This window comes from bacterium (assembly GCA_024226335.1).
Taxonomy (GTDB): Bacteria; Myxococcota_A; UBA9160; order SZUA-336; family SZUA-336; genus JAAELY01.
In genome coordinates this window covers 1-57671 of sequence record JAAELY010000150.1, presented here as the reverse complement: position 1 = coordinate 57671, position 57671 = coordinate 1, and the positions used below count along the sequence as shown (strand labels likewise).

Genomic DNA, 57671 nt, shown 5'->3' with positions numbered 1-57671 from the left:
GCAGGATCGTGGACGCGGCGGTCGACCTGGCCGAGCAGGGCGGCTTCGAAGCAGTCCGACTGCGCGACGTGGCTGAAAACTCCGACGTCGCACTCGGCACGCTGTACAAGTACTTCCGCAGCAAAGAAGACCTGCTGCTTTTCGCTTTCATCGAGGACCTCGAACGTCTCGAACGGGTCATGGTGGATCGGCCGACCCGCGGCAAGGATCCGTTGGCCCGCATTGGCGAGTTCTTTCGCCGGGCGACCCGGGGCCTGGCGCACAAGCCCCAGCTGACCAAGGCCATGCTGAGAGCGAGCGCGGGCGGGGATGCAGAGACGGCCTTGCGAATCGCGGGCACACAGTTGCGTGTCAGTCGCCTGATCGTGGCGGCGATGCGCGGCGAGGCGCCGGATCTCGAAACTCCACTCGACGCCTCGAACGCCGACGCAGAAGAAGGCGCGATCGCGGCGGCACTGGTCGGGATCTGGTTTTCCTCCCTGGTCGGTTGGTCTGGAGGTTTGATCGGCGAGCAGGAAGTCACACGGACGGTCTGCTCCGCTGCGAAACTCATGCTGCGAGACGACACCGTCCGCTGACGAACAATCCGGCGCCAGAAATCGCCGGTTTCAAGGAGAAACAATGGCTTCACAAGAGAGCGAGGAGATCCTCTCGGCGAAACACATCGTCGACTACACCTACCGACGTTCCGTCGGCCCGGTGCTCTCCCAGTTCTTCACCGGACTGCGCGATCGACGCATCGTCGGCTGCCGGCTGCCTTCGGGAAAGGTGATCGTTCCGCCCACGGAGTTCGATCCCGAGACCGGTGAGGATTCGGGTGAGATCGTCGACGTGGGGTCGGCGGGAACCGTGACCGGCTGGTCCTGGGTCACGAGGCCGCGCGAAAAGCAACCGCTCGACCACCCCTTCGCCTTCGCGCTCATCCGACTCGACGGCGCGGACCTTCCCATGCTGCACGCCGTGGACGCGGGAGACGAAACACGCATGTCGACCGGAATGCGCGTAAAGGCGCGCTGGCGCGACGAGACGATCGGCGAAATTGGCGATATCGCCTGCTTCGAACCGGAGGCCTGAGAATGAGTGATGACAAGAACGAACCGATCTTGAGCATTCGCACTCCCGTACATCTGGAATACGAATACACCGCGGGTTTCGCGACCACACGCTTTTTGCGCGGACTGGCCAAGGGCAAGATCATTGGCGCACGCGCCGGTGACGACGGCCCGGTCTACGTACCGCCGCGCGGCGCCGACCCGCGCATCGGCAAGCCCACCGACCAGCAGGTCGAGGTTTCCGACAAGGGCACCGTGACCACCTTCTGCATCGTGCGGGTGCCCTCGGACAACCTGAGCTTCACCCCGCCCTATGCGTGCATTTCGGTGCTGCTCGACGGCTCGGATATCCCGATGATGCACGTGCTCCAGGAATGCGATCTTCAGGATGTACGCATGGGAATGCGCGTGCAGGCGGCCTGGGTCGACGAGAGCGAACTCGACACGTCGGTCGCCAGCATCAAGTACTTCAAGCCGATCGACGAACCCGACACGGACTACGATCTGTACAAGGACCATGTGTAATGCGCGACGTTGCCATCATTTCCTTTGCCCAATCCTGTAAACGAAAAGAAAGGGAACGGAACGAAGTCGAGATCCTGATGCCTGTCGTCGCGGAAGCCGTCGAAGCCTCAGGCATGCCGAGAGCCGATATCGAGTTCACCTGCTCGGGAAGCTGCGACTACCTGCAAGGCCAGGCTTTCGCATTCGTGGGCGCACTCGATGCCGTCGGCGCATGGCCTCCGATCAAGGAATCGCATGTCGAAATGGACGGAGCGTTCGCGATGTACGAGGCCTGGATCAAGATCCAGACCGGCGACGTGAGCAGCGCGCTCGTCTATTCCTTCGGCAAGGGTTCTCCGGGCGATCACGGCGAAGTGATGTGTCTCCAACTCGACCCCTATACAGTCACGCCGCTCTGGCCCGACTCGAACAGCCTCGCGGCGATCCAGGCACGTGCCTTCATGGAAGCGACCGGCAAGACCGAACGCGACCTCGCCGAAGTGGTCGCGCGCAGCCGACGCGATGCCAAGGACAATCCGCACGCGGTGGTTTCGGGTGATTTCGACGTGGAGAAACTCCTGGCCGAACGGGTGACCAATTCACCGCTGCGGCTACACGATTGCCCACCCGTCAGTGACGGTGCTTCGGCCATGGTGATCGCCGAAGCGAGCGTGGCGCGCAAGTTCTCGAAAAACCCCGTCTGGATTCGCGGCATCGATCACCGGATCGAGAGTCAGAACCTGGGCGTCCGCGATCTGACGCGCTCGGCTTCCACGGAGATCGCCGGTCGCAACGCGAAGGTTCACGAGAGCAAGATCGATTTCGCAGAACTGCACGCGCCCTATTCCCATCAGGAACTGATTCTGCAAGCGGCCCTGGGCCTGGGCGACGACGTGCGCATCAACCCATCGGGCGGAGCGCTTACCGCGCATCCGACGATGGCCGCGGGATTCAATCGCATCGGCGAAGCGGCAAACCGGATCGCAGCGGGTGACGGACGGCGCGCAGTCGCGCATTGCACGTCCGGGCCGTGCCTGCAGCAGAATCTGGTCTGCGTTCTGGAGGGTGAGTAATGGGTCAGCTATCAGGCGTGGTCGGAATCGGCCAGACGAAATACGACGCGAAGCGCATCGAACTGTCGATGCCGGGACTCTTGCGCGAGGCGGCGAAGCGCGCGCTCGAGGACGCGGATTGCAACTGGTCCGATATCGACGCCGTGGTGCTCGGCAAGGCACCCGATATGTTCGAAGGCGTGATGATGCCCGAGTTGTGGCTGGCCGATTCGCTCGGCTGTGTCGGCAAACCGATGTTGCGCGTACACACGGCGGGAAGCGTGGGCGGATCCACGGCAATCGTGGCCTCGAGCCTGGTCGAGGCGGGCGTTCACGAACGCGTGCTCACTGTCGGCTTCGAGAAGCAGTCCGAAAGCAATGCGATGTGGGCGTTGACCATCTCCGCGCCTTTCTCGGTGGCGGTGGTCGCGGGTGCAGGCGGATACTTCGCTCCGCTGATCCGCGGCTACATCAGACGTTCGGGCGCACCGGAAGACACGGGCATCCGGGTCGCGCTCAAGGATCGCCTGAACGCACTCAAGAATCCGTACGCGCACCTGCAGATGCCCGACATCGATTTTGATCAGGTCATGAACTCGCCGATGCTCTGGGATCCGATCCGCTACCTGGAAGCGTGTCCCTCTTCTGACGGCGCCTGCGCGATGGTTTTCGCCAGTCGCGACGCAGCCAAGAAGTCACCCGGGAAACCCGCCTGGGTGCACGCGACCTCGATGCGCAGCGAACCGACGCAGTTCTCTGGTCGCGACCAGGTCAATCCGCACGCCGGTCGCATCGCGGCTGCAGACCTGTACAAGAAGGGAGGCATCACCAACCCGCGCAAGGAGATCGATTGCGCCGAGATCTACGTGCCCTTCTCCTGGTTCGAACCCATGTGGATGGAGAACCTGGGTTTCGCTCCGGAAGGTGAAGGCTGGAAGATGACCTACGAAGGCGCAACTGCGATGGACGGTGATCTACCCGTCAATATGTCGGGAGGTGTGCTGTCATCGAACCCGATCGGTGCCTCGGGAATGATCCGCTTCGCCGAAGCGGCCATGCAGGTGCGAGGACAGGCCGGCGAACACCAGATCGACGGTGCGAAACTCGCTCTGGGTCACGCATACGGCGGTGGCTCGCAGTACTTCTCGATGTACCTCGTCGGCAGCGAACTGCCGAGCGTATAGGAGACGGTTTTGGCGGACCACGGTTTCTGGAACTACACGCAACGCGATCCGAATCATCTGGCGCTGGTCGCTCCCGACGGACGGGAGTGGACGCGGGACGAACTCGCGGGGGTCAGTAATCAGTTGGTACACGGTCTGCGTGCGGCGGGACTTCAGGTGGGCGATTGCGTCGCCGCCGTGCTGCCCAATTGCGCGGAGTTCTACGCACTCAATCTGGCGTGCGCACAAGCGGGCTGGTACCTCACGCCTATCAACTGGCATCTGGCGGGACCCGAGATCGCCTATATCGTCGCTGATTGTGAGGCAAGGGTATTCATCGCCCACGAGCGTGTCGCCGAAGTCGCGGCTCTTGCGGCCCGGGAAGTCGGCCTTGCCGAGAGTTCGTGCTTCGCGATCGGCTCGGTGCCGGGCTTTCGCGACTTCTACGAGCTGACCGAGAAACAGCCGACCTCCCTGCCCGAGGAACGCACCGCGGGCAACGTGATGAACTACACCTCGGGTACGACGGGTCAACCCAAGGGAGTTCGCCGTCCGCTCGCACCCGTGGATCCCGACCTGATCGGTGGCCTGATGGCGACTTTCCTGGCGATGTTCGGCATCGAACCCTTGAAAGACAATGTGCACCTGGTGGGCTCTCCGCTGTACCACACCGCCGTGCTCATGTGGAGCACATCTTCGCTGCATTTCGGCCATACGGTGGTCCTGATGGACAAGTGGCTGCCCGAAGAGTCGCTGCATTTGATCGAGAAGTATCGAGTCACGACCAGCCATATGGTGCCGACGCAGTTCCACCGCCTGCTCGGCCTGCCCGACGACGTGCGCGCCAAGTACGACTGCTCTTCGACGCGCCATATGGTGCACGCCGCCGCCCCCTGTCCGCCCGACACCAAGCGACGCATGATCGAGTGGTGGGGTGACTCGATTTACGAGTACTACGCGGCCACCGAAGGCGGCGGCACGATCGTCAGCCCGGAAGAGTGGATGAAGTACCCGGGCACCGTCGGAAAGGCGTGGACTGGCGCGGATATTCGCATCTACGACGACGACGAGAAGCAGTTGCCGGTCGGCGAGCGCGGAACCGTGTACATGAGACTCGGCCAGGCCGATTTCGAGTACCACAAGGACAGCGCCAAGACGCGGAAGAACCGCATCGAGAACTACTTCACGGTCGGCGACATCGGCTACCTGAATGAGGAAGGCTACCTGTTTCTGTGCGACCGCAAGACCGATATGATCATCTCCGGTGGCGCCAACATCTACCCTGCGGAAATCGAAAACGTGTTCATGAGCCATCCGAAGGTGGGCGACGTGGCCGTCTTCGGGATTCCGCACGAAGACTGGGGCGAAGAGATCAAGGCGGTGGTCGAGCCGGGAACGGGCATCCTGCCCAGCGATGCACTGGTCGCAGAACTGCTCGAGTTCTGCAGTGGTCGACTTGCGAAATTCAAGACGCCCAAATCAATCGACTTCACCGAAGAAATGCCGCGCGACCCGAACGGCAAGCTCTACAAGCGAAAATTGCGCGATCCCTACTGGGAGGACCGCGATACAGCCATCTGAGACGCGGCTCCAGCTTCTTCGACCCGGTGCGAATCTGCGTGGGGAATTGGCAATTCCAACAGCGCCAGTGGCTGATATGATCTCTGCATGCGAATAGACAGGCCCTCGGAATGACTCCGGAACCGACGAAACCCGAACGAACTGGACCGAGTCCGGTCGTAATCCTGCTATCTGTATTCGCGGCCTTGCTGATGACCTGCGCGACCGCTGGCTATATGTTCGTGAACAGTGAGCGAGGACAGGAACTCGTAAAGGGCGCCCAGGAACTGGTCGAGTTGGTCACCCAGGCGCAGAACGCACCGGGTGCTGAAGAACTGCGCGCCCTGGGATGCGACCAGGCCATGATCATGGACGTCGGTCGCATGATGCAGATCCTGGGGACACTTGGAGGGGTCGATCCACCCGATCTGGGCGAAGACGTCTCGGACGACACGCTGATGGTTCTGTGCAGCATGAATTCGTCCTCAGCCGGCGCCCCTACCTGCGAACAAATCGCCAGTACCTACGCCGCAGCCTCGAATGCGACCCAGCCGTTCGTGATTTTCGCCGGTGAGAACGAGCCGGAAAGCAGTGAGCAGGCCTGCCAGGGCCTGTACTCTCCGTACGGAGAACTCCTGTCCGAACTCGAAGAAGACCCGGCGCTGCAATAACGACTCCGATTCCGGTAGGGGACGAGGATATGAACAGGCTCGAAGGAAAGACCGCTTTGATCACGGGAGCCGCGTCGGGTATCGGCGCAGCGTGTGCTCTGCGCTTCGCTCGAGAGGGGGCCAGGATCGCGGGATTCGATATCGATAAACCCGCCGACGGTGTCCTGAAGGCGATCAGCGATGTGGCCAGTGACCAACTCTTCTTGAATGGCGACGTGCGCGACGAGGAAAATGTCGCGGCGGCTGTAAGTACGGTGGCGCAGACCTTCGGCTCCGTCGACATCGTACTGAATGCCGCGGGTGTCGCGGGCGGTGGCCCGGTCCATATGGTGGATACGCTCGAGTGGGAACGCGTTCTCGACATCAACCTGAAGGGAACCTTTCTGGTTTGCAAACACGTGTTGCGGCAGATGCTCGAGCAGGGGAGCGGAAGCATCATCAATGTGGCGAGCGTCGAAGGGCTGGAAGGCGCCGAAGGGGGTAGCGCGTACAACGCTTCGAAAGGCGGCGTAATCCTCTTGACGCGAAACCTGGCGATCGACTACGGACGTCGAGGCATCCGGGCAAATGCGATCTGTCCGGGCTTTATTCGCACGCCACTGCTGGATTCCCTTTTCGAGGCCGATGCAATGAAGGATGCGCTCGCGCGAGTAACCGATGCACATCAACTCGGCCGCCTGGGCGAACCCAGTGAGATCGCCGGCGCTGCGGCCTTCCTCGCCTCTGAAGACGCCTCCTTCGTGACGGGCCACGCGCTGGCTGTCGACGGCGGCTTCACCGCCGGGCATCGCATCGGCACCGCCAAGCTCATGGGTCTGGACTGACGCGTGTCCGCAGGTCGGGATTCCAACCGCGATCAGTGGAAACCCTGGCTCGACGCACTCGAGCAGCGACGCGAGCGTGCTGGCGAGATGGGGGGCGCTGAACGCCTCGAACGGCATATGCACGGACGCGGCAAACTCGATGCTCGCCAGCGCATCGAGTTGCTCTTTGATCCGGGCACCTTCACGGAAATCGGACGTCTTGTCGGCAACGCGCAGGACATCCCGGCCGACGGCTATGTCTGCGGCTCAGGTCGGATCGACGGACGACCCGTACTCGCCGGTGTCGAGGACTTCACGGTGCTGGGCGGTTCGATCGGAGCGGGTGGAACCTCCAAGCGTTACCGCATCGCGGAGTTGGCGAAACAAGAAGGCGTGCCATTGGTCGTGATGCTCGAAGGCGCCGGGCATCGCCTGAGCGAAGAACACCACGGTCGCGCACCCAACGATCTCCTGGCTCTGGCCGATCTCTCGGGACACGTACCCATGGTGTGCCTGGTGCTGGGCGCATCGGCCGGACACAGCGCAATCTCGGCACCCCTTTGCGATTTCGTCGTGATGTCGGAGTCCGCCTCCATGTTCACCGGTGGCCCGCCCCTGGTAAAGGCGGCGACTGGCGAAGACGTGACCAAAGAGGAACTGGGGGGAGCAAAGATCTGCGCGGAGATCGCAGGCACGGCACATAACGTCGCGCCCGACGACGAGACGGCCATCGCAATGGCGCGTAGCTACTTGTCCTACTTTCCCCTGAACCGACACGATGCAATTCCGAAGCGGGAGAACTCGGACTCCGGAGCGCGAGAACTCGAAGAGTTGCTCGATATTCTTCCGCCCAACGATCGGCGTCCCTACGATATGCACCAGGTCTTGGAGTTGATCGCGGACGAGGGACGTCTGTTCGAAATCCAGCCCGGTTACGGAAGAGCCCTGATCACGGCTCTCGGGCATCTGGGGGGGCGCGCGGTCGCATTCGTTGCGAACAACCCGATTCAGGCCGCCGGTGCACTCGATGCAGACGCGGCGATCAAGGCAACCGATTTCCTCGAGACTCTTTCACACTTCGGGCATCCAGTCGTATTCCTGGTCGACAATCCGGGTGTGCTGGCGGGTAGCAGTGCAGAACGCAGCGGAATCCTGCGCTGGGGTGGAAAGATGTTCCAGGCCGAGCGCCGGATGCCCAACCCCAAGCTCACAGTTCTGATGCGCAAGGGTTTTGGTTTTGGACTGGTCAATATGGCGGGAACCCCTTTCGATCGGCAGACCATCACCTACGCCCTGCCCACGCTGAACCTGGCCGCGATGCCCGCGCAGAGTGGTGGCCAGGCTGCGAATCTGGAAGGGGAAGCTCAGCGACAGGCCGAAGAGGCGCAGCGCTCGGGTCCCTATCCACTCGCGAGCACGCTGGGCGTCGACGAAGTCATCGACCCGCGACAGCTTCGGAATGCACTCCTCGATGGTCTGCGCCTGACCGAAGGACGCGAAACGAGCCGATCGACCGAGTGATAGACTCATCTCCGTACGAAAACGAACGGAGAAATCGGCATGTCTGAAATCACTGTGATCGACGAGATCGGCGCCTCGGCCGATTCACTCTGGGAACTGGCCAGCGCTTTCGGCGATCTGAGCTGGTTGCCGTCCATCGAATCCTGCTCGGCTGAAGGTGAAGGCGTGGGTAGCGTGCGCACCATCATGGCCAAGGGCTCGCCGAAACCCGTACAGGAACGGCTCGACGCGATAGACCCCTCGACCCGGACCTACACCTACTCCTTCGTCGGCGAGAGCCCCCTGCCCTGCGAGAACTACCAGGCCACGGTGAAGCTGGTGGACCTGGGAGCCGACCGCTGTCGAATCGAATGGCGCGGCAGCTTCGAACCCGCGGGCCTGAGTGAAGAACAATTGTCGGGCATCTTCGAAGCCATCTATCGCGGCGCCATTGCGGCCTACAAAGACAAGCTCGAAAAGAACTGACGGGCCGCAAGACGAGTTTCCATCCCGACCGTGCGCGACACCGCTCCCTCACTGGAAACCGAAAGACTTCGGCTACGCGCCTTGCGCGACGACGACTTCGAAACGTACGCGAGTTTCTGCGCCGACGAGGAGGTCGTACCCCATCTTTACGGGCGCGCGCTCAGTGCCGAAGAAGCCCGGCAAGATCTGCTCGACCACATGGCGAGCTGGTCGCCTCACGGCTACGGCATGTGGGCACTGGAAGAGCGCAAGAGCGGCAGGCTGATCGGTCGGGCGGGCCTGCACCACCCGCACGGAGTGGCCGACATCGAACTGGGCTGGATGCTGGGACGGGCGCATTGGGGCCAGGGCTATGCCACCGAGGCGGGACTGCGAGCCCTGGCCTACGCGTTCGACGCGACCGACCGCAATCGGGTCGTCAGCATCATGCGTCCGCAGAATCAGCGCTCGATCGCAGTCGCTGTTAGACTCGGCATGCAACCCGAGGGTACGATCGAATTCGAGGGCGCGCCCGCACGATTGTATTCGATCCGTAGGGTGGGGGCGTGAGTTCGCCTGCCTGACTCAGAGGAGATTCCGAATGTCGCTGAAGATGACGCGCGAAGAGCGCGAGACTTTCCTGGCCGATCTTCACGTCGGCGTGATCAGTATCGACGAACCGGGCCGCGGACCACTGACCGTTCCGATCTGGTACGACTACTCGCCCGAAATCGGCGTCTGGGTGGTCACCGAAGAAGGCTCCCGCAAGGGGAAACTCCTGCGGAACACCTCGCGCTTCTCCATCTGCGCTCAGGTCGAGGCCCCACCGCTATACCAGTACGTCAGCGTGGAAGGTCCGATCACGGCGATTCGCCCTTCGGACGTCGAAAAGGAAGTCCGGCCGATGGCCCATCGCTACTTCGGTCCCGAACTCGGCGATCAATACGTCGGCGACGGCACCGGCGAGGGACAGATCACCGTGATCATGAAGCCCGAGCGCTGGCTGACGGTGGACTACGCGAAACTGGGCGGTGGCGCCTGAACGATCCCGGTCGGCCGCTCGGTTTACTCCTGAAGGTCCCGCAGCAGTGACTGGCGCGTATCCCCCACGATCACGGCGGAAGACCGATAGGCGGGGTGGTCTACGATCAGCGCGACATCTGACTCAGGATCGGCGAACGCCTCGGCGAGTTTCGATCCGAGCGGGAAACGGATGTACTGCACCGCACTGATGCGGTCCTCTTCGAACTGCTTTTCGTCGAAGTCCGCCTTCACACTCTGATCTCCGATCCGCAAGAAGATGTGTTCGTCAATCCCGATCAGACGATCCAGAGTGGGTCGGATCATCTCGTTCTCGGTAACCTCGATCATCAGAGTCGCCGAGAGTTCGTGTGGACCCGGGATCAACTCATTGTAGACGTCGAGTTCGAGTTGGATCTTCTCATCGTCGACGATCCGCTCCACACGGACCATCTCCTGGATCTGGAAGCGGACCGTATCGCGGTTCTCGAAGATGAACATCAGCGCATCGCCCACGGCGACGCGACGGGGCCCCTTCAGAGCCATCATGCGCCTGCGGTAGTCGTCGCGTTGCTTTTCGTAGTTCGTCAGGTCGAGAAGATCTGAAGCCTCGATTTTCTTCATGAAGGCTCTCCCAGTCCGTACGCGTCGCGCAGTAGTACGATCGGATGAACGGCCTTGCGCCCGGTACCTTCCAGAATTCGCAAGCCGGCCAGAGGGCAGTCCGTCGCAACATGATCCGGCTCATGGCGTTTGACCTCGTCGATCAACTTCCCTGCGACCTTCTGACTGGCATCGTACCACTTTGCCTTCATGCCCCAGGTTCCATCGACCCCGGAGCAACGATCCATCATCTCGACCTCGGCCCCGGCGATCTTCAACAATTGCGCGGAGCGGAATCCAATGTTCTGCGACTTCAGGTGGCATGGAAGGTGGTAGGCCACCTTTCCCAGCTTCACGGGAAACTCGCGTAGCAGCTTCTGTTCGCCGCGCAGCTTCCAGAGGTACTCGCCCACGTCGAAGGTATTGTCCGCGACCAGTCGGGCGTCTTCGCTATCCAGTAGCTCGGGATATTCCGTTTTGATCTGCATCGAACACGTCGGGCCGGGTACGACCACGGGCAATCCCGCGCGCACTCCTTCGACGAGTCCGGCCACGACCCTGGCGGCGTTTTTCCTGGCATTGTCGAGATCACCACCATGCAGATAGGGCGCGCCGCAGCACACGTCGTACCCCGCTTCGATACCCACACCCAGGTGCTCGAGCACCTGCGCCGTGGCCAGCCCGGTTTCCGCTTCGCTGTATTCCACGAAACAGGTCGAAAACAGGATGACTCGTGCGTGGTCTGCGGCGACCGGGCTGCGCTTCGCCAGCTGTTTCGATAGCGGCTGATTCTCATAGGTGGGCATGATCCAGCGCCGGTCGATGCCGGTCGTTTTCTCCATCAACCGGCGAACACTGCGGTTCTTGAACGCGGCATTGCTCAGTGACGCCGTCATGCACGACACCTTGCCCATCAGGTCTTGCCGGCATCCCAAGCGCTCGGCCAGCGGGATGCCCTCTTCCCGGGCCTGCACGAGTTTCGCGCGATTCATGAGCTTGGGAAAGTCGATCGCCCACTCGTGTGGCGGATGATAGGGACAGTGGTTGAAACAGAGCTTGCACTGAAAACAGAAGTCGATGACCTCACGGGACTCACCCGTGCTCATCCGCGACGCCTCCTGCTCGTGTCGATCCAGAGACTCGAAGAGCGCGGGGAAGGAGGGGCAGAGCGGCAGGCAGCGCCGACAGTCCTGGCACTTCTCGAACACACGCGTGAGTTCGGCGTCCAGTGCGCTGCGATCGAGAAACTCGGGGGCGGGAATGGGCGGATTCTTCACGTCATCAAAGTGGCTGCGGGCGGGACGCGCACGCCCCGCCCGCAGCGAAAGCGAGTTCTAGAGGGTCTCGAGGCCGTCGAGCGCCTTCTGGAAGCGACCGGCGTGCGACTTCTCGGCCTTCGCGAGCGTCTCGAACCACTCGGCGATCTCGGGGAACCCTTCGTCGCGGGCACTGCGCGCCATACCCGGATACATCTCGGTGTACTCGAAGGTCTCTCCCGCAACCGCGGCCACCAGGTTCTTGTCGGTGGTTCCGATCGGCTTCTCGGTCGCCGGATCGCCCACGATCTTCAGATAATCGAGATGACCGTGTGCGTGTCCCGTTTCGGCCTCGGCCGTGTCGCGGAACAGACCCCCTACGTCGGGATAGCCTTCGATGTCCGCCTGCTTCGCGAAATACAGATAGCGGCGGTTGGCCTGGGACTCGCCCGCAAAGGCGTCCTTCAGGTTGTTGTGAGTCTTGGTTCCTTTCAGCTCGGCCATGGATTCTCCTTGTGGGATGGAATTGACGAAACCTAGAGGTCGCTGCAATCGTCGCAGAGACCGTAGAAAGACATGCGCACGCGCTCGGCGCGAAGACCGTGTCCGCGCTCGAGCCGCGCCTTCAGACCGCGCGGCTCCCTGAGTTCGACGTCGTGGATCGAGCCGCACGCGTCGCAGAAGAAGTGATGATGGGGTGTGGGATTGCCGTCGTAGCGAATGGCCGATCCACTGGATTCGAGTTCCTCTACCACACCGTCGGCGACCAGCACTTCCAGGTTCCGATAGACGGTTCCCAGCGAGAGTCGCGGAAACTCCGATGAGAGCTGCTCGTAGAGCAGTGAGGCGGTCGGATGCGTATCGGTTCCGCGCAGCAACTCGAGCAATCGATCGCGTTGGCGCGTGCGATTTCTTCGCAGCGCAGTCACGTGTTCACGAGTGGTTGGGAGGGGACTCACCGACGGGAAATCTAGGATTCCGCTTCACGCGAAGCAAGCGAAAATGCGAACTATTCCTGATTTTAAAAACCGGAAGTCACTTGCGGGCCGCGCGCCCCCAGAGCAGTTTGATGAAACGCTGCATACCGGCATCGCGCTTCGCGGAATACGGGTAGTGCCCGGCCGTCTGTTTGCCGCCAAAACGATCCGTGAGTATCGGCTTGGCGTGACAATAGCCGCGCAGACCGACTTCCCCGTTGACCTGCCCCACCCCACTGGTCTTGCGGCCGCCAAAAGGTGCCTCGTGCGCGCCGTAGGTCATGGTCATGTCGTTGATGCAGACGCTGCCCGAATCGATGCGCAGCGCGATATCGAACGCCGAGTTCGTATCCGTGCTCCAGATATTCGCACCCAGACCGTAGTCCGTGTCATTGGCCAGCGCGATCGCGTGCTCCGTATCGCGCACGCGCATGATCGGAAGGATCGGACCAAACGTCTCCTCCTTCATGATGCGCATCTCGTGGCTCACATCGACGAGAACCGTCGGCTCGTAGTAGAGCCCGCTGCACAGCTCCGGATTGCGTTGCCCCCCGACCAGAACCCTGGCGCCTTTCTCAATGGCATCGGCCATATGCGCTTCGATGACGTCCAACTGCTTCTGCCAGAAGATGGCTCCCACATCGAACTCGCCGTCGCGCGCCTGACGCAACTTCCCGACCCGCTCAACGACCTTCTCAATGAACGCGTCTGCGATCTGATCCATCACGTAGACCCGCTCGGTTCCACAGCAATACTGGCCGGTATTCATGAAGGCACCCGCAACGGCTCCACCGGCCGCCACGTCGAGATTCGCATCGGCGCATACGAGCATCGGGTCCTTGCCACCGAGTTCGAGCGTGCATGGAAGCAGCTGTCGCGCACAAGCCTCCGCAACTCGTCGCCCGGTCGCAACGCTGCCCGTGAAACTGATCTTGTCGACACCGGACTCGATCAGCGCCGCACCGGTTTCCCCGTCGCCCGTGAGCACTTGCAACACTCCTTCGGGCAGCCCCGCGGCCTCGAACAGTCTTGCCACCAGTTGACCAGAGCGCGGCGTCACCTCGCTGGGCTTCAGGATCACCGCGTTTCCCGCCACGAGGGCCTGGGCCGCGGGATTGACGGAGAGAATGAACGGCCCGTTCCACGGACTGATCACGCCGACCACACCGAGCGGCCGATACACGATCTGCAGCTTCTTCATCAGCCGCATGATTCCGTGCAATGACTTGCGCTGCGGACGAAGCATCTTCGCAGCGTTTTTGGCGTAGAACGCCAGCGAATCACAACCGGAGAAGATGTCCATCATCAGCGCTTCGCTGCGCGGCTTGCCGGACTCGCGCACGATTACGTCGATGAACTCCTCTTGACGTTCCATCAGGATGGAGAGCGCGCGCCTCAGATAGTGCGCACGCTCCTGAAAACTCAGGGCAGCCCAGGCGGGTTGCACCTTGCGCGCTTGCTCGACCGCTGCGCGTACGTCGGCCTCGCTCTGGACTTCGATCTCGTCGATCGTCTCACCGGTGGCCGGGCTGGCCAGACTCAATCGGCGACGCTGTCCGGGTGCGGCTTCGACGGGGGTGACGATGGCCATCTAGAACTCCTCCGGACCGCAGCAGCTCCAGCGGGCTCCTAGCGAAAAGCGCCGGGGACGTGGCTCTCTTGACCGTTGCTCTGGCCGTTGCTCGAGCCATTGGCGACGGATTCCGCTCCGGACACGGCAGCTGCGGATGCAAGTTCTTCGGGGGAGATCTCCTCTGGCGGAACCGCGGGATCGTCCGCGTCGATGACCGGTGTCGCTTCGGCATCGGCCGAATCGAGTTCCACCTCATCCTTCTCGTCGATCTGCTCGTCGGGACTCAAGGCCGATGTCAGCAAGGGACTGGCGAATCCGCCACCGACTTCGACCATCTCGGGACAGAGTTCGCGTGCTCCCTCTGCGAGATGCGAATAGAGCGCCGTGTACTGCTGAGTGAGATCACGGAAAAGACCGGACGTCTGTTCGAAGTGCTTCGAGACTTCCGCCTTGTGGGAATTCAATTGCTCGCGGGTCACGTCGAGTTCGGATTCCAGTTGCTCTGCATGTGCGCGCAACTTCTTGTCGCTCTTGCGGAACATCGTGCCCGCGCCGAGACCCACGACGAAAACGCCAACCAAAGAAATCAACTGCCAGGCTTCCAACGGCTCTCCCCCCATCACTCCCGGTCCGTGTCCCGGTTTGCCTACCTTGGCACCCCGCGGCGCCAATGGCGATTGTAGGGCTCGCAGCGACGGGAGTCGATCCGATCCACACCTCGATCTACTCCTCGGCCGCGTCGGAAACCGACACCTACGCGGAATTTTCGCTCGCGCAGGCCGCCGCATTCTTCCGCGGCTGTTGGAAGGGACTCAGCCCACAGGCCGGGTCCGTCGATAAGACCCGGAGCATGCTGCGCACCGCCGCGATCTTCGCAATCACCCTGATCTGTAGCTGGTCGATCCCGACCCGAGGGAATCCGGGGCAGGACCTCAAGGGGATACCGCTGGAACAGGTGATCCGCGAGCTCGAAAAGACCCTGGTGGATTCCCAGGCTCAGATCGTGAAACGAGGCCTGCCGCGAATTCGCTCCATCGATGTCTCGCTGCGGACGCTGTTTCGGCGCGAGGCGGCGGGCGCCGGACACATTGGGGTGTATTCCCTGGACATGCCCTACGACTCCGAACGCTCTCAAGTGGTGAATCTGAGTCTTGCGCGCGCCTCCGACCAGACCCGCTACGACACCGCGAGTTCCGCGGATTCCTCTCCGCACCTGGTCGACAATCTGGTCGCGCTCGCCCATGCCAGCCTGAGTGGGCAGGCCCGCAACGCCGGGATTCGCCTGGAAGCCATTTCCACCGGCCTGAGTTTCGTACTCCTGCGGGCGGGCGCCCGAGGCACCTTCGAACTGGTCCCGGTCTCGCCGGATCTGAAGCAATCCCTGGAAGATCGCGCAGTCCACGACCTGAGCGTGGAATTCAGCCCCGGCAGCGCTGGCTGAAGCGTCTCGCCAGATCGTCCCAATTCCCCAAGTAATTGTCTTTGCTGACGATTTTGCAGAAACGATACGTATCGTTACTATACTCCACGGGCCGCGGCAGGTAGAATTGCCGCTTCCAGGCCGCATCCAAGACAGGGGGCTCCGTGGACAAGCGCACGACGGAACGCGACGTCATCGCCGAGCTTCGCGACGGGATGACCATCGGAATCGGGGGCTGGGGTTCCCGACGCAAGCCGATGTCGCTGATACGCGAAATCCTGCGCTCGGACCTGAAAGACCTGACGATCGTCAGCTACGGCGGTCCCGATGTGGGGCTGCTCTGCGCGGCGGGCAAGGTCAAGAAGCTGATCTACGGCTTCGTCTCGCTCGATTCGATTCCACTCGAACCGCACTTCCGCAAAGCGCGCCAGAGCGGCGCGATCGAGGTCGTGGAACTCGACGAAGGCATGTTGCAATGGGGGCTGTACGCGGCCGCGTTGCGCCTGCCCTTTCTACCGACGCGGGCTGGACTGGGATCGGACGTGCTCAAGTACAACCCCGAGCTGAAACTGGTGAAGTCGCCCTACGAGGACGGTGAGGAACTGGTCGCTGTACCGGCTTTGCACCTGGACGTGGCATTGATCCACATGAACCGCGCCGATGCGGCGGGCAACGGTCAGTTCCTGGGACCCGATCCCTACTTCGACGATCTGTACTGCGGCGCGGCCACACGGCGCTTCATGTCGTGCGAGAAGATCGTGCCGACCAAAGACCTCTTGCTCGAAGGCTCGCTGCACACACTCAAGATCCATCGCATGCTGATCGACGGCGTGATCGAAGCCCCCGGCGGTGCCCACTTTACCGAGTGCCCCCCGGACTACGGTCGCGACGAGGCGTTCCAGAAGCAGTACGCCCTGGCCGCCCGAGATCCCGACGCCTGGAAGGATTTCGTTGCGCAATACCTGTCGCTGAACAGCGAAGCCGAGTACCAGGAAGCCGTGAGGAAGAACCGATGAGCGATTTCACGCGCGCCGAAGTCTGCGTGGCCGCCTGTGCCGATTGTTATCGCGGCGATGGCGAGAAACTGGCGAGCGCCTTCGGCACGATTCCGATGATCGGTGCAAAACTGGCCCGTTCGACCTTCGAACCCGATCTGGTCATGACCGACGGCATCGCTTCGACGCTTGCGAACGTGTTGCCGGTTAGTTCAGGGCCCGATGGGAAAGCGCCCCCTGAGCCTGTGGTCGACGGCTGGTTTCCGTTCCGCACGATCTTCGACGTACTCTGGTCCGGGCAGCGCCACGTGATCATGATCGCCAGCCAGATCGATCGCTTTGGGAATCAGAACTTTGCCTGCATTGGCGACTATCGAAAACCAAAGGCACAACTCCTGGGTATGCGCGGGGCGCCAGGAAATACCATCAGCCATACGACCAGCTACTGGATTCCAAACCACAGCCGAAACACCTTCGTCGAGAAAGTCGACGTGGTTTCGGGAGTCGGATACGACCGGGCCAGAGCCCTGGGCGAGGCGAGTACGCGCCATCACGAAGTGCGCCGGGTGGTTTCGAACCTGGCCGTGTTCGACTTCGGCGGCGCGGACCAGTCCATGCGCCTGGTATCGCTGCACCCGGGCGTGAGTATCGACGAGGTGGTCGAGGCCACCGGCTTCGAACTCGAGGTAGCGGATTCCGTGCCCGAGACACGCGGGCCCAATGAACAGGAACTGGTCTTGATTCGCGACGTGCTCGATCCGGGCAAGGCGCGTGACAACGAGGTAAAAGCATGAGTGACGCAGAAGTCGAGAAGGACATCGTTCTATACGATGTGGCAGGTGAGAGCGACGAGATCGCGATCATCACCATGAATCGACCCAAGTTCAATAACGCGCAAAACGGCGCAATGACCTACGAACTCGACGCTGCGTTCAAGAGAGCGGCATTCGACGACACGATCAAGGTGATCATCTTGCGGGGTGCGGGCAAGCATTTCTCTGCGGGTCACGACATCGGCACGTCCGGTCGCGACATCACGGAACCCCAGGATCGCGTGGGCATGTGGTACGACCACTCCGACAAACAAGGCGGCGAGTTCCTGTACGTTCGCGAGCAGGAAGCCTATCTAGGCATGTGCCGACGCTGGCGCGATATTCCCAAGCCGACCATCGCCCAGGTTCAGGGCGCCTGCATCGCGGGTGGCCTGATGCTGGCATGGGTCTGCGACCTGATCGTTGCATCCGATGATTCCTTCTACTCGGATCCGGTCGTGCGCATGGGCATCCCCGGCGTCGAGTACTTCGCACATCCCTATGAACTCAATCCGCGCCTGGCAAAGGAGTTTCTCTTCCTGGGCGAACGCATGTCGGCAGATCGAGCCTACTCCGCCGGCATGATCAACCGAGTCGTTCCCCGCGAAGATCTGGAGAGCGAGACGCTGTCGATCGCCGAGCGCATCGGGAAGATGCCGCGCCTGGGTCTTGCACTGACGAAGCAAGCCATCAACCACGTCGAAGATCTACAAGGCAAGCGCACGGGCATGGACTCGGTATTCCACATGCACCACTTTGCCCACGCGCATAACAGTACGGTTACCGACAACCCCCTGGCCGGATTCAACGCCAAGAGCATGGCTGATTCGCAACGCGCTCAAGGCGCCAAGAAGTCCTAGCTCGGGCCAGGCTATCGAGGCAGAGATCCCCCTTGTCGTCGGCGCTGAAGACTCCGCTCTGCGAGATCCTCGGGATCCGCTATCCGATCATCCAGACCGGTATGGGCTGGGTTGCCACGCCAGAACTCACCGCAGCGGTGAGCAACGCGGGCGGGATCGGTTTCCTGGCGGCCGCCACACTTCGACCACAGGATGTCGACGCGGAGATCCAGAAGGTGAAGGCGCTGACGGATCAGCCCTTTGGCGTAAACTTCCTCATGGATGCCCCGGGTGCCGACGTGATCACGGAAGCGATCGTGCGCAATGGCGTCAAGGCGGCCGGCTACAATCGCGCACCCAGCGCGGAACTGATCGATGAACTGAAACGCAATTCAGTGGTCTGCGTGCCCACCTGCGGCGCGGTCAAACACGCGCTGAAGGCGCAGAAACTCGGCGCCGACGTGATCATCGTCCAGGGTACCGAAGGCGGTGGTCACACCGGCTCCGTGCCAACAACGCTACTGGTCTCGAGCTGTGCGGACTCGGTCGACGTGCCGGTGGTGGCCGCCGGGGGAATCCACGACGGACGTGGACTGGTCGCCGCGCTTGCATTCGGAGCGCAGGGGATCGCCATGGGTACGCGCTTCGTACTCACGCACGAGAGTCCGGTTCCCAAAGCCACCACGGACCTTTTCCTGGAGTCCCGCGTCGAAGACGCGATCATCACTTCGCGAATCGACGGCATGCCCCAGCGCGTGGTCGTCAACGAACTGGTTCGCAAGCTCGAGTCGAGCAACGCGGTATCGGGTTTGTGGCTGGCCCTGCGCAGCGCGCTGGCCTTTCGCCGCACAAGTGGTGCCTCCCTGCGAGAACTGCTGCGCTCCGCACTCTCGATGCGGCGCAATCAGCGTCTTACGCGCGCGCAGATGCTCATGGCAGCGAATGCGCCCATACTCGCCAAGCTGGCCATGCAAGACGGAGATCCGATCGCGGGCTATCTGCCCGGTGGCTCCGTCGCCGGGGTCATCGACGATCTGCCGAGTTGCGCCGAACTGATCGAACGAATCATCAACGAGGCCGAGCAGACGCTCAAGGCCCTCGCGAACTGAGGAAACAGAATGTCCGTCACCTCGGAAATCAAGAACGGCGTTGCGGAGGTCTATATCGATCACCCGCCCGTGAACGCGCCCGACAGCAAGGGCTGGTTCAAGATCGCCGATACGATCACGAATCTGGGTCAATCCGAAGACGTGCAGTGCATCATCCTTGCGGCCAAGGGTCGCGGCTTCTGCGCGGGCGTCGACATCAAGGAACTGGCGGCCGACGCAAGCCAGATCACGCAGGTGAACGCGGGCTGTTGGAAGGCTTTTGCCGCCGTGCACGACTGCTCGGTTCCGGTCGTTGCAGCGTGCCACGGCTTCGTCCTGGGCGGTGGAATCGGGCTGGCTGGATCCAGCGACATCATCGTGGCTTCCGACGATGCGAGCTTCGGACTACCCGAGATCGATCGCGGTGCGCTCGGTGCGGCCTCGCACCTGATGCGGATGTTCCCCATCCAGAAGGTGCGCAAGATGCTCTTCACCGGGGAACCGATCGACGCGGCCGAGGCCTATCGACTCGGCGCGCTCGAGTGGATCGGTCCGCGCGAGGAACTCATGGGGGCCGCGCACCGCATCGCCGATTCGATCGCCTCCAAGAGTCCCAAGGCCATGCGGCTGGCCAAGGAATGCATGAACGGCATCGAGTTGCTCGACATCAAGACGAGCTACCGCTTCGAGCAGGGCTTCACGCTCGAACTCTACACCTCACCCGACTCACAGGAGGCTCGCGACGCGTTCGTTGAAAAGCGCGACGCGTCCTACAAAGACAAGGACTGAACGTGGATCTGAACTACACCGCAGAACAAGACGCCTTCCGCAAAGAAGCGCGCGCCTGGCTGGAAGCCAACGTGCCGCGTGAACCCCTGCCCTCCTTCGACACGCGCGAGGGCTTCGAGGCGCATCGCGCCTGGGAAAAACAGCTCAACGCGGGTGGCTGGGCGATGGTTCCCTGGCCCGTCGAGTACGGCGGGCGCGGTGCCAATCTGCTCGAGTGGTTGATCTTCGAGGAGGAGTACTACCGGGCCGGCGCACCCGGCCGCGTCAACCAGAACGGGATCTTCCTGCTCGGGCCCACGATCATGGAATACGGAACTCCCGAGCAGAAGGCGCGCTTCCTGCCAAAGATGGCGTCGAGCGAAGAAGTGTGGGCGCAGGGTTGGTCGGAACCGAATGCGGGCAGCGACATGGCTGCGATTCAGGCGAGCGCGGTACTCGATGGCGATCACTACGTGATCAACGGCCAGAAGACCTGGGCTTCTCGAGGCGCCTATGCGGATTGGTTGTTCGGCATGTTCCGCACCGATCCGGATTCGGAACGCCACAGGGGGCTGACCTTCGTACTCGTGCCGCTGGATCTTCCCGGTGTGACGGTTCGGCCGATCGAGCAACTCGATGGCGAAGCGGGTTTCGCCGAGGTCTTTTTGAACGACGTGCGCGTACCGGTCGAGAATCAACTCGGCGAAGTCAATCGCGGCTGGGACGTGGCCATGGCCACCGCGGGTTTCGAACGCGGGCTCATGTTGCGCAGCCCGGCGCGCTTCCAGAACACGGCCCGCAAGCTCGTGGCGCTCTACCGCGAGACCGCCGCGAGCGGCCAGCCCATCGATGCGGGCCTGCGCGACACGGTCGCGCGCTGCTGGGTGGACGCCGAGGCCTACACGCTCAACACCTATCAGACCGTTTCTCATCTTCTGGCCGGTGGAAAGATCGGCTCCGAGTCGAGCCTCAACAAGATCTTCTGGTCGGAACTCGACCTGCGGATGCACGAAGCCGCACTCTCCCTTTTGGGTGCGCGAGCGGAACTTCTACCGCAGGCCCCGGCGGCCGAGGGCGTCGGCGACTGGCTCGACGGTTATCTATTCGCCCTTTCCGGGCCGATCTACGCGGGCACGAACGAAGTGCAGCGAAACATCATCGCCGAGCGCATCCTCGGCCTGCCGAGGAAATAGCCGTGAACTTTGGCTTCAGCGAAGACCAGCTCTTGTTGCAACAAACCGTCCACGACTTTCTGGCGAGTGAACTACCCGTCGATGAAGTGCGCAAACTCTGGAACGAAGACACCGGCCGCTCGGCCGAGTTCTGGAAAAGGCTGGCCGAGATCGGTATCCCGGGACTGCTGATCTCCGAAGACCACGGTGGCCTGGGCATGAACGAGATCGACGGCGTCTTGCTGATCGAAGAGACGGGCCGGGCCGCCCTGGCCGAACCCGTGGTACAAACCTCGGTAGCCGCACCCTTGATCACCGCGCTCTCTTCCAGCCTCGCAGATCAATGGCTTGCGAAGATCGCCGCGGGCGAAGCCCTGGCAGTCGTGCAACACGATGTGAACGCCTTCACCTCCGATGCCCACGTAGCGGATCTGCTCCTGCTCAGCCACGGCGACGAAATCCACGCATTGAGTGCAGACCGGGTTTCGCTCACCGCGCAACCGGCCAACGATCCCTCGCAGCGCCTGTTTGCAATCGACTGGACCCGCGACGATGAAACGCGCGTCGCATCTGGCAAAGCCGGACGCGCACTGCTGGCGATCTCGCTCGATCGCGGGGCACTGGCCTGCGCAGCGCAGCAACTGGGAGTCGCCGACAAGCTGATCGAGTTGGCCGTGGCGTATGCATGCGAGCGCAAGCAATTCGGCGTGCAGATCGGTTCCTTCCAGGCCGTGAAACACATGCTGGCCGACGTGAAGGTCAGGCTCGAGTACGCCCGGTCCCTGGTGTATCGCGCGGCGCATTCGCTGGCGCGAGACACGCGGGGGCGATCGGTTGACGTCTCCTGCGCCAAAGCGGCGGCTTCGGAAGCCGCCGTCGCAGCGGGACGCATCGCACTACAGGTCCACGGCGCAATCGGCTACACCTGGGAGCAGGACCTGCACGTCTGGATGCGCCGCGCCTGGTCACTCGACCTGGCCTGGGGAAATTCCGCGTGGCATCGCGCGCGCATCGCCGATGCGGTCATCGACGGCGCACTACCTGCCGAGAATTTTGGCTACAGCGCGCCCTGAGCGCGCCTTTTAGGAGAAGACATGGCCGAGGCCTACATCATCGATGCAATCCGAACTCCGATCGGCAAGAAGAAGGGCAGCCTCTCGCAAGAGCACCCCGCCGATCTGGGTGCGCACGTACTCAAGGCTGCAGTTGAACGCACGGGCGTCGACCCACACGCCGTCGAAGACGTCATCTTCGGCTGTGTGGATACGATCGGACCGCAAGCGGGTGACATCGCGCGCACCTGCTGGCTGGCAGCTGATCTGCCCGAAGAAGTTCCGGGCACTACCATCGACCGACAATGCGGCTCATCGCAACAGGCCGTGCACTTTGCGGCCCAGGCCGTCCTCAGTGGCACCAACGATCTGGTCATGGCGGGCGGCGTGCAGCAGATGAACCAGATCCCGATCTCATCGGCCATGCTCGCCGGACAGCCCTATGGCTTCGAAGATCCGTTCTCCACTTCCAAAGGCTGGATCGATCGCTACGGAACACAGGAAGTCTCCCAGTTTCGCTCCGCGGAGATGATCGCGGAAAAGTGGGACATCTCGCGCGAAGACATGGAGCGCTTCGCACTCGAGAGCAATGAACGCGCAATCAGCGCGATCGACGAAGGTCGCTTCAAACGCGAGATCACCCCTTACGGAAGTTTCGACACCGATGAGCCACCGCGTCGCGGTTCCTCGCTCGAACGCATGGCGGGTCTGCAACCGCTGACCGAAGGCGGTCGCGTGACGGCCGCGGTGTCGAGCCAGATCGCGGACGCGGCCTGTACACTGCTGATCGCTTCAGAACAGGCGGTGAAAGATCACGGCCTGTCGCCGCGTGCGCGCATCCACCACCTGAGCGTGCGCGCTGCAGATCCGGTCTGGATGTTGACGGCGCCGATCCCGGCCACCGCCTGGGCCTTCGAGAAGACGGGCATGAGCATGGCGGACATCGATCTGATCGAGATCAATGAAGCCTTCGCCTCGGTGGTTCTGGCCTGGCAAAAGGAAACCGGCGCCGATCTCGCCAAGGTCAATGTGAACGGCGGCGCGATTGCGCTGGGACATCCGTTGGGGGCTACGGGCGCGCGCCTGATGACCACGCTCTTGCACGAACTGGAGCGCACGGGCGGACGTTACGGCCTGCAGACGATGTGCGAAGGCGGGGGACAGGCCAACGTCACGATCATCGAGCGTCTCTGAGATGGGTATCTGTGAAGGGCGCGTCGTCGTCATCACCGGAGCGGCGCGCGGAATCGGTCGCGCACACGCGCTGCTTTTCGCCCGCGAGGGCGCAAAGGTGCTCGTCAATGACCTGGGCGTCGAAGCCGACGGCCAGGGCGGATCCGCGGGGCCCGCTCAGGAGGTCGTCGAGGAGATCCGGACGCTGGGCGGCGAAGCGGTGGCCAACGGAGACGACGTCGCCGAAATGGAAGGCGGAAAGCGCATCGTGCAATGCGCCCTCGACAGCTTCGGCGGACTCGACGTGGTCGTGAACAACGCCGGTTTCCTACGCGATCGCATGTTCGTCAGCAGTAGCGAAGATGAGTGGGACGCCGTGCTGCGCGTCCACCTGAAGGGGCACTTCTGCGTGGCGCGCCATGCGGCGGAGCACTGGCGCAACGAGTCGAAGGCCGGAAAGCCCGTGGATGCACGCATCATCAACACGAGTTCGGGTGCGGGTTTGCAGGGGAGCGTCGGTCAGAGCGCGTACTCCGTGGCAAAAGGCGGGATCGCATCGCTGACGCTGGTGCAGGCCGCAGAACTCGGGCGTTACGGCATCACCTCCAATGCGATCGCACCGGCGGCGCGCACGCGCATGACCGAAGCCATCTTTACCGACATGGCTGCCCCGGCCGAAGGCGAGTTCGACGAGAACGCTCCGGAGAATATTTCTCCGTTGGTCGTCTGGCTGGGAAGTGCGGAGTCGCGCGAGGTGAGTGGTCGCGTCTTCGAGGTGAAGGGTGGCATCATCGGTACCTCCGACGGCTGGCGCGACGGACCGACCATCGATCGAGGGCGCCGTTGGGAGCCCGATGAGGTCGGAGCCGCAGTCGCGGATCTGCTGAATAAGTCTCCTGAACCGCAGAAGGTATGGGGCACGTGATCGACGCATGAATTTCTCCTTTACAGAAGAACAGGAAGAACTGCGCGAAAGCGCGCGGAGCTTCCTGGCGGATCAGGCGGGATCCGATGCGCTGCGCAAGGCGATGGAAAGCGAACTGGGCTACGACGCCGATCTGTGGCAGCAGATCGCTTCGGAACTCGGCTGGACATCGATGATCGTTCCCGAGGAATTCGGCGGCCTGGGTCTGAGTTACGTGGAACTGGTTGCGCTGTTCGAGATCACCGGCAGTGCGCTGCTCTGCTCACCCCTCTTTGCGACGATCGGCCTGGGCGCAAACGCCTTGCTGGTTGCGGGCAACGATGCGCAGAAGAAGGAGTATCTTCCGGGCATCGCCGCTGGGGATACCCGCGCGACCGTCGCCTATATGGAAGCCAAGGGCCGTCCCGACGCCACCGGCATCCGCGCAACCGCTTGGAAGGACGGAAGCGATTATGTGATCGACGGCTCCAAGAGCTTCGTGCTCGACGGTCATTGCGCAGATCTGTTGATCGTCGCGGCGCGCCGCGAGGGCAGCAATGCGGAGGACGGAGTGAGTCTGTTCGCAGTCGACGCCAATGCGAAGGGGCTATCCCGCCGCGTACTGACGACCATGGATCAGACCCGGCGAATGGCGGAGTTGAAGTTCGAGGGACTGCGCGTTCCCGCATCCGCGCTACTGGGCGAAGAAGGCGCCGGTTGGCCGGCACTCGACAAGACACTACAACTCGCCGCCGTCGCACTGGCCGCAGAACAGGTCGGAGGCGCGCAGAGGTGCCTCGACATGTCGGTATCCTACGCCAAGGAGCGCGAGCAATTCGGTCGCGCCATCGGTTCGTTCCAGGCGCTGAAACACAAATGCGCCGATATGTTCGTGCTGGTCGAATCGGCCCGCTCCGCCGCCTACTACGGCGGTTGCGTAGCGGCCGAGGACAGTGACGAATTACTGGCAACGGCATCTCTTGCCAAAGCCTATTGTTCCGACGCCTTCTTCAAGTGCGCAGCCGAAAGTCTGCAGATCCACGGAGGCGTCGGCTTCACCTGGGAGTACGACGTGCACCTGTACTTCAAGCGCGCGAAGTCGGCAGAGATCTTCCTCGGGAGTCCGGACCACCACCGCGAACGGGTCGCGCGTCAGATCGGTCTGTGAGGCGAAGTCGATGAGCAACCCTTTGCAGATGGACGGAAAGGTCGTAGTCGTGACCGGCGGCGGCCGAGGCGTGGGTCTCGGCATTACTCTTTGCTTTCTGGAAGCCGGTGCTCAGGTCGTGATCTGCGGGCGGAACGAACCGGACTCACTACCAAGCGTGGGAGATCGAAGGGCGGTCTTCACGAAAGCCGATGTGCGCGATGCCGAACAGGCTGAACGCGCGGTCGCGTTCGCCGCGGGCATGTTCGGCCGCCTCGACAGCCTGATCAATAACGCGGGTGGAGCCCCCGCCGCCGAGGCCGCAAGCGCATCGCCGCGCTTTTCCGAAGCGATCATCAAGCTGAACCTGCTTGCACCGCTGCACTGCGCACAAGCGGCCAACGCCGTAATGCAAGAGCAGGACGGTGGCGGATCGATCATCAATATCGCGAGCGTGAGCGGCACCCGACCCTCTCCAGGAACTGCGGCCTACGGCGCAGCGAAGGCGGGCCTGCTCAACCTGACGCAATCCCTGGCCGTGGAGTGGGCACCGAAAGTGCGTATCAACGCGATCACCGCAGGGATGATCCGCACGGAACAGTCGCATCTTCACTACGGAGACGACGAAGGTGTGGCGGCGGTCTCCGCGACGGTACCGCTGGGGCGTCTCGGCGAACCGCGAGACATCGGCGAAGCCTGCCTGTACCTGACCTCTCCACTCGCTAGCTACGTGAGCGGCGCGAACCTTCTGATACACGGTGGTGGCGAGAAACCCGCTTTTCTCGATGCGGCCAAGAACACGACTGCTGAATAGGGCGACATCATGACGACGATCTTCAAGACCCCCGCAGAACTCCTGGACGCGGTGGGCCAGCAATTGGGCAAGAGCGACTGGCTCCAGATCAGCCAGGAACGCGTAAACCAGTTCGCGGAAGCCACCGGCGACCACCAATGGATCCACTGCGATCCCGAGCGTGCCAAGGACGGACCGTTCGGCGGTACGATCGCGCACGGGTACTTGACCCAGTCACTCGTCAATCTCTTCATGCCGCAGATTTTCGAAGTACAAGGCATCTCCATGGGCGTGAACTACGGCGCCGACAAGCTTCGCTTCCCGGCACCGGTGCCGGTCGGATCGCGCGTACGCGGCAGCGCCGAACTCATCGGGGCCGAAAAAGCAAAAGGCGAAGCGATTCAAGCCGTCGTGCGCGTCACCGTCGAGATCGAAGGCGCGGATCGACCCGCATGCGTGATCGATACGATCAGCCGGTATTTTCCCGAGTGACCCGCAAGAGGCAAGCTCGTGTAGACTCGCCGGGTGTGGCGTCGTGCAAAACCTGCGTATCTCGCGATACTGTGGATGACTTGGCTCGCGTTCCCGGTACCCGCTGAAGGGAACGAGGAACTCACGACCGAGGGCGCTCGCATGGGCCGCCTGGCCCTGGAAAACATGATCCAGGGAAACGAGCGGGTCTTGCGAATCGCCGATCGGATAAGACTAGCCAGTGCCGACCTGTGCAAGAAGCAGAGCCCGGTCCTCGGTGTGTCCGTTTTCGATCCGGAAATGCTTAAACGATCCTTCTCCGTACTCGAGCCGTTCCAAAAAGCGATGAAGAGTGCGTTACAAGAACGCATTGGCTGGGATGGCCGGAAGCGGGTGTTGACCGTCCAGCCTGATATGCCCGCTGCTCGCGCGGGACTGCAGCCGGGCGATGTGGTGCTGAAAGTCAACGGAAAAACCCTGAGACGCAAGGAAGTTCTTGACGCACTCAAGCTCAACAAATCCCGGCGCAAGGGGCTGAATCTCACGGTCAACCGAGGCGATGAGATGCTGGACATTGCAGTCGACCTCGAGGTCGGTTGCGGTTACCCGGCTTTTTGGGTCGAAGGTTCGACGGTCAACGCATATGCGAGGCTATCGTCCGACACGAACATGTTCCAAGGGATGTTGGACCTTTTTCCCGACGATGACGACATCGCGATCATCCAAGGGCACGAGCTTGCGCATATCATCATCGATCGCTGGAGCACCAAGGACAGTGAGGCCGAAGCGGATTACGTCGGCCTGTATCTGGCGGCGCGTGCGGGCTTCGACATCTCCTCGGCCGCCGCAGTCTGGTCTGAGATGGGCGAACGGAACCCGTACTCGAGTATCGATTGGGGATTCTATTCCCATCCCTCTTCTCCTCAGCGACGGCTCGCGGTACAGGCTACAGTCGATGAGATCGCAGCAAAGCGCGCGGCTGGAAATCCGTTGACACCGGGCGAGCAGCCCCGCCCTGGTGAACAGGAAACGGAATTCAAAAAGGCAGAAACACGTGTGCGAGCGTTCGCGCGGCTTCAAGCGAAACGGCAGCGTTTACTCGATGTGAGCTATCGATTGCGCAAGGGCGCGATCGAGTTCTGCGGCGACAAGACGGCACCGGCACTTGGTGCTTCGATCGGTCGTCGCCGAGATGTCCTCCGTGGGCACAAGGAGGAAGCCGAGGAGGCGTTCGGTCTTGTGGACGAGGTGCGGGTCATGGCGCTCACCACGAACTCCCCCGGGATGCGCCCGAGTCTGAAGACGGGTGATCTGGTCCTGAGAGTGAACGGTCGCATGATCGACAAAAGCGGGGACGTATTCGAAGCTCTGCGTGCACGACCAGACCGGAACCCGCGGGTCACAGTGGCGCGGGACGGAGTTGAGATCGAAATCGAAATCGATCGGGATCCTGCCTGTCACCACAATGCGCTACTGATCATGGGTAGTTCAGTCAACACGGCCACCCACTCAAATCGCGAAGATTTACTGGTTCCAAGTTCGTTGCTGGACTTCGTTGAGACAGATGATGAGCTTGCGATTTCGATTGCTCATCAGATCGCACACGACCTGCTCGGCACCTCGCTCGCGATTGAGGCGACCCGAGAGTACGAGGCCGACCGGCTTGGGCTGCAACTCGCATATGCCGCAGGATTTGACATATCCGACGCGCCGGCACTGATGGATCGCCACGTTCTTAACGCCCCCTGGAAACTCGGCAGTAAAGGATGGCGGAAGTACTCTTCCAAGAGGCGCGCCCACGCCGGGTACATCACTCGCTCGCTGGAAATCAGGAGAACGATCGCGGAGATTCTAGAAGACGCCGTTCCGGCCGGGAACTGAGGCGAATTCTCTCCTCGAAAGTGATCTCACAATCAGGTTCCGACCAGTTCGGCCATCGTCCTCATCGTGTGGATGTCATTGCCGGGTAGAAGGAAGGTGGTCACCGGACTGTCTTCCCAGGCCTTGATCCGGTCCTTGATGCGGTCCTTCGGGCCGACCAGGCTGATCTCGTCGACGAATTCGTCGGGAACCGATTGGATGGCTTCTTCTCGCTTGCCTTCGAAAAACAGGTCCTGGATCTTCTGCGCGGCTTCGGGATAGCCCATTCTCGCCATCAATTCTTTGTGGAAGTTGCGATCTTTCGCACCCATTCCACCGACGTAGAAACCCAGCGACGCCTTGTAAGGCTGCAGACCGGCGTTAACGTCGTCGCAGATATTGACCATCATCATGCTCGCGATCTCAAAACCCGGCTTGGCGTTCTTGAGAGAATCCGCGTAGACCCCTTGCCGATAAGGCGAGTACCAGAGCGGCAGCCAGCCGTCGCAGCTCGTGGCTGCAAGCTCGACGTTCTTCGGGCCTTCCGCTCCCAGATAGATGGGAATATCGGCGCGCAACGGGTGCGTGATCGGCTTGAGCGGCTTGCCCAGGCCCCAGGCGTTCTCTCCCGTGTACGGCAGCGTGTAATGCGGTCCGTCGTTCACGACCGGTGAATCGCGGCGCAGTACCTGCCGGATGATGTCGAGATATTCGCGTGTGCGCGACAGGGGCTTGGCGAAGGGCTGACCGTACCAGCCTTCCACGACCTGCGGTCCGGAAACACCGAGTCCCAGGATCAGGCGACCCTTCGAAAGGTGATCGAGCGTCAGCGCGTGCATGGCGGTAGCGGCCGGCGTGCGGGCAGAAAGCTGTACGATCGAGGTGCCCAGCTTGATGCGTGAGGTATGGGCACCGATCCACGCCAATGGCGTGAACGCGTCGGAACCCCAGGCTTCGGCCGTCCACACGGAGTCGAAACCCATCTTCTCCGCCTCGACGGCGGGACCGATCGGATCTGCGGGCGGCTGTGCCCCCCAGTAGCCGAGCTGCATTCCGAGCTTGAGCGACGCCATATTCTTCCTCCCCGTCCCGGATCCATCCCGGATCCGTCCTGGGTCCAATCTGAGCCCAGCGCCGGACCCAGTGTGGACCCGGCACTTGATACACTCAGGATCTCATGATCGGAAATCTCGCGTCCACTGGCCCATGAGCTTGGACCCGCGCACACCTGTCCTGGTGGGCTGTGGTCAGCTCGTTCAGCGTGTCGACGATCCGCTCGACGGTGCGGAGCCCCTCGACCTGATGCAGGCAGCCGCAGAGTGTGCGGCCGACGACTCAGGGGCGCGAGACCTTTTGCGAGCCGCAGACTCGGTGCGAATTCTCCAGGGGCTCTGGGAGTACTCGGACCCGGGCGCGATCCTGAAAGAGCGGTTTGGCGCGGAAGGAGCTCAGACGGCTCTGGGCGTGATCAGCGGCACGACGGTCCAGAAGCTGATCAGCGCGTCGGCCCGCGAAATCGCGAGCGGCGAACGAGACATCGTGGTGATCGCGGGCGCCGAAGCCGAACACAGCAAGCGACGCGCGTGGCGTGCGGGCGTGAAGCTGCAGCGAATCGAGCAGAGCGATGCGCTGCCCGACCTGACGGTAGGCCTGACCGGACCGATGCCACAACGCCCGGAACGAGATCTCGGCCTGCTGATCCCCACACAGTGGTTCGCGATGATCGAAAACGCCCTGAGATTCCGCGCGGGCCGGACCCCCGACAAACACTCCAGGTACCTGTCGGAACTCTGGTCCAGGTTCAACGAGGTCGCACTGGGCAATCCCTACGCGTGGACGAAGAAAGCACTCAGCCCTGAAGAGATCCGCACGCCGTCTGCTGACAATCGCATGACGACCTACCCGTACACGAAGTACATGTGCTCGAACATGGTCGTCGACCAGGCAGCGAGCGTGATCTTGTGCTCGGTCGAGGCCGCGCAACGCCACGGGATCTCGGAGGAGCGTTTCGTGTTTCCCCATGCCGCGACCGAGTGCAGCGGGGTTCCGGGTTTGTCCCATCGTCTCCATATGGATCGCGAGCCGGCCATGGAGATCGCCGGACGTCGCGCCCTGGAACTCGTCGAACTCGAACTCGACGCGATCCGCTACCTCGACCTGTACAGCTGCTTTCCCTCCGCGGTTCAGCTTTCCGCACAGGCCCTGGAGATTCCCGCGGATCGAGCATTGAGTATCACGGGCGGCTTGAGCTTCGCAGGCGGGCCGTTCAATAGCTATGTGCTGCACGCCACTGCCACGATGATGAACCAATTGCGCGAAGATCCCGGGAGCTTTGGCCTGATCACAGGTGTCGGCGGTTGTTTGAGCAATCACGCCTTCGGCGTCTACTCCACCCGGCCTCCGGAACAGGGCTTCCGCTATGAGGAACTCAGTCCGGCCATCGAAGCGCTTTCGCGGTGCAAGTTCGAAGAGAACTTCGACGGCGAAGCGACAATTGAATCCTATGCCTCGACCTACGTCGACGGCGCAGTCTCCCGCGCGATCTTCGCGTGCAGACTCGAGGACGGCGCACGCACCTGGGCGGTAAGTGAAGACCGTGAGCTACTCGAGAGGCTGACGAGAGAAGAACTCGTCGGGCGCAACGCGCAACTGCGGCAGAAATCTCTGCTGGGCGTTCTCTGACTCCCCCGACAGGAGGATCTGGTCGATGTCTGAACTCTCACCCCTTGCCGGCCTTCGCATCGTCGATCTCGCCGACGGCCACGGAGAACTCTGCGGTCGCCTCCTCGCCGACCTGGGTGCTGATGTAACCCGTATCGAACCCCCGGGGGGCGCGCAGTCGCGAAACCACCCGCCCCTGCATCGCGGCGAGAGCCTGCACTTTGCGTGTCGCAACTTCAATAAGCGCGGTCGTGTGCTCGACTTGAACCTGGAAGACGATCGCGCGGTGCTGCACGGGCTTCTGGAGAGTTCCGACGTGCTGATCGAATCGTCGGCGCCCGGAACACTTGCAGGTCTCGGACTGGATCCGTCGGAGTTATGCGAAAATTTCCCACATCTGATCGTCACATCGATCTCGCACTTCGGCCAGACCGGGCCCTATCGGGACTGGCTCGCGACGGACTCCGTGTTGGCCGCCATGGGCGGCATGGTCTTCAAGGCCGGGCTCCCTGAAAAAGATCCACTGATTCCGCCCGCGACCATGGCAGAGGACACTGCGGCCACGGCTGCGGCCTACGCCACTCTTCTCGCCTACTGGCAGCGCCTGAAGACGGGACACGGGCAACACCTGGATGTCTCGTCGGTCGAAGCGGTGGCCCAGACGATCGACTGGTCGTTCCCGAGTGCCAGCGCTGCACGGGAGGCGACGGGCCTGGACGCAGTCGAAGTGCGGGCCGGATCGGGTCCGATCTACAAGATCTACGCGTGCAAGACCGGTTACGTGCGTCTCGTGATCCTGAGTCCCCGGCAGTGGAGATCGATGCGCGAGTGGATTGGTGATCCCGAGGATCTTCAGGATCCGGGCCTGGACAGCTTCATCGCCCGCATCATGATCGCGCCGCGACTGGCGGAGGTGTTTACCGAGCACTTCGCGAGCATGACCATGGAAGAAGCGTCCATCGAGGCGCAGAAGCGCGGGATCGTCTGCACTCCGGTACTGACTCCGGACGAAGTGCCCAAGAACGAACACCTGGTCTCGCGCAAGACCTTCGTCGAAACCGAAGTCGCACCCGGACTTCGCGGTCCGATCGCCGCGGGATTCTTTGAATTTGACGGTGCGCGCCAGGGTTTCCGCAAGGCCGCACCTGCACTGGGAGCAAACGAAACCGAACCCGGTGCACCCCGCCCCAAACCCGAGACACCCAGACCTGCCGCGGCCCAGCCCCTTACAGGATTACGCGTACTCGATTTTGGAATCGGCGGCGTGGGTGTCGAGGCGGGCCGGTTGCTGGCCGAATACGGTGCAGACGTGCTGAAGATCGAGTCGCGCTCCTATCCCGACTTCATTCGCGTGGTCATCGGAGGCGAGATGTGTGCGCCGTTCGCATCGTCGAGTCGCAGCAAGCGCGGTTTTGGCGTCGATGCCAAGTCCCCGGAAGGCATCGCGATCCTGCAGCGCCTCGTGACCCTGGCCGACATCGTGATCGAGAACAACTCGACGGGCACGATGGAAAACCTGGGGCTGGGTTTCACGAAGCTGCGCGAACTGAACCCGGGAGTTTCGCTGATCAGCAGTCAACTGCTCGGTTCAAGAGGCGCGTGGGCGGATTGGATCGGCTACGGACCCAGCACTCAACCACTAGGTGGATTGACGCATCTGTGGAATTACGACGATCAGGACTTCCCGGCCGGGGCCGGCTCGATCTTTCCCGATCACTTCGCCGGTCGCCTCTGTGCGATCGCCGCTCTTTCTTGCTTGATCCGGCGAGAACGAACGAACGCGGGATCGCACGCCGAGATTGCACAGATCGAATCCGTCATCGGGATGCTCGACAGTGTGCTGCTCAAGTCCGCGTTCGAACCGGGGAGTGAACGAGCCCGAGGGAATCGCAACGAGCGCGGCTCCCCCTGGGGCGTATACCCCTGTGAGGGCGAACAACAGTGGTGCGTGATCACGGTTCGCAACGATGCGGAGTGGCTTGGTTTGCGCGAAGCCGTGGGCGATCAGGACTGGGCACTCGACCCGGCTCTCGAGAGCGCACAGGGACGCATCGCAGCGCACGATCGCATCGACCAGGGCCTGCGCGAGTGGACGCGCACGTTCGACAAAAACGAACTCGCACGCACCTTGCAAGAGCACGGAGTACCCTCCGGACCCGTGTTCACGGGCACCAACCAGCTCGACGATCCCCACTTCCAGGCACGCGGCTTCCCGCGACTGATCGAACAGCAAGAACTGGGCAAGCTCAGCCTCGAGGGACCGTTCTTCAAGGCCAGTGGGATTCCGGAACCGATCATTTCCCAGGCGCCGCTGATCGGTGAACACACGCGCGAAGTCTGCTCGGAACTGCTCGGCATGAACGACGCCGAGATCGATCGACTTTTTGCAGCCGGGGTGCTCGAGGGGCCAAAGTCCGAATGAAACTCCACTTCTGGATATCGGTTTGGCTCGGTGTGGCTCTGCTGGTCGGCTGCGGCGCCGACCCACATTGGGACGATGCGATCGAAGGCGACCGCCGCAGCGACGCCGCGCTGGCCGCCCAGAAAGATGCACAAGCCAAAGCGCACAAGCAGCTATTGGACCGCAGCGACACCGCCCCGGCCGGGACGAGTGCCAAGCGCATTTTGTTTGGCGATCTGCACGTACACAGCTCGTACTCCTGGGACGGATTCCTTTTCTCGCTGCCACTCATCGGTGGCGAAGGCGCACATCCTCCGAATGATGCCTGCGACTTCGCACGTCACTGCGCCAATCTGGATTTCTACGCGCTGACGGATCATGCGGAGTCGCTGCTTCCAGAGCACTGGCAGACATCAAAGCAGAGCGTTCGCGAGTGCAATATTCGCGCGGGAGACCCGGCGAACCCGGACCTGGTTGCATTCATGGGCTTCGAGTGGAGTCAGGCGGGCCTGACACCGGAGCAACACTACGGACATCGCTGCGTGATCTACCCGGGAGATGCCGATGATGAACTACCGGCGCGGCCGATCTCCTCGGGTGACAAGTCTCCCCTTCTATTGTCGATGCGCGACATGATCTCGGGCGCGCGCTGGCTCGGCCCTCATGCGTGGCAGGCGCACACGGACTACGTGGACTATCTGACACGGGTGAGCGAGCAGACGATCTGCCCCGAGGGAATCGACACGCGCGAACTTCCCGAAACCTGTCACGAGATCGCCCCGACACCGGCGGAGTTACACGAGAAACTCGACCAATGGGGATTTCCGGCGCTATCGATTCCGCACGGAACCGCCTGGGGAACCTACACACCCGCGACCACAACCATCGACAAACATCTCTGGGCAAAAAACTTCGACGCCGACTACATGAAACTGATCGAAGTGATGTCCGGACACGGAAACTCCGAGCAGTTTCGCACCTGGAACGAGTTCGAGATCGATTCCGAGGGTCAGCACGTGTGCCCGGAGCCGAGCGCGAACTACCTGCCGTGTTGCTGGCAGGCCGGTGAGATCATGCGCGAGCGCTGCGGGGACCTGGCAGAAGATGAGTGCGAGCGACGCGTACAACAGGCCCGGGACTACGCCGCACAGGTCTACACACGGCCCCACAATATCTTTCCCGACAGCTCTCCGGAGGACTGGCTCGACTGCGGCCAGTGCCGCGACTGCTTCAAGCCTTCGTTTTCCTACCGACCGAAAGAGAGCATTCAGTACGCCATGTCGCTTACACAGAACGACGGCGGCGAGCGGCGTTTCCGCTACGGATTCATAGGCTCGAGCGATGCTCATTCGGGTCGGCCGGGCGCCAGCTACAAGCAGCTCGAACCTTCGATGATCAGCGATCAGCGCGGCTCGCCCGGATTTCCGTTCAATCAGCTCTCGCTTCTGGCCAAAAGCAAAATGGAAGACCCGCGTCAGCCAGAGCCACCCAGGCGAGAGGCGATCGGCATACGCGGGAGCGATATGAGAGTACTGAGCTTCCTCTTCCCCAGCGGACTCGCCGCCGTACACGCCCCCGACGGCAGTCGCGAGGCTATCTGGGACGCCCTGCAGAGACGCGAGGTCTACGGCACGAGTGGTCCGCGCATCCTGCTCTGGTTCGATCTGCAAAATTCCGAACACGGCCCGTCCCCGATGGGATCGGAGCATCGCATGCGCGAGAACCCTCGTTTTGAGGTGCGCGCAGTCGGTTCGTTCGAACAGAAACCCGGATGTCCGGAAACGAGTCGCAATGCTCTCAGCAGTGAACGACTCACGCGTCTGTGTCGCGACGAGTGCTACCACCCGGGCGATCGACGGCGGCGCATCGAGGCGATCGAAGTCGTGCGCATCCGACCCCAACTCGATGAAGGAGAGGACCCGGCGCCCCTGATCGAAGATCCCTGGCGGCGCTTCGAGTGCCCGTCCGGAGAAGACGGCTGTGTCTTCCAGTTCGAAGATTCCGAGTTCACATCGTCCGGACGCGACGCGCTCTACTATGTGCGCGCTCTCGAGGAACCCTCAATGGCGCTGAGTGGCGCGCCGCTCTCCACCGAGTTCGACGCACAGGGCCAGGCGATCTCGGTCGACCTCTGTACGACCGAAGACGTCGATGCGGGAGGTTGTCCCTCATCGGTCCGCGAGCGCGCCTGGTCGTCTCCGATCTTCGTGGATCAGGCGGGGAGTTGAGCGGCTTCAGGCTCGCTGACTGCTGACGGAGACGACCTCACCGGTCATATAGCTCGAGTAGTCGCTCGCCAGGAAGACCATCACGTTCGCGACTTCCCAGGGTTCCGCACCGCGACCGAAAGCTTCGCGCGCTTCGAGTTCGTCGAGCAGGGACTGTGGGGTCACCTTGTTCAGGTACGGATGCGTCGCGAGACTGGGAGACACCGCGTTGATGCGCACGCCGTGGTCCGCGACTTCGAGTGCCGCGCAGCGCGTCAGCGCCATCACGCCCGCCTTCGCAGCGGCGTAGTGCGCCTGCCCTTTCTGAGCCCGCCAGCCCAGCACCGATGCGTTGTTGACGATGCAGCCGGATCCGCGTTCGATCATATGCGGCAGTACGGCGCGGGTCATCCGGAAGGTGCTGTTCAGCGTCACGTCGAGCACGCCGTCCCATTGCTCATCGGTCATATCGACCACATCGGCCATGCCGCCGAGTCCGGCGTTGTTCATCAACACGTCGATCCGGCCGAGTTTGGCAATCGCGGACTCGATCAGTCCCTGTACCTCTTCCTGAACGGTCACATTGCACAGACAGGTCGCAGGGGCCTCGGTTGCGATCTTCGCGAGGCTGTCCGCGGCCTCGGCGAGGCGGCGCTCGTGGAGATCACTGATCATCACGCGTGCACCCTCTTCGATGCAGCGCTTTGCCGTTGCGAAACCGATTCCGGTACCCGCAGCGGCGGTGATCAATACAGTCTTTCCCTCGAGAAGCTGATGACCAGCGACATAGGGCGGAACGGACTTGCTCATGAAAATCGACCTGACTCGGATTAGTGGGGTTCGCGCGGCAGGCCCAGCACCCGCTCGCTGATGATGTTTCTCTGAATCTGATTGGTTCCGGCGTAGAGCGTGTCGGAGCGCGTGAACAGGTACATGCGCTGAAGCGGCGTCAACTGATAGGGAGCACCTTCGGTGATCTCGGACTCCGCGCCCAGAACGTCCATCGCCAGTTTTCCCAGATTGCGATGCCAGGTCGCCCAGAAGATCTTGGTAATCATCCCCTCGGGACCGAGTTGCGCGTTTTCCGCGCCGGAAAGCGTGCGCAGAGCGTGGAATCGCTGGATGCGCAGTCCGATCCAGGCGTCCGCGATGCGCTGTCGCATGATCGGATCGTCTGCAGCGCCGGTGCGCTTTGCGCACGCGATGATCTCTTGCAGTTCGTTTGCAAAGGCCATCTGCTGACCCAGAGTGGCCGCACCGCGCTCGAATGCGAGCGTACCATTGGCCACCTTCCAACCGCCGTTGACCTCGCCGACTATGTTGTCGGCCGCCGTTCGGGCATCGCTGTAGAAGACCTCACTGAACTCCGAGTCGCCGGTCAACTGGACGATCTGACGGATTTCGACACCGTCCTGTTTCATCGGCACCAGGAGATAGGAGATCCCCGCCTGCTTGGGCTTCGCATCTGGATCGGTCCGGCATAACACGAAACACCAGTCGGCCCAGGCCGCCCAACTCGTCCAGACTTTCTGACCGTTGATCCGCCATTCATCGCCATCCGTGCCGGTATCCAGGTAGGCGCGCGTCTGCACATTGGCCATATCGGAACCGGCATTCGGCTCGGAGTAGCCCTGACACCAGATCTGCTCGCCCTTCACGATGCCCGGCAGGAAACGCCGCTTCAATTCGTCGCTTCCGAAGGCGATCAGGGTCGGGCCTAGCAGGCCTTCGCCTATGTATCCCACGCGCCCCGGCCCACCGGCGCGCGCGTACTCCTCGTAGTAGATCACCTGCTGGTTCAAACTCAGACCGCGGGTGCCGTACTCCTGCGGCCAGCCGACGCAGGTCCAACCCGCTTCACCGAGACGCCTCTCCCAGGCGCGGCGCTCGTCCAGCATCGCGTGCTCATCGCCCGGACCACCCCGGCCGCGCACCGATGCAAACTCGCCGCTGAGCTGTTCGGCCAGCCAGGCGGCGATCTCTTTGCGGAACGCCTCATCTTCTGCGGAGAAGCGGATGTCCACGGGGTCCTTTCGGCGTTCATTCTCGTTTGGAAACGCTTGCTACATTACGATACGATACGGCCCGTATGCAAGAACAGAGTATTCCGGCGTTGATCCTCGGAGCGGCGGAGCGATTCGCTTCGGCTTCCGCAATCGAAGACGGCGAAGTCGAGCTCAGCTTCAACGCCCTGGCTGACGCGTCGCTTGCCGCCGCGCGCAGTTTCATCGCCCGCGGCATCGAGTCGGGCGATCGCGTCGCGATCTGGGCGCCCAATATCCACGGGTGGATCATCGCAGCGGTCGGTTTGCAGATGGCCGGCGGTGTGCTCGTGCCCTTGAGCACTCGCTTCAAAGGAGCGGAAGCCGGGTACATCCTGCGCAAGAGCCGCGCCCGCCTGCTCTGCACGGTCAGTGACTTCCTCGATACGAACTACCTCGATCTTCTGAAGTCCGAAACACTTCCGCACCTCGAAGGCACCATCGTCCTGCGGGGCGCGGCATCGGGAGGCACGGCCTGGAGCGACTTCCTGGCCGGGGGTTCCGAGGTTTCGCTGGAGCGGGCACGCGAACGAGCGCTCGGTGTGTCCGGCGACGATCTGTCCGACATCCTTTTCACTTCGGGTACGACGGGAAAACCCAAGGGCGTGATGACGACTCACGCTCAGACGCTGCGCACCTTCGACGTGTGGAGCCGCGTCGTGGGCATTCGCGAAGGCGATCGCTACCTGGTCATCAATCCGTTCTTTCACAGCTTTGGCTACAAGGCCGGCTGGGTTTCGTCGATCCTGCGCGGAGCGACCTGTGTTCCGCATCTGGTTTTCGATGCCGATGCCGTCCTGGCGCGCATCGAACCGGAACGGATCAGTGTGCTACCCGGACCGCCGGCCATCTACCAGTCGATGCTCGCGAACCCCAATCTCGCGAAGTACGACACTTCTTGCTTGCGTCTGGCCGTAACGGGAGCGGCACCCGTGCCCGTCGAACTCGTGCATCGCATGCGCGAGGAACTGGGTTTTGAGACGGTGGTCACAGCCTACGGACTGACTGAGACCTGCGGCGTCGTGAGCATCTGCCTGCCCGACGACGACGCCGAGACGATCTCTACGACCTCGGGTTGCGCAATCCCCGACGTCGAGGTGCGCTGTGTCGACCCCGAAGGCGCAGAAGTGGCGCGAGGCGAGCCGGGTGAAGTCCTGGTGCGCGGTTACAACGTGATGCGCGGCTACTTCGAAGAAGAAGAAGAAACGAACACGACGATCGACGCCGACGGTTGGTTGCACACGGGTGACATCGCCATCATGAACGAGCGCGGTTACCTGACGATCACGGACCGCATCAAGGACATGTTCATCATGGGTGGCTTCAACTGCTACCCAGCCGAGATCGAAAGCCTGCTCTTCGGCAGTGGACTGGTGGCCCAGGCCGCAGTGATCGGAATTCCCGACGAACGCATGGGTGAAGTCGGCATGGCGTTCGCCGTCCCCGCACCGGGAAAGCAGGTGAGTGCGGACGAGATCGTCGAGTGGTGTCGCGCAAACATGGCGAACTACAAAGTGCCGCGGAGGGTGCAGATCGTGGCGGAGTTGCCGACGAACGCCTCGGGGAAGGTCACGAAGTTCGTTCTGCGCGAAGAGGCGCAGAAACTCCTGGCGCGATGATCGAAGCCGGAAATCTCTGGCAGTTGATCGAGCGCCGGGCGGCCGCGACACCCGAGACCGTTTTCGCAATCGACGAGGAAGACCGCAGCCTCGACTTCGCCGCCTATCGAGCGGCGGCCGAACGCTGCGCGGCCGGCCTTCTGAAGCACGGCGTGCGCGAGGGAACGGCCGTGTCGTGGATGCTGCCGACCTGGATCGAATCGCTGGTACTCGTCGGCGCGCTCGCCCGCCTGGGTGCGGTGCAGAACCCCATCCTGCCGATCTACCGGGAGCGCGAGGTCGGTTTCATCACCCGCCAGACCGGTGCCGAGCTATTGATCGTGCCGCCGCACTGGCGCGGGTTCGACTATCCCGGCCTGGCCCATGCGCTGGCGCAAGAGCGCTCGGGTCTCGAGGTCCTGATCTCGGATCACTCTCTGCCCGAAGCCGATCCCGCGAGCCTGCCCCCTGCCCCCCTCGCCACCTCGGCCGATGACGCGCCGGTGCGCTGGATCTTCTACACCTCGGGAACCACGGCGGACCCCAAGGGCGCGCAACACACCGACCTGACGCTGATGAGTTCTGCGCGAGGCATGAGTCAAGCGTTACAACTCGAACCCGATGATCGCGTGGCGTTGGTCTTTCCGTTCACCCACGTCGGCGGGATTGGCTGGCTATTCGCGGGATTTCTTTCCGGCTGCGCGCACATCCTCGTACAGGCCTTCGATCCAAAGACCAGTATCGGCGTGCTGGCTCGAAACGGCGTCACGCAGGCCACGGCCGGTACCGCATTCCATCAGGCCTACCTGGCTACACAACGCGAAGCCGGCGCGGAACGAGTTTTCCCGCGTGTGCGCAGTTTTCCCGGCGGTGGAGCTCCCAAGCCGCCGCAACTGCACTACGACCTGAAAACCGAACTCGGCGGAGTGGGCATCGTATCGGGGTACGGCATGACGGAGTGTCCGATCCTGGCCATGAACTCGGTGGACGATCCCGATGACAAACTCGCGAACACAGAGGGACGAGCCAGTCCGGCCGAAGTCGAGATCCGCGTGGTGCGCGGCGACGCGAGTCTGGCCGGTCCGAACACCGAAGGCGAGCTACGCGTACGCGGCCCCCAACTCTTCCGCGGCTATCTGGATGCCGCCCTGAACGATTCCGCCTTCGACGAAGATGGCTTCTTCCGCACGGGCGACCTCGGACAGCTGGACGAGGACGGCTTCGTCGTGATCACGGGACGACTCAAGGACGTGATCATCCGCAAGGGCGAGAACATCAGCGCCAGGGAAGTCGAAGACCTGCTCTACAGCCACCCAAAGATCGCCGATGTGGGTGTGATCGGATTGCCAGACCCCAACACTGGAGAGCGTTGCTGCGCCGTCGTCTCTTGCAGCGATGCAAGCGATCCTCTGGATTTCGCAGAGATGGTCGCGTTCTTGAAGGAGCGCGGTCTCATGCTGCAGAAGATCCCCGAGCAACTCGAACTCATCGCTGAACTGCCGCGCAACCCGACGGGAAAGATCCTGAAAGACGAGTTGCGCAAACGCTATAGCTGAGTTCCTCGCTCGAACTCAGGTTGCATGGCGCGGAGATTCAGCTGCGTTTGATCCCGGCAAGCGCCAGGTCGACGATCGGGCTAACCATGCGCGGGTGCAGCTTGCCACCCTTGGAGTAGAGGGTGACCGCGATCGGACCCACGACCAGATCCGCAGCCAGTTCGATATCGAGATCGCCGGGAACCTCTCCGCGCTGTACCGCGCGCTCGAATACGCGTAACAACGGCTGGCGACGATCTTTGCTCACCGGATCGAAGAGTTGCGAAAGCTCGGGGTTGTGCGCGCGCTCGCCCGCGAGACTCGGCAGCACCGCCGCCAGCGCCGTCGTATTGAAGGCCTGCAGATACGTGCGCAGCATCTTCTTCAGGTCTTCGGCGAGGTCACCCGTATCGACGTCTTCGAAACCCGGAAGCTGACCGAACGCCTCGACCACCAGCGGCAGCTTGGAAGGCCAGCGCCGATAGATCGTGGCTTTGCCCACACCGGCGCGCGCGGCGATACCCTCGACGGTGATCGCCGAAAAACCGACTTCGCTCAGCAGGCCGAGAGTCGCGTCGAGAATCGACTGGTGGGCTTCGTCGCTCCGGGGACGACCGGTACTGGGACTGCTCTGGTTCCGGGTGTTCACCTGAAATATCCCTGAATTCAAATACTTGCGAAGACGGGCAGGCCAGAACCCGCTCCCCCATTACGATACTATACGTATCGTTACTATTCACCCCGAACCTCGGAGCTGGAACTCCGGACCGCAGCGCCCTGCCAGGACGAGCGGACTAGCGAGCGGACTGCTGGTGGAGGATCTCGAGATAGCGCCCGCGGATGGCGGCGATCTCCTCGTCGAGGTGCTCGATCTTCCAGTCCATGGTGTCGACCGGTGGGAGCACCACAGCTTCGATCGTCGCGGGGTGAACCACGAGCGCGTCTCGGGGCAGCGCGTCGAGCACGTTGCGGAACACCACGGGAACGATCGGCACACCGGCCTGCATGGCCATGTGAAACGCACCCTTTTTGAATCGGCCGAGGCGCGGCGTCGGCGAACGCGTACCCTCGGGCGAGATCACCAACGAACGACCCTCGCGCAACGCATCGACCGCCGGCTCGAGCGCTTCGATTGCCTTGGTCGAGTTGGCGCGATCGACGAAGACCACACCCGCCGCCCCGAAGAGCGGGCCGAAGACCGGGTTCTTGCGAATCTCCTTCTTGCCCACACCCGTGATGTCGCGGCGCAGCATCTTGATCATCAGGAGCGCATCGAGCGCACTCTGGTGATTGAAGATGAAGACCGCGGGGCGCTGCGACCAGAGGTGTTCTTCACCTTCGATGCGAAGATCGATGCCGCCGAGCGAAGTCGCCAGATCACCCCATAACGAACCCGAAACATTGATGGCCTCGCGAAGCGAACCGTTGACCAGACCTGCGCCAACTCCCGCCCAGAGCGAGGGCGCCAGGCTCGCATAGGCCAGGCCCGTGCGAAGCAGATCACCGACGCCGGGAAGACCGCGACTGGTAAAGCGCCGCACCGGCCACTGCCGCTCCTTTGCGATCTGGGAGAGCGCGCGATTCGGATTGAGCGGTCGAGGACGACCAACGATCCGCAGCAGAGGCAAGTCCTCGTGGCTGTCGGTGTAGAAGTAGCTCTGGTCCAGATCCAGATCCTTTTGGGCTGCGATACTCCGAGCGGCCTCGGCCTTGCCCTCGCCATAGCAGGCGGGATGAACCACTTCGCCGGTAAACGCACCGTTTTCAACCACCAGCTGCGTGCACAGCACGTGCTGAATTCCCATGTCCCTCGCCAGTGGTTCGGCCTGATAGCGCGTGGCCGAAGAGATGATCGCGATCGTATGCCCCATGTCCTGATGCGCTTCGACCAGCGCGCGCGATTCCGGGTAGATCTGCGTGGCGAGATGTTTCTGGAACACCTCCTCGCCGACCTCTTCGAGCGCGGACTCCGCCAGGCCCCGATAGGCGGCCGTGGTTGCGGACATCATCCCCGAAAATCCCGTCCTGCCCACGGCAAACGAGAGCGCGCCTAGCAGAGACTCCGCAATCTCGCGCGGTGCCATACGTCCGGATAGCAGGCGCTCGCGGAAGAAGGCCGTGGCCGAAAAACCCGCGAGCAACGTCTGGTCCAGATCGAAAAACGCCCCCACCTTCGGGCCCGAAGGTCCAGTGCGAATCTCCTCTGTCAGACGCTCGTGGAGGCTCATGGGACTGGTTCCCATTCTGAACCTGTTGCCCCAGAAAGCCAATAGGCGCCGTTAATCGACTCCCAGGGCCGCTCTGGCGGCGATCGGGTCGCGCAGCGGTGATCTGCGCAGCTCGGCGACCTCGTTTGAGCGATAGGGAGGCTGCACATCGACGCCCGAGAAATTCCGCAGAACCCAGTTGAGCAGACGCGCGACGCGCGCATCGGAAAGCGGAGCCTGGGCAACGCCTGGAACCCGGGCCAGGTAGGTCCGACCCCCGTCTGCCGCGAGCACCGCTCCCAGACCGTGTAGCGTCGGCATGATGCCCTCGGTTCCCGTTCCATCGGCCCGGTGACAGGCGGAGCAGTGCAGCAGATAGTCTTGCGCCGCGTCGCCCTTTGCCGGTTCCTGTGCGGTCGCGTGCGCAGCGAAGACGAGCATCGAAAGTAGAATCCAGAACCGGAGACGCGGCTTCATTTCTCCGGTTGAGGCTCCGTCGCCTGTCCGATCACGATCGCAGTCGAACAATGATAGGCCTGAGACTCCGTTCCGGCGCACCAGTTGATGTCATTGGAGCGGTACCAGTGATACTCCGGACGATCGCCTTCGTTGCGATTGCACGCACAACGTCCACAGAACGTCTTGCCACAGCAATCGTTGTACGAGATCAGATAGTCCTTGCCATCCGCGGGATTTCGACAGGTGCCCACCCAGGTGACGGGGCTGATCTCGGTTCCGGGCGGACAACTCGTGGCGCTGCCTCCGCAACAACCGCACAGAAACCCGTCGATCGCACAGTGGCGCCAGTACTCACACGACTTCGGATCGCCCTCGGGACCTTCGATGTCTTCATTCGGTGCCGGTACCCGCGCCGACCCACCTGCGGCGCGCGCAATCGGCAAGATGGGAACTGCAGAAATGCCGACGGCCCCGAGCAGGAGTCGACCCGTGCTCGCCAAGAAACTGCGGCGGCCGGCGCCGCGAGCCAGCTGACGGGCGGACTGTTCCATCCAGCGATCGAGTCGGCTCACGAGATCCCCCCGGCAGGTGCGACGGAGCCGAGTCGGCCCTCGCGTTCTGCAAACGCCTGAAGAGATGCGACGCCGAGTTCGTCAGCGGCGAACAGGCTCTCGAGATGCTCGCGTGTATTGACCATGCCCTTCGCGCGCACGATCCCGGTTTCGTCGATCAGTATGGCGGTCGGAAGTTTGGCCACCGCGAAGCGCAGACCGAGTTCAGTCGAGAGCACGTAGAGTTCGTCTTCCAGATTCCACTCGCGGCGAAACGCGTGGTGTTCTTCGGGTTCGCCGTCGCTGGCCAGGATCAGGCGCAGCCCGGGCGCCTCGTCGGCGACCACGCGATGCAAGGTGGGTAGCAGCGGCTTGCACACCGGACAGGTCGGAGACAGAAAGAAGAGAAGGGTCCGCGTCGCCGGAGATGCTCCCCCGATCGCGACGGGCCGACCGGAGAGATCCGAAAGACGCAACTCCGGCGCTGGCTCCCCTACTTCCGGTCCGTGCTGGGTCGCCAGAGCACCCACAGGGGCGAGCCGCTCGTGCAGCAGTCCGATCTGACGGGTGAGTGCCAGCACGAGAACGCCCAGTGCGAGCAACGCGATCCAGAGAAGGATATTGGAAACGAAAAGGGCTTCGCTCATGAAGAACTCTCCGGTGTCCGGAACGAGGACGGCACCGAACCGAGTTGGTGGGCCGCGTTCCACAGCAAGATGAGCATGCAGAGGCCGCCGCCGATCGACAAGGCATCGATCCACGACAGAGTTCGTGCGCTTTCGGCCGCCAGGAGAACCAGGGAGCCGGTGCCGAGTAGCGAGTTGCGCACGAGCAACCAGCCAGAAAGCTCTTGCCGGTGAGCGGGCCCCAGACATCCACAATCGATATGGCGGCGACCGCGCAGGAGATTCAGCGCAATCGCGAGCGAGTAGACGGCGAGCAAGCCGATCGCCAATAGCGGTCCGAGCCCCAGGCCGGGAAGCAAGAGCAGGCCGATGGCGGCGATCTCGCTCGCGGCGATGACCAGAGCGGAGATCTTCACCAGGGACGCGGGTACGATTCGATAGTCGCGCAAGGTGGCCAGAAATGCCCTCGGATCGCTCAGCTTGTGGCGCGCCGCAGCGCCAAACAAGAGAGCGAGCCCCAGACGGGCAATCCAGGCGAAGGCGGGATCCATGGCGAGCATCGGGGAATCTCCGGACATCACGGAATCTCCAGACGCGTACCGAACAGTCCGACTTCAGTCAGATCGCGAAGATGCTCACCCGACTGAGCGTCGAGTACGGCGACCACGCCCAGTTCGGCGTTGCGCGCAAAAAGCAGTGGTGTGTCGTCCTGAGTCACGGCGATCGAATGCGCCCCGCCTCCAGGCAGAATCGCGCGCAAGAACCAGGGCCCCAAGCCACTGGAACCGATGCCCATGGTCTGTCCCAAGAATGCCGCGGTGAAGTTGGGCATGGACAGGCGTTCGATCCGTTCTCGAGTCGCCAGGTCGTACACCCAGACCTGGGAGCCAGGATCCTTGTGTGTTCCCGAACCGCCCTGGTGCACGATCACATACATGCGTTGGCTGGCGCGGTGCAGGGTCGTGTGCTGCTTGCCACCCGGCCGCCACTCGGCAGCGCGCTCGGCCTGTGAGAACAGTGACCAGGAAACCAGCTTCGGCGGGTTCTGAGAGAAGTCCAGCTCGTGTACGTGCCCCGAGAACGTCTGATAGATCCAGCGATCTCCGATCCGGTTGGCCGCGAGCATCGCCGGATCCTCGACCGGGTCAAAGAAGACCTCGCTCGATTGCATGTCGATCTTCTCACCCGTCTCGGACAGACTGACCACCAGCGCGGTTCCATTGTCACAGAGCATCGCGAAGCGGCGCGGATCCAGCGAAAAGATGCCAGCGCACCCGGCAGTCGGGATCTCGGCCGCAAACTTCCGCTTCTCCAGATCGGTGATGGATACCGACGTGCGTGGGAACTGATTGTAGGTGGCCAGAAAGCGCTCGTCGTCGAGTAGCGCCGTGAAGGCGATCGAGGTCGCACTCTCCGCCGTGGGTGTCGGGAGCACGATATCGCCCCGGACCTGAAGCGTCGTCGCATCGTAGATGGTCACGAAGTCGGTGCGCTTGCCACGCGATCCACGCGCGTAGTCGATCTCGACCTGATAGAACTCGTCACGCACGCGCGAGAACAGGGGTGGCTTCGGCGAGATCGTGGTTCCCGAGTCGATCACGGCGAGCACATTGCCGCTATCCCCGTCGAAGAGCAGGCTGTGCTTGAACAACACATCTGGCACCCAGACCCAGTGGGAAGCAACGGGTGGGATGGTTGCCACACTCGGAGTCTCGAGCGGTTCCGCAGAGTCAGCACGCGTTGCGAACAACGAACAGAGCACCGTTAGGGCCAGAGCACACCGGACGCCTCGGTTCATCGGTCGGTCCTTTCCAACGCTGAAATCGCACTTCGGGGCCGCGCGCGACTGCCTGCGATCATATCCCATTCCGAGCCAGTTTGTGGCCGGATCTCGACGGGCGCTGGAGAAGTCAAGGTTCGAGAACGACCTTGATGGCCCCGGCCTTTCGGTCGCGCGCGACTTCGAAAGCGTGGGGCGCTTCTTCGAGTGGGAAGCGGTGTGTGAGGATCGCCTCGGGGATTTCGGGCACTTGTGCGAGCAGCCGAGCCGCCGCGTCGACATCGCGCAGTGAACTCGTATGGCCGTAGGTCATGCTGGCGCGGATTGCGAGTTCCTTGAGCGCGATTGCCGCGCCGGGTAACACGACCTCGTCCCAGTCAAAACCCAGGAGCAGGAGTTCTCCAGACGGCCGACACAACTCCACGGCCGTGGCGAGCGCCCGGTTGTTTCCGGCCGCTTCAATCACCAGATCGTAGGCACCCGACGGCTCGCACCCCAGGCCGAGTTTCTCGGCAGCGGCTTGCTGAGCTGGATGACGCGCCGCAATATCAGCCGCGCAGCCATACGATCTCGCGTAGGCACCCGCGCAAAGACCCACACTGCCCGCACCGACGATCGCGACGCGCTGTCCAGCCTGGAGGTGGGCGTTGTTCATTCCGTGAATCGCGACCGCCAGAGGTTCGACCAGGCAGGCGTCGGCCACATCGACACCCTCGGGTAGAGGAACCAGAGACGCGGGGTCGACCCAGACCTGGTCGGCCATACCTCCATCGACCCACACTCCGAGAGTCGTCCCCATGCATGTCGAGCAGAGCTGGTAGTTGCCGCTATCGCATAGTTCGCAGCCACAGGGCGTGGTCGGCTGCACGGCGACCGGAGTTCCGTCTTCGAGACACCCGGCAATTTCGTGGCCGAGTGTGTGCTCGAGCATCTTGCGCTCGAGCATGGTCATGTCCGAAGCGCAGATGCCCGCCGACTTCACGTACACCCGAACCGATTCCGCGCTCGGTGCATCGGGTTCGGGAAGTTCGGTTACGTGGACCCTGTCGCCCTGGGCTCGCACTGCGCGCATATGGAAAAGCTATCACAGCGGCCTTCGAGTCTGGGCGAACTCTGGTAGCCTGCAAGCGTGTCCGCCCCACTCGCCGATCGGATTCGCGCACTCGCTGTCCAGCAGCCGTCTGCGCCCGCCTTCCTGATCGGCGAAACGCGACTCAGTTGGGCCGAATACGATGCGCGCTCCGATGCACTGGCGCATTCATTGCTCGCATGCGGTTTCGAGCACGGCGAACGCATCGCCGTATTGCTGCCCGACGGGCCGGACGTTCACGTCGCGTTTCTGGCCAATGAGAAGGCCGGTCTCATCAGTATGGGAATCGGACCTCGCGCCGGTGAGAGCGAACTCGAGCACTTGATGCGGGCTTCGGGCGCGACCGGACTGATCAGTGCGGAACTGCATCAGGAACGATCGACCGACGACGTTTTTGCGCGACTGCGCGCGAAGGGACTTCCGCTGCGACGGCACTTGAGAATCGATCGGCCGAAGGAGCCCGATTCACCTGCAGTCGTTCTCGAGGGCAGAGGTCTGGCGGCGGATGAAATCTTCTTGCTCAACTCGACCTCGGGAACCACAGGCATGCCCAAGATCGTGGTGCACGATCAAGCGCGCTGGTTCGCGTTTCACGAATTCGCTGTGCGGACCGGTCGTCTCGGGGGGCGCGACGTCTTCATGAGTGTAGTTCCCGCTCCATTCGGATTCGGCATCTGGACGAGTCACGTCACGCCCGCAGTTCTCGGTGTGCCGACCGTGCTCCTACCGCGTTTTTCCGCCGCAGATGTGCTCGAGCAGATCGAAAGGCATCGAGTCACCGTACTGGCCGCCGTCTCGACGCAGTTCATCATGATGCTCGAATGCGAGGAGTCCGAGAGCCGCGATCTGAGTTCTCTACAAATCCTCTACACCGGTGGCGAGGCCGTACCCTACGAACGCGCGGCGGAGTTCGAGGAACGCACCGGCGCCAGCGTATTGCAGTTCTACGGCTCGAACGAGACCGGCGCGGTCAGCGGCACGAGCGTGGATGACTCGCGGGAAAAGCGATTGCGCACGGCGGGTCGACCGATCCCGGAAATGAACGTGCGTCTGTTCGACGAAACCGGCCGGGAGGTCAGCGACTCCGGCCGAGGTCAGCCCGGGTGCAAAGGACCGACGTTGAGCCGCGGCTACTGGGCGGACGACGAAGCAAACAGGGAACTGATTCGCAGCGACGGCTGGATGCTTCTGGGAGACATCGTCGAAATCGATGCCGAAGGCTATTTGAGTGTGGTCGGCCGAAGCGATGACTTCATCATTCGCGGCGGCAAGAACATCAGCGGATCCGCTGTCGAACTTCAGGTTGCGAATCATCCCGCGGTCTCGATTGCGGCGGCCGTCGCAATGCCCGATCGGGTATTCGGCGAGAAAGTCTGCGTATTCGCGGAGCTTCGACCCGGACGAGAACTGACACTGGAGCAATTGCTTTCCCACCTCGCAGCACACGGCGTATCGAAAGAGAACTTCCCGGAGCGACTCGAGATCGTCGAAGAGTTGCCACGCGGATCGGGCGGAAAGATCGCGAAGCAGGAACTGAGCGAGCGCATCGCGAAGCGGGTCGAAGAAGAGAACGCGCAGACGCCGGACGGTATACTGCGCTGACCATGAGTTTCCTACTGAGTTTTGGCATCCTGGGCGCGGCGAGAATCGCGCCTCGCGCCCTGATCCAGCCATGCCTCGACGACGATCGCGCCGCGATCGTAAGCGTCGCCTCGCGCGATCGGAAACGCGCCGAAGCCTTTGCTCGGGAACACTCGATTCCAGAGGTATCCCGCGACTACGATGCACTGCTCGAGCGCGAGGACATCGATGCGGTGTACAACGCGCTTCCCGCGAGCCTTCACGCACCCTGGACCCTTGCGGCCTTGCGCGCGGGCAAGCACGTCCTGTGCGAAAAGCCTTTTGCGCTCAATGCTTCCCAGGCTCAGGAGATGGTGGATTGCGCGCAGGAAACAGGACGAACTCTGGTCGAAGCGTTTCACTACCGCTACCACCCGCTGACGGCGCGCTTGATCGAGATCTGTCGCTCCGGCGAACTCGGCACGATCTCTCACATCGATGCGGCATTCAGCGTTCCCATCCCGAATCAAGCCGACATCCGCTACCAGGTTGCACTCGGTGGTGGAGGCACGATGGATCTGGGTTGCTATCCGATCCACCTCCTGCGCTCGCTGATCGGCGAAGAGCCGGAAGTTCTCGCTGCATCGGCCAAACAAGATCCCCCGGGTATCGACGTAGAGATGGAAGCCCAGCTGCGCTTTCCCTCTGGAATCACAGCCCGCATGTATTGCGCCATGCTCCCGGAAACGAGCCGCGGCGCCACGATCAAGCTGAGTGGATCGCGCGCCGAACTCGAAGTCGTGAATCCGTTCGCGCCCCATCTGGGGCATAGAGTCCGTCTCAGCACGGGGTCGAGAACGCGAGAGGAAAGCGTCGAAAGCAAGACGACCTACCACCATCAGCTCGACGCTTTCATCGAAGCGGTTCGCTCTGCTGAACCCGCCCTCACTTCTGGTGCGGACTCGATTGCGAACATGCGCGTGATCGACTCCATCTACGCGGCCGCGGGACTCCCAGCGCGCGGCTCATGAGTACCCCGGAACCCGAACCGACGCCTTCCGAACGCGAGCCGGAATTTTCCCGCTCTTACTCCGGCTATGTACTGGGCGTGCTCTTCGTCGTCTACGTGTTCAACTTCATCGACCGCCAGGTGTTCTCGATTCTGCTCCAGGACATCAAGGAGGACCTCGAGGTCTCCGACACGGTGATGGGGGCACTGTCCGGACTGGCCTTCGTACTCTTCTACACACTCGCGGGCATTCCCATCGCTCGCTGGGCCGATCGCGGCTCGCGCAGTTTCATCATCTCGCTGAGCCTCGCGGTGTGGAGTGCCATGACGGCCGTTTCAGGACTCGCGGGATCGACGCTACAACTCGCGCTCGCGCGCGTCGGCGTGGGGATCGGGGAAGCGGGCGGCAGTCCGCCATCACATTCATTGATCGCCGACTTGTTTCCTCCGTCACGTCGCGCGACCGCGCTCTCCATCTACGCCACCGGGATCTACCTGGGCTCGGCGATCGCCTATCTTTTCGGTGGCTATGTGCGCGACCATTTCGACTGGCGCACGGCGTTCCTGATCGTGGGACTCGCCGGTCTGCCGATCGCCGTGCTGGTCAAGACCACCGTCAAGGATCCGACCCGGGGTTACTGGGAAACGCCTGAACCTCCGCCCCCTGCGGTGCTCAGCGAAGTATTGAGCTTCCTGTTTCGCAGTCGCGCCTACGTCTGGCTGACGATCGCGGCCTGCTTCCAGTCCGTGTCCGGCTACGCATTCCTGATCTGGGGGCCGACCTTCCTGTTTCGCGTTCACGATATGAGTGGCACAGAGGTCGGATTGTGGTTCGGCGCAGTCGTAGGGATCGGCGGAAGCCTGGGGGCCTACCTCGGTGGAGTGATCGGTGATCGCCTCGGCGCCCGCGACGCTCGCGCCTATATGTACCTGTCTGCACTCGTCTCGGTGATCGGCGTTCCCTTCGCGATCGGCTTCCTATTGCTGCCCGAGCGAGTCTCCGCTCTGGTCTGCTTCATTCCCTTCTATGTACTCGGCGCCATGTATGTAGGCCCCCTGTGGTCGATGGCCCAGGGTCTGGCCCGTCCTCAGATGCGCGCGACATCTTCGGCCGTTCTCCTGTTCATCTTGAACCTCGCGGGACTCGGTCTGGGACCGCTGGTCGTGGGCTTTCTGAACGATCTACTGGCAGCCGAGTACGGGGAATTGGCCATCCGCTATTCCCTCGTCGTGGTCGCGCTACTGGGTGGACTGGCCGGACTCTTTTTCTGGCTGGCCAGCCGCAGCCTGCGCGAAGATCTGCGCGCGGCCGCAAGCGGATCCGCAGGAAACTTCAGCGCGAAGGGGGCTTGACGATCCAGCCGCGCTCGTGCGGTGCCATGAACGCGACTCGCAACTTCATGGCGCTGTGCAGCCAGTGTCCGTTCACGCGCCGGTACTCGTCGTCCTCGGCTCCGGCCATCCAGTGTGGACGACCGTCGGCGGTGGTACACGGAGCCAGGATGTCCCAGCTGCCCGACGCACAATCGCCATCGACCTGAATCCGAGGCTTCACGAAGTAGTGCCAGGAAAACAGGAGCGTCGGTTCGAGAAAGCGCGCGTAGATCGCATCGTGTCCCTGGCAGACACCGAGACCGGGGCCGCCATCCCAGATCGCATCCTCGCTGAAGAGCTGAGTAATCTCACTCGCAATCCGCTCCAGTTCGGCTCGCGGCCGTACGCCCTTTCGGTCGTAGCGGGCATCGGCGAGTGCGCCGTAACGCGACTTCAGGTTGTGGATCGCCTGGACGTCTTCGACCTCAGCAAGGCGCTCCTCGAGTTCCTGAATTCGCTTTTCGAGTGCCTCTGCAGTGCTCATAGTGCGATGGTCCGTCGCCGGGCCGAAACCGTCAAGCCGTCGCGGATAGCGCTAGAATCGATTCGATGAATCGCTCCGATACCGGGCACTCTGACTTGCCTAGAGGGGACGTCGCGTGAAGTTCTGGCAGGCTCTTTCCTTCAATGAGGCGACGGAACTGCTCGAACTCGCACGCGGCGCAGAAGACGCGGGATTCGAAGGCGTTCTGGTTTCGGAACACGTTTTCGTCCCCGAGAAGATGGCGCCGAAATATCCGTACGCGGAAGACGGCGTCCCCGACTTCACGGGAACGACACCGTTCCCGGATCCCTGGGCGGCAATCTCGGCGATGGCGGCCGTCACCACTCGCCTGCGCTTCTCGACGATGGTGTACGTCCTGCCGCTGCACAATCCGCTCGAAGTCGCCAAGGCCGTTTCCACGGCTGCAGTGCTGTCCAATAATCGCGTGAGCCTGGGCGTGGGGGCCGGTTGGATGCGCGAGGAGTTCGACGTACTCGGCGTGCCCTTCGAAAAGCGCGGCAAGCGCTTCGACGAATCCATCGAAATCCTGCGCAAGCTCTGGAGCGGTCAGGTCGTCGAACACAGCGGAGAGAATTTCGCTTTCCCGCGCTTACAGATGAGTCCCGTAGCGAGTTCTCCGATTCCGATCTGGATCGGTGGAGCGAGCCGCGCAGCACTGAGGCGTTGCGCCAACCTGGGCGATGGTTGGGTAGGCGCGGGGAACACACCCGATCAGGCGGCGGAGTTGCTGGGCGAGATCAGCCATTTGCGAAAACGGGCGGGACGCGAGGGCGGGAATTTCGAAACGATCGTGCCATTGGTCACACCGCCCGATCGCGACACCTATGCACGACTCTCTGAACTCGGAGCGCACGGAACGGTGAACTATCCCTTCAGCTACACCGCAGGGCCAGACGCGAGCTTGCAGACCAAGCTCGACGTGATGAGGCGCTTCGGCGACGAAGTGATCGACCCGATGAAAGACGCGTGATTCAGGGAAGGCCGCCCGCTCCATTCGCGAGAGTGACCTTCAGTTTCATCCAGTGATCATTCGTCGGGAAGTCTTCTGTCTCAGGGCTTCCAGTCTTCGCCGCGGCGTTTCCACGGATTGTCGTCGGGCGTGGAGGGCACGGCGACGCGGGCATCGCAGGCGGTCATGACCTGATCGCCTACAGCCACCTCGACCGAGACGTCCGCCCAGGCACAACCGGTCGCGTCGGTCTCGATATTCTCGACCTTGCCGCGAAAGACCATACGGTCGCCCGCGAACACAGAGCCCTTCATGCGGAATTTCATACGACCCGGGCGGCCAAGCGGTCCAGTCCAGTCGGTGATGTAGCGCTCGAACCAGAGCGCGAGGTTCGGCGTATTCATGAAGATGTCCTTCACACCACTGCGGTTGATCGCAAAATCGCGATCGTGGTGCATTGGACGGAAATCGCGAGTGGCCAGAGCCCCCGCGACCACGGTCGTCGCAGTTACATCGTATGCGAGCTCCGGCAGAGCGTCGCCCTTGGTCACCTGATCGATCGTCCTATGGCCTGTCACTGGCATCAGTTTTCCCTCCGATAGCCGAAGCCCGTGATGTTCTCCTGCACCAGGAGTTCTTGGTCCTGATTCACGTACACGACCTCGATCGACCAGAACCGGCCCCGCCCGAGCCGAGTCGTCTTCCAGTCGCTCAACGAACGCAAGACCTGCCAGTTGCGCACGCGGTCTCCGATGCGCACCGGCGCGTGGAAGACGAGTTCATCCGCCGACATGATCGCCTCGGGGAGGTTCAGCGCTTCCTTGAGATCGAAGTGTACCTTCAGCGCAAGGCCTTCTTCGTTGCGCTCGGGTGTCCAGAGCAACGGTCGACACCAGACCGAGATCATGGTCGGGGGTGCGATCCAACCATCGGTGATGTCCTTGGCCTGCTTCTCGTCCCAGAAGAGCGGGTTGCCGTACTCGGCCGAGACGCAACTGGTCTGGATGAAACCGCGTTCGACTTCGACCTCGGCTTCTTCCACGTAGCGTTTCTGGCCGATCCAGGCCTCGACCTCGGCGGGAATCTCTTCGGACATCGGGCTCTCCTCTACTCGACTGCGCCGTCTGCGCGCAGTGACTCGATTTCTTCGCGACTCAGGCCGACTTCCGCCAGAAGGGCGTCAGCATCGCTGCTTTCCGGATCGCGCACGCGATGCCTGGGCAACGCGCGTTGCGTGCCCGCTAGCATCGGTGCCATCTGCTCGAATACACCGTGCTCGGAGTGTTCGGCCTGCATGAACAATCCGCGTTCGCGCAGATGGGTATCCCGCGTGACTTCGGGAATCGTGTACACCGGTGCGACACAGGTATCGGCTGGCGCGAGTTCGGCGACCCACTCGTCGCGATCGCGCTGGGCAAACGCGGCTCGAAACGCTGCGCGGATCTCATCCTGTAGCTCGTCGTTCATCTGCTGATCGGCGTAACGTTCCAGAGACAGTGCCTTGCACAGATTGCGATAGAAGTGGGGCTCGATCGCACCAACCGAAAGCCACCGACCATCCCGGGCTTCGTACAGATCGTAGAACGCATAACGACCCGTGAGCAGCACCTGTCGCGGCGCCGCTTCTTCACCGGTCGCCAGGAACTGATCGACCGAAAGCGACATCAGCGAGAGCACGCCATCGGTCGCGGCGACATCCAGATAGTCGCCCTGCCCGTCAATGCCCCGGCGCACGAGCGCAGCCAGTATCGCGATCACTGCGTGCATGCCACCACCGGCACTATCGGCAACGGTCGCTCCGGGAATCGGCGGACCGCCATCGCTACGCGGCTCGGTACACGCCAGGTATCCGGACATGGCCAGATAATTGATGTCGTGTCCCGCCCACGTCGATGCCGGGCCTTCCTGCCCGTAACCGGTGGTCGAGCAGTAAACGATTCCGGGATTGAGCGCGCGCACGCTTTCGTAGTCGATGCCCAGGCGCTTCACGACCCCCGGCCGGTAACTCTCGACGACCACGTCGGCTTTCTCGGCCAGACGCAGAAAAGCACTCTTGCCGCCGGGGCTCTTGAGGTCGAGCGACATGCGTTGCAGACCGCGGCCCGCACCGTAGCTGTGAAACGGAGGCCGAACCTGCACGGAGCCTTTGCGCGCCGTCGGCCCGAGCTTGATGACTCGCGCCCCGTAGTCGGCCAGCAACCGGGTCGCTCGCGATGCAGGCCCCACACTCGAAAGATCGAGCACTGTGATGCCTTCGAGTTTCGGGGTGGTGGGCACGGCCGGCCAATAGTATACGATACGTAGCGTATAGTAAATCGACCCCATATTCATCAATTATTTCAAATACTTATAGAGCCAGCCGAGTCCGTCGCTCGATGAAATGCCCCGGCCTCCTGACAGATCTCGGGCGCTTCGCGGGCTGTATTCTCGGAGCCTGTCGAGCGCCACGTATAGTACGCATCGCAATCTGGCCCGATACCCGGAGTCGACTCATGCGCGCGGAAAAACACCCCAGGCCGAACAACGCCACCTCTGGCAAACCGCTCGACGGTGTTCGAATCCTCGCCGCAGAACAAATGCAGGCATTGCCGTACGCCACACAACTCATGTCGTATCTCGGTGCGGAAGTGGTCAAGGTCGAACACCCAGTCACGGGCGAGTCTGGTCGCGGAGCGATGCCATCGTTGGTCGACGACGATGGGCGCAAGGTGGGCGCGACCTACCTGCGCAACAACCTCAACAAGAGCAGCATCGGGATCGATCTAAAGCGTCCGGAAGGTCAGGCGCTGTTCAAGCGTCTGGTCCCGCACTTCGATGTCGTCGCCGAAAACTTCACGCCGGGCAGCATGGAACGCCTGGGTCTGGGGTACGACGAGATCCAGAAAATCGACCCGCGTGTGATCTACCTGTCGATCTCCGGTTTCGGACACCTGACACCTTCGCCGTATCGCACCTGGCCCGCATATGCTCCGGTCGCGGAGGCCATGGCCGGTCTTTACGAACCCAAACGAGTGGAAGGCGAACCCCCGCAGGTCGTGGTGGCGGGTGCGCTGGGCGACAACGCCAGCGCCTTGTTCGGTGTGATCGGACTTCTGTCAGCCCTGCGGCATCGCGAAGTCACGGGTCTCGGCCAGCACGTCGACATTTCGATGTTCGATTCGATGATCGCCATGTGCGATATGGTCCCGCAACTCTGGTCGATGGGCGCACCGGCGGGCTGGGCCACCTCGGGATCGATCGGAATCGTCGCGGGCTTCAAGGCGACGGATGGCTACTTCGTGATGTCGATCTTCCGCGAACACCACTTCGAGTACCTGTCTCAGCTGGTCGGCCATCCGGAGTGGTGTGGAGATCCTCGCTTCGAAACGCGGGAGGGCTGGGCGGAAAACACGGATTCAGTCATCCGACCTGCCGTGGAAACCTGGGCGGCAGACAAGACGCGACTCGAAGCCTGCCAGGAGTTATGCGAGCACGGCATCGCAGCCGGCCCCAGCAACCTCGCATCCGATCTCGTGAATGACGAACACGTGGCTCAACGCGATATGTTGATCGAGGTGCCGCGCAGCGACGCGGAAAAACCCATGCTGGTCGCAGGTAATCCGGTGAAGCTCTCGCGGGTCGAGGAAGGTCCGATCCGGCGGTTTCCCAGTCTCGGTCAGCACACCGCCGAGGTACTGCAGAACGTCCTGGGGATCGACGACGAAGCACTCCGAACGCTGAGCGAAGACGGCGTCGTATCGGCCGCTTCGGACTGAGCTTCGCAGCTACTCAGACTCAGGCGCAGAAGGCGGGTCGGCCTCGGGCTGCGTTGCGCCTTCAGGCGGCGGCTGGCTTGCGAGCTTGCCCTCATGCCAGACACCCGTGCGAGTACGGCCATCGGGTAGAGTCATCTTCCCCGGACCGTGTGGCACACCGCGCGCAAACTCTCCGTTGTAGGACTTGCCGTCGGGAGACAGCATCTGTCCGTTGCCGTGCGGTACTCCGTGTTGAAACATTCCCGCGTAGATGCGCCCATCCGGCCAGCGCATGCTTCCAGATCCTTCGAGCAGACCCAGGACGAATTCACCGTTTTGCATCATACCGTTGATGGCCAGTTTCCCGCGACCCATCATATCGTTGTTCTCGAAGGCTCCGCGGTACTCGCGACCATTGGGCCAGACCACGCGACCCTGACCGTGAAAACGATCTTGATCGAAGTCGCCTTCGTAGCGAGTTCCGTCCTCGAAGGCGTAGGTGCCCTTGCCCTGCATCTCGGCCCCGTTCTTCTCGCCGCTATAGAGTTCGAGGTCTTCGGGGGCGGGCAACACGTACCAGTGATCCCGAGCATTCGCATCGAGCGCTTCGAGCAGTCTCTGTGCTTCGTCGTGTTTCAACGCCACCGCAGAGCGGGCCCAGCGCGTACCCTTGGTGCGATTGGCTTCGAT

Annotated in this window: 56 protein-coding genes and 1 pseudogene (1 of these 57 running past the window's edge); 35 read left to right on the top strand and 22 right to left on the bottom strand. The window is 62.4% G+C overall.

What is annotated here, in order from left to right:
- The 11 genes and pseudogenes from GY725_07205 to GY725_07155 all read left to right on the top strand — a co-directional run.
- Positions 1–578: part of a TetR/AcrR family transcriptional regulator coding region (locus GY725_07205; protein MCP4003966.1), annotated on the top strand (this coding region is incomplete at its 5' end). The annotated region extends 62 nt beyond the left edge of the window; the window shows 578 of its 640 annotated nt.
- 43 nt (positions 579–621) lie between these two features.
- Positions 622–1577, top strand: a pseudogene (locus tag GY725_07200) (DNA-binding protein).
- Positions 1577–2629, top strand: coding sequence for a lipid-transfer protein (locus GY725_07195; protein MCP4003965.1), 1053 nt, complete (start codon positions 1577–1579; stop codon positions 2627–2629). The pseudogene GY725_07200 and the gene GY725_07195 overlap by 1 nt, the downstream one beginning before the upstream one ends.
- Positions 2629–3792, top strand: a complete 1164-nt coding sequence (locus GY725_07190) for a thiolase domain-containing protein (protein MCP4003964.1) — start codon at positions 2629–2631, stop codon at positions 3790–3792. The genes GY725_07195 and GY725_07190 overlap by 1 nt, the downstream gene beginning before the upstream one ends.
- Before the next feature lie 9 nt (positions 3793–3801).
- Positions 3802–5352 (top strand): acyl-CoA synthetase, encoded by a 1551-nt coding sequence (locus tag GY725_07185; GenBank protein ID MCP4003963.1) that lies wholly within the window; start codon positions 3802–3804, stop codon positions 5350–5352.
- Between the two features lie 110 nt (positions 5353–5462).
- Positions 5463–6002 (top strand): hypothetical protein, encoded by a 540-nt coding sequence (locus GY725_07180; protein MCP4003962.1) that lies wholly within the window; start codon positions 5463–5465, stop codon positions 6000–6002.
- Between the two features lie 29 nt (positions 6003–6031).
- On the top strand, positions 6032–6826 hold the full coding sequence (locus GY725_07175) for an SDR family oxidoreductase (protein ID MCP4003961.1): 795 nt from the start codon (positions 6032–6034) through the stop codon (positions 6824–6826).
- A gap of 87 nt (positions 6827–6913) precedes the next feature.
- Positions 6914–8326, top strand: coding sequence for an acetyl-CoA carboxylase carboxyltransferase subunit (locus GY725_07170; GenBank protein MCP4003960.1), 1413 nt, complete (start codon positions 6914–6916; stop codon positions 8324–8326).
- A gap of 39 nt (positions 8327–8365) precedes the next feature.
- Complete coding sequence (locus GY725_07165; protein MCP4003959.1) at positions 8366–8791, top strand: SRPBCC family protein; 426 nt, start codon at positions 8366–8368, stop codon at positions 8789–8791.
- A 30-nt stretch (positions 8792–8821) separates the two neighbouring features.
- Positions 8822–9340, top strand: a complete 519-nt coding sequence (locus GY725_07160) for a GNAT family N-acetyltransferase (protein MCP4003958.1) — start codon at positions 8822–8824, stop codon at positions 9338–9340.
- A 31-nt stretch (positions 9341–9371) separates the two neighbouring features.
- Positions 9372–9812 (top strand): pyridoxamine 5'-phosphate oxidase, encoded by a 441-nt coding sequence (locus GY725_07155; GenBank protein ID MCP4003957.1) that lies wholly within the window; start codon positions 9372–9374, stop codon positions 9810–9812.
- Positions 9813–9835: 23 nt separating this feature from the next.
- Here the strand turns inward: GY725_07155 and GY725_07150 are convergent, their stop codons facing one another.
- The 6 genes from GY725_07150 to GY725_07125 form a co-directional block, all read right to left on the bottom strand.
- A complete protein-coding gene (locus GY725_07150; GenBank protein ID MCP4003956.1) occupies positions 9836–10414 on the bottom strand; it encodes a DUF3501 family protein in 579 nt (192 codons plus the stop codon).
- The gene (locus GY725_07145; GenBank protein ID MCP4003955.1) at positions 10411–11670 is read right to left on the bottom strand and encodes a Fe-S oxidoreductase; all 1260 of its coding nucleotides are present in this window, start codon (positions 11668–11670) and stop codon (positions 10411–10413) included. The genes GY725_07150 and GY725_07145 overlap by 4 nt, the downstream gene beginning before the upstream one ends.
- Positions 11671–11727: 57 nt before the next feature.
- Positions 11728–12153, bottom strand: a complete 426-nt coding sequence (locus GY725_07140; GenBank protein MCP4003954.1) for a rubrerythrin — start codon at positions 12151–12153, stop codon at positions 11728–11730.
- 32 nt (positions 12154–12185) lie between these two features.
- Positions 12186–12608, bottom strand: a complete 423-nt coding sequence (locus GY725_07135; GenBank protein MCP4003953.1) for a transcriptional repressor — start codon at positions 12606–12608, stop codon at positions 12186–12188.
- Positions 12609–12684: 76 nt separating this feature from the next.
- Entirely contained in the window at positions 12685–14217 is a 1533-nt protein-coding gene (locus tag GY725_07130; protein ID MCP4003952.1) for an aldehyde dehydrogenase family protein, read from the bottom strand.
- A gap of 38 nt (positions 14218–14255) precedes the next feature.
- Positions 14256–14804 carry a YhcB family protein gene (locus GY725_07125; protein ID MCP4003951.1) on the bottom strand — a complete coding sequence of 183 codons (549 nt, stop codon included), beginning with the start codon at positions 14802–14804 and terminating at the stop codon, positions 14256–14258.
- A 65-nt stretch (positions 14805–14869) separates the two neighbouring features.
- Here GY725_07125 and GY725_07120 point away from each other — a divergent pair, with 65 nt between their 5' ends.
- The 14 genes from GY725_07120 to GY725_07055 all read left to right on the top strand — a co-directional run bounded on the left by GY725_07120 (position 14870) and on the right by GY725_07055 (position 28714).
- Complete coding sequence (locus GY725_07120; protein MCP4003950.1) at positions 14870–15640, top strand: hypothetical protein; 771 nt, start codon at positions 14870–14872, stop codon at positions 15638–15640.
- A gap of 194 nt (positions 15641–15834) precedes the next feature.
- A complete protein-coding gene (locus GY725_07115; GenBank protein MCP4003949.1) occupies positions 15835–16635 on the top strand; it encodes a CoA transferase subunit A in 801 nt (266 codons plus the stop codon).
- Complete coding sequence (locus GY725_07110; GenBank protein ID MCP4003948.1) at positions 16632–17408, top strand: CoA-transferase; 777 nt, start codon at positions 16632–16634, stop codon at positions 17406–17408. Before GY725_07115 ends, GY725_07110 begins: the two co-directional genes overlap by 4 nt.
- Entirely contained in the window at positions 17405–18286 is an 882-nt protein-coding gene (locus tag GY725_07105; protein ID MCP4003947.1) for an enoyl-CoA hydratase, read from the top strand. The genes GY725_07110 and GY725_07105 overlap by 4 nt, the downstream gene beginning before the upstream one ends.
- 32 nt (positions 18287–18318) lie before the next feature.
- Positions 18319–19374 (top strand): nitronate monooxygenase, encoded by a 1056-nt coding sequence (locus GY725_07100; GenBank protein MCP4003946.1) that lies wholly within the window; start codon positions 18319–18321, stop codon positions 19372–19374.
- Between the two features lie 9 nt (positions 19375–19383).
- Entirely contained in the window at positions 19384–20142 is a 759-nt protein-coding gene (locus GY725_07095; protein MCP4003945.1) for an enoyl-CoA hydratase family protein, read from the top strand.
- A gap of 2 nt (positions 20143–20144) precedes the next feature.
- Positions 20145–21314: an acyl-CoA dehydrogenase gene (locus GY725_07090; protein ID MCP4003944.1), complete on the top strand. Its 1170-nt coding sequence runs from the start codon at positions 20145–20147 to the stop codon at positions 21312–21314.
- A 2-nt stretch (positions 21315–21316) separates the two neighbouring features.
- On the top strand, positions 21317–22366 hold the full coding sequence (locus tag GY725_07085) for an acyl-CoA/acyl-ACP dehydrogenase (GenBank protein MCP4003943.1): 1050 nt from the start codon (positions 21317–21319) through the stop codon (positions 22364–22366).
- Between the two features lie 21 nt (positions 22367–22387).
- Positions 22388–23539: an acetyl-CoA C-acetyltransferase gene (locus GY725_07080; GenBank protein ID MCP4003942.1), complete on the top strand. Its 1152-nt coding sequence runs from the start codon at positions 22388–22390 to the stop codon at positions 23537–23539.
- Between the two features lies 1 nt (position 23540).
- Positions 23541–24443, top strand: a complete 903-nt coding sequence (locus GY725_07075; GenBank protein MCP4003941.1) for an SDR family oxidoreductase — start codon at positions 23541–23543, stop codon at positions 24441–24443.
- A 7-nt stretch (positions 24444–24450) separates the two neighbouring features.
- Entirely contained in the window at positions 24451–25590 is a 1140-nt protein-coding gene (locus tag GY725_07070; protein ID MCP4003940.1) for an acyl-CoA/acyl-ACP dehydrogenase, read from the top strand.
- A gap of 10 nt (positions 25591–25600) precedes the next feature.
- On the top strand, positions 25601–26383 hold the full coding sequence (locus GY725_07065; GenBank protein ID MCP4003939.1) for an SDR family oxidoreductase: 783 nt from the start codon (positions 25601–25603) through the stop codon (positions 26381–26383).
- A gap of 9 nt (positions 26384–26392) precedes the next feature.
- The gene (locus tag GY725_07060) at positions 26393–26854 is read left to right on the top strand and encodes a MaoC family dehydratase (protein ID MCP4003938.1); all 462 of its coding nucleotides are present in this window, start codon (positions 26393–26395) and stop codon (positions 26852–26854) included.
- 75 nt (positions 26855–26929) lie between these two features.
- Complete coding sequence (locus GY725_07055; protein MCP4003937.1) at positions 26930–28714, top strand: PDZ domain-containing protein; 1785 nt, start codon at positions 26930–26932, stop codon at positions 28712–28714.
- Positions 28715–28746: 32 nt separating this feature from the next.
- Here the strand turns inward: GY725_07055 and GY725_07050 are convergent, their stop codons facing one another.
- A complete protein-coding gene (locus GY725_07050) occupies positions 28747–29766 on the bottom strand; it encodes an LLM class F420-dependent oxidoreductase (protein ID MCP4003936.1) in 1020 nt (339 codons plus the stop codon).
- A gap of 133 nt (positions 29767–29899) precedes the next feature.
- Between GY725_07050 and GY725_07045 the strand changes: the two genes are divergently transcribed.
- Genes GY725_07045 through GY725_07035 form a run of 3 tightly spaced genes read left to right on the top strand, consistent with a single transcriptional unit; the run spans position 29900 to position 35983 of the window.
- A complete protein-coding gene (locus GY725_07045) occupies positions 29900–31375 on the top strand; it encodes an acetyl-CoA acetyltransferase (GenBank protein ID MCP4003935.1) in 1476 nt (491 codons plus the stop codon).
- Between the two features lie 25 nt (positions 31376–31400).
- Positions 31401–33776, top strand: a complete 2376-nt coding sequence (locus GY725_07040) for a CoA transferase (protein ID MCP4003934.1) — start codon at positions 31401–31403, stop codon at positions 33774–33776.
- Complete coding sequence (locus GY725_07035) at positions 33773–35983, top strand: DUF3604 domain-containing protein (GenBank protein MCP4003933.1); 2211 nt, start codon at positions 33773–33775, stop codon at positions 35981–35983. The genes GY725_07040 and GY725_07035 overlap by 4 nt, the downstream gene beginning before the upstream one ends.
- A gap of 6 nt (positions 35984–35989) precedes the next feature.
- Here the strand turns inward: GY725_07035 and GY725_07030 are convergent, their stop codons facing one another.
- Positions 35990–36772, bottom strand: coding sequence for an SDR family oxidoreductase (locus GY725_07030; protein MCP4003932.1), 783 nt, complete (start codon positions 36770–36772; stop codon positions 35990–35992).
- A 20-nt stretch (positions 36773–36792) separates the two neighbouring features.
- On the bottom strand, positions 36793–37986 hold the full coding sequence (locus GY725_07025; GenBank protein MCP4003931.1) for an acyl-CoA dehydrogenase: 1194 nt from the start codon (positions 37984–37986) through the stop codon (positions 36793–36795).
- A gap of 65 nt (positions 37987–38051) precedes the next feature.
- On the opposite strand from GY725_07025, the gene GY725_07020 reads away from it, so the two are divergent.
- Positions 38052–39623, top strand: coding sequence for an AMP-binding protein (locus GY725_07020; protein MCP4003930.1), 1572 nt, complete (start codon positions 38052–38054; stop codon positions 39621–39623).
- Positions 39620–41158 (top strand): AMP-binding protein, encoded by a 1539-nt coding sequence (locus GY725_07015; protein MCP4003929.1) that lies wholly within the window; start codon positions 39620–39622, stop codon positions 41156–41158. Before GY725_07020 ends, GY725_07015 begins: the two co-directional genes overlap by 4 nt.
- Before the next feature lie 37 nt (positions 41159–41195).
- On the opposite strand, the gene GY725_07010 is transcribed toward GY725_07015, so the two are convergent.
- The 8 genes from GY725_07010 to GY725_06975 all read right to left on the bottom strand — a co-directional run bounded on the left by GY725_07010 (position 41196) and on the right by GY725_06975 (position 47832).
- Positions 41196–41786, bottom strand: a complete 591-nt coding sequence (locus GY725_07010) for a TetR/AcrR family transcriptional regulator (protein MCP4003928.1) — start codon at positions 41784–41786, stop codon at positions 41196–41198.
- A 145-nt stretch (positions 41787–41931) separates the two neighbouring features.
- Positions 41932–43365, bottom strand: a complete 1434-nt coding sequence (locus tag GY725_07005) for an HAD-IB family hydrolase (protein MCP4003927.1) — start codon at positions 43363–43365, stop codon at positions 41932–41934.
- A gap of 51 nt (positions 43366–43416) precedes the next feature.
- Entirely contained in the window at positions 43417–43821 is a 405-nt protein-coding gene (locus GY725_07000) for a cytochrome c (GenBank protein ID MCP4003926.1), read from the bottom strand.
- The gene (locus GY725_06995) at positions 43818–44375 is read right to left on the bottom strand and encodes a methylamine dehydrogenase (amicyanin) light chain (protein MCP4003925.1); all 558 of its coding nucleotides are present in this window, start codon (positions 44373–44375) and stop codon (positions 43818–43820) included. Before GY725_06995 ends, GY725_07000 begins: the two co-directional genes overlap by 4 nt.
- On the bottom strand, positions 44372–45001 hold the full coding sequence (gene mauD, locus GY725_06990) for a methylamine dehydrogenase accessory protein MauD (GenBank protein MCP4003924.1): 630 nt from the start codon (positions 44999–45001) through the stop codon (positions 44372–44374). Before mauD ends, GY725_06995 begins: the two co-directional genes overlap by 4 nt.
- Positions 44998–45558 carry a methylamine utilization protein MauE gene (locus GY725_06985; protein ID MCP4003923.1) on the bottom strand — a complete coding sequence of 187 codons (561 nt, stop codon included), beginning with the start codon at positions 45556–45558 and terminating at the stop codon, positions 44998–45000. Before GY725_06985 ends, mauD begins: the two co-directional genes overlap by 4 nt.
- Positions 45558–46682 (bottom strand): hypothetical protein, encoded by a 1125-nt coding sequence (locus GY725_06980; protein MCP4003922.1) that lies wholly within the window; start codon positions 46680–46682, stop codon positions 45558–45560. Before GY725_06980 ends, GY725_06985 begins: the two co-directional genes overlap by 1 nt.
- A 208-nt stretch (positions 46683–46890) precedes the next feature.
- Positions 46891–47832, bottom strand: coding sequence for an alcohol dehydrogenase catalytic domain-containing protein (locus GY725_06975; GenBank protein ID MCP4003921.1), 942 nt, complete (start codon positions 47830–47832; stop codon positions 46891–46893).
- 57 nt (positions 47833–47889) lie between these two features.
- Between GY725_06975 and GY725_06970 the strand changes: the two genes are divergently transcribed.
- From GY725_06970 to GY725_06960, 3 genes are read left to right on the top strand one after another with little or no spacing between them, the layout of a single operon-like run.
- Positions 47890–49452, top strand: coding sequence for an acyl--CoA ligase (locus GY725_06970; GenBank protein ID MCP4003920.1), 1563 nt, complete (start codon positions 47890–47892; stop codon positions 49450–49452).
- A gap of 2 nt (positions 49453–49454) precedes the next feature.
- Positions 49455–50441: a Gfo/Idh/MocA family oxidoreductase gene (locus tag GY725_06965; protein ID MCP4003919.1), complete on the top strand. Its 987-nt coding sequence runs from the start codon at positions 49455–49457 to the stop codon at positions 50439–50441.
- Positions 50438–51772: an MFS transporter gene (locus GY725_06960; protein ID MCP4003918.1), complete on the top strand. Its 1335-nt coding sequence runs from the start codon at positions 50438–50440 to the stop codon at positions 51770–51772. Before GY725_06965 ends, GY725_06960 begins: the two co-directional genes overlap by 4 nt.
- Here the strand turns inward: GY725_06960 and GY725_06955 are convergent.
- Entirely contained in the window at positions 51753–52277 is a 525-nt protein-coding gene (locus tag GY725_06955; protein ID MCP4003917.1) for a nuclear transport factor 2 family protein, read from the bottom strand. The two genes, GY725_06960 and GY725_06955, sit on opposite strands and share 20 nt — an antisense overlap.
- A gap of 115 nt (positions 52278–52392) precedes the next feature.
- Here GY725_06955 and GY725_06950 point away from each other — a divergent pair, with 115 nt between their 5' ends.
- Complete coding sequence (locus GY725_06950) at positions 52393–53268, top strand: LLM class F420-dependent oxidoreductase (GenBank protein ID MCP4003916.1); 876 nt, start codon at positions 52393–52395, stop codon at positions 53266–53268.
- Positions 53269–53348: 80 nt separating this feature from the next.
- Here the strand turns inward: GY725_06950 and GY725_06945 are convergent, their stop codons facing one another.
- From GY725_06945 to GY725_06935, 3 genes are read right to left on the bottom strand one after another with little or no spacing between them, the layout of a single operon-like run.
- Entirely contained in the window at positions 53349–53831 is a 483-nt protein-coding gene (locus tag GY725_06945) for a hypothetical protein (GenBank protein MCP4003915.1), read from the bottom strand.
- Positions 53831–54343: a MaoC family dehydratase gene (locus GY725_06940; protein MCP4003914.1), complete on the bottom strand. Its 513-nt coding sequence runs from the start codon at positions 54341–54343 to the stop codon at positions 53831–53833. The genes GY725_06945 and GY725_06940 overlap by 1 nt, the downstream gene beginning before the upstream one ends.
- An 11-nt stretch (positions 54344–54354) precedes the next feature.
- The gene (locus GY725_06935) at positions 54355–55572 is read right to left on the bottom strand and encodes a CoA transferase (GenBank protein ID MCP4003913.1); all 1218 of its coding nucleotides are present in this window, start codon (positions 55570–55572) and stop codon (positions 54355–54357) included.
- A gap of 167 nt (positions 55573–55739) precedes the next feature.
- Between GY725_06935 and GY725_06930 the strand changes: the two genes are divergently transcribed.
- Positions 55740–57002 (top strand): CoA transferase, encoded by a 1263-nt coding sequence (locus tag GY725_06930; GenBank protein MCP4003912.1) that lies wholly within the window; start codon positions 55740–55742, stop codon positions 57000–57002.
- Between the two features lie 9 nt (positions 57003–57011).
- Here GY725_06930 and GY725_06925 read toward each other — a convergent pair.
- A partial coding sequence (locus tag GY725_06925) for a hypothetical protein (GenBank protein MCP4003911.1) occupies positions 57012–57671 on the bottom strand: 660 nt, incomplete at its 5' end.

Coding starts and splice junctions, on each gene's coding strand:
- GY725_07195 (MCP4003965.1), top strand. CDS start 1,577: ATGCGCGACGTTGCCATCATTTCCTTTGCCCAATCCTGTAAACGAAAA.
- GY725_07190 (MCP4003964.1), top strand. CDS start 2,629: ATGGGTCAGCTATCAGGCGTGGTCGGAATCGGCCAGACGAAATACGAC.
- GY725_07180 (MCP4003962.1), top strand. CDS start 5,463: ATGACTCCGGAACCGACGAAACCCGAACGAACTGGACCGAGTCCGGTC.
- GY725_07175 (MCP4003961.1), top strand. CDS start 6,032: ATGAACAGGCTCGAAGGAAAGACCGCTTTGATCACGGGAGCCGCGTCG.
- GY725_07170 (MCP4003960.1), top strand. CDS start 6,914: ATGGGGGGCGCTGAACGCCTCGAACGGCATATGCACGGACGCGGCAAA.
- GY725_07165 (MCP4003959.1), top strand. CDS start 8,366: ATGTCTGAAATCACTGTGATCGACGAGATCGGCGCCTCGGCCGATTCA.
- GY725_07155 (MCP4003957.1), top strand. CDS start 9,372: ATGTCGCTGAAGATGACGCGCGAAGAGCGCGAGACTTTCCTGGCCGAT.
- GY725_07150 (MCP4003956.1), bottom strand. CDS start 10,414: ATGAAGAAAATCGAGGCTTCAGATCTTCTCGACCTGACGAACTACGAA.
- GY725_07140 (MCP4003954.1), bottom strand. CDS start 12,153: ATGGCCGAGCTGAAAGGAACCAAGACTCACAACAACCTGAAGGACGCC.
- GY725_07130 (MCP4003952.1), bottom strand. CDS start 14,217: ATGGCCATCGTCACCCCCGTCGAAGCCGCACCCGGACAGCGTCGCCGA.
- GY725_07120 (MCP4003950.1), top strand. CDS start 14,870: ATGGCGATTGTAGGGCTCGCAGCGACGGGAGTCGATCCGATCCACACC.
- GY725_07115 (MCP4003949.1), top strand. CDS start 15,835: ATGACCATCGGAATCGGGGGCTGGGGTTCCCGACGCAAGCCGATGTCG.
- GY725_07110 (MCP4003948.1), top strand. CDS start 16,632: ATGAGCGATTTCACGCGCGCCGAAGTCTGCGTGGCCGCCTGTGCCGAT.
- GY725_07105 (MCP4003947.1), top strand. CDS start 17,405: ATGAGTGACGCAGAAGTCGAGAAGGACATCGTTCTATACGATGTGGCA.
- GY725_07095 (MCP4003945.1), top strand. CDS start 19,384: ATGTCCGTCACCTCGGAAATCAAGAACGGCGTTGCGGAGGTCTATATC.
- GY725_07080 (MCP4003942.1), top strand. CDS start 22,388: ATGGCCGAGGCCTACATCATCGATGCAATCCGAACTCCGATCGGCAAG.
- GY725_07075 (MCP4003941.1), top strand. CDS start 23,541: ATGGGTATCTGTGAAGGGCGCGTCGTCGTCATCACCGGAGCGGCGCGC.
- GY725_07070 (MCP4003940.1), top strand. CDS start 24,451: ATGAATTTCTCCTTTACAGAAGAACAGGAAGAACTGCGCGAAAGCGCG.
- GY725_07065 (MCP4003939.1), top strand. CDS start 25,601: ATGAGCAACCCTTTGCAGATGGACGGAAAGGTCGTAGTCGTGACCGGC.
- GY725_07060 (MCP4003938.1), top strand. CDS start 26,393: ATGACGACGATCTTCAAGACCCCCGCAGAACTCCTGGACGCGGTGGGC.
- GY725_07055 (MCP4003937.1), top strand. CDS start 26,930: ATGACTTGGCTCGCGTTCCCGGTACCCGCTGAAGGGAACGAGGAACTC.
- GY725_07050 (MCP4003936.1), bottom strand. CDS start 29,766: ATGGCGTCGCTCAAGCTCGGAATGCAGCTCGGCTACTGGGGGGCACAG.
- GY725_07045 (MCP4003935.1), top strand. CDS start 29,900: ATGAGCTTGGACCCGCGCACACCTGTCCTGGTGGGCTGTGGTCAGCTC.
- GY725_07040 (MCP4003934.1), top strand. CDS start 31,401: ATGTCTGAACTCTCACCCCTTGCCGGCCTTCGCATCGTCGATCTCGCC.
- GY725_07035 (MCP4003933.1), top strand. CDS start 33,773: ATGAAACTCCACTTCTGGATATCGGTTTGGCTCGGTGTGGCTCTGCTG.
- GY725_07030 (MCP4003932.1), bottom strand. CDS start 36,772: ATGAGCAAGTCCGTTCCGCCCTATGTCGCTGGTCATCAGCTTCTCGAG.
- GY725_07020 (MCP4003930.1), top strand. CDS start 38,052: ATGCAAGAACAGAGTATTCCGGCGTTGATCCTCGGAGCGGCGGAGCGA.
- GY725_07015 (MCP4003929.1), top strand. CDS start 39,620: ATGATCGAAGCCGGAAATCTCTGGCAGTTGATCGAGCGCCGGGCGGCC.
- GY725_07005 (MCP4003927.1), bottom strand. CDS start 43,365: ATGAGCCTCCACGAGCGTCTGACAGAGGAGATTCGCACTGGACCTTCG.
- GY725_07000 (MCP4003926.1), bottom strand. CDS start 43,821: ATGAAGCCGCGTCTCCGGTTCTGGATTCTACTTTCGATGCTCGTCTTC.
- mauD (MCP4003924.1), bottom strand. CDS start 45,001: ATGAGCGAAGCCCTTTTCGTTTCCAATATCCTTCTCTGGATCGCGTTG.
- GY725_06985 (MCP4003923.1), bottom strand. CDS start 45,558: ATGTCCGGAGATTCCCCGATGCTCGCCATGGATCCCGCCTTCGCCTGG.
- GY725_06975 (MCP4003921.1), bottom strand. CDS start 47,832: ATGCGCGCAGTGCGAGCCCAGGGCGACAGGGTCCACGTAACCGAACTT.
- GY725_06965 (MCP4003919.1), top strand. CDS start 49,455: ATGAGTTTCCTACTGAGTTTTGGCATCCTGGGCGCGGCGAGAATCGCG.
- GY725_06960 (MCP4003918.1), top strand. CDS start 50,438: ATGAGTACCCCGGAACCCGAACCGACGCCTTCCGAACGCGAGCCGGAA.
- GY725_06955 (MCP4003917.1), bottom strand. CDS start 52,277: ATGAGCACTGCAGAGGCACTCGAAAAGCGAATTCAGGAACTCGAGGAG.
- GY725_06945 (MCP4003915.1), bottom strand. CDS start 53,831: ATGCCAGTGACAGGCCATAGGACGATCGATCAGGTGACCAAGGGCGAC.
- GY725_06940 (MCP4003914.1), bottom strand. CDS start 54,343: ATGTCCGAAGAGATTCCCGCCGAGGTCGAGGCCTGGATCGGCCAGAAA.
- GY725_06935 (MCP4003913.1), bottom strand. CDS start 55,572: ATGGGGTCGATTTACTATACGCTACGTATCGTATACTATTGGCCGGCC.
- GY725_06930 (MCP4003912.1), top strand. CDS start 55,740: ATGCGCGCGGAAAAACACCCCAGGCCGAACAACGCCACCTCTGGCAAA.